Source organism: Corynebacterium sp. MSK158, from assembly GCF_030229085.1.
Lineage (GTDB): Bacteria > Actinomycetota > Actinomycetes > Mycobacteriales > Mycobacteriaceae > Corynebacterium.
Map to the genome: position 1 here is coordinate 57,033 of NZ_JASPHJ010000006.1, position 55,122 is coordinate 112,154.

Annotated in this window: 65 protein-coding genes, 3 tRNA genes and 1 pseudogene (2 of these 69 running past the window's edge); 19 read left to right on the forward strand and 50 right to left on the reverse strand. The window is 58.7% G+C overall.

Going from position 1 to position 55,122, the window contains the following annotated elements; translation table 11 throughout:
* From QP915_RS06290 to QP915_RS06380, 19 genes are all read right to left on the reverse strand, one after another.
* Window positions 1-25 carry the 5' portion of a hypothetical protein gene (locus QP915_RS06290; protein WP_284768700.1) on the reverse strand. It extends 125 nt beyond the left edge of the window, so only the first 25 of its 150 coding nucleotides appear in the window; it begins with the start codon at window positions 23-25; its stop codon lies beyond the left edge, outside the window.
* A gap of 132 nt (window positions 26-157) precedes the next feature.
* On the reverse strand, window positions 158-562 hold the full coding sequence (locus QP915_RS06295) for a RusA family crossover junction endodeoxyribonuclease (RefSeq protein ID WP_284768701.1): 405 nt from the start codon (window positions 560-562) through the stop codon (window positions 158-160).
* Entirely contained in the window at window positions 559-1,404 is an 846-nt protein-coding gene (locus QP915_RS06300) for a hypothetical protein (protein WP_284768702.1), read from the reverse strand. Before QP915_RS06300 ends, QP915_RS06295 begins: the two co-directional genes overlap by 4 nt.
* Window positions 1,405-1,416: 12 nt before the next feature.
* Window positions 1,417-1,599 carry a hypothetical protein gene (locus tag QP915_RS06305; protein WP_284768703.1) on the reverse strand — a complete coding sequence of 61 codons (183 nt, stop codon included), beginning with the start codon at window positions 1,597-1,599 and terminating at the stop codon, window positions 1,417-1,419.
* The gene (locus QP915_RS06310; RefSeq protein WP_284768704.1) at window positions 1,589-1,729 is read right to left on the reverse strand and encodes a hypothetical protein; all 141 of its coding nucleotides are present in this window, start codon (window positions 1,727-1,729) and stop codon (window positions 1,589-1,591) included. The genes QP915_RS06305 and QP915_RS06310 overlap by 11 nt, the downstream gene beginning before the upstream one ends.
* The gene (locus QP915_RS06315) at window positions 1,730-2,368 is read right to left on the reverse strand and encodes a DNA-methyltransferase (RefSeq protein ID WP_284768705.1); all 639 of its coding nucleotides are present in this window, start codon (window positions 2,366-2,368) and stop codon (window positions 1,730-1,732) included.
* Entirely contained in the window at window positions 2,365-2,787 is a 423-nt protein-coding gene (locus tag QP915_RS06320; RefSeq protein WP_284768706.1) for a dUTP diphosphatase, read from the reverse strand. The genes QP915_RS06315 and QP915_RS06320 overlap by 4 nt, the downstream gene beginning before the upstream one ends.
* A 15-nt stretch (window positions 2,788-2,802) precedes the next feature.
* The gene (locus QP915_RS06325) at window positions 2,803-3,801 is read right to left on the reverse strand and encodes a DNA adenine methylase (protein ID WP_284768707.1); all 999 of its coding nucleotides are present in this window, start codon (window positions 3,799-3,801) and stop codon (window positions 2,803-2,805) included.
* 204 nt (window positions 3,802-4,005) lie between these two features.
* Entirely contained in the window at window positions 4,006-4,482 is a 477-nt protein-coding gene (locus QP915_RS06330) for a single-stranded DNA-binding protein (RefSeq protein WP_284768708.1), read from the reverse strand.
* Window positions 4,482-5,174 carry an FAD-dependent thymidylate synthase gene (gene thyX, locus QP915_RS06335; protein WP_284768709.1) on the reverse strand — a complete coding sequence of 231 codons (693 nt, stop codon included), beginning with the start codon at window positions 5,172-5,174 and terminating at the stop codon, window positions 4,482-4,484. Before thyX ends, QP915_RS06330 begins: the two co-directional genes overlap by 1 nt.
* A complete protein-coding gene (locus QP915_RS06340; RefSeq protein ID WP_284768710.1) occupies window positions 5,174-5,959 on the reverse strand; it encodes a recombinase family protein in 786 nt (261 codons plus the stop codon). Before QP915_RS06340 ends, thyX begins: the two co-directional genes overlap by 1 nt.
* Window positions 5,959-6,162 carry a hypothetical protein gene (locus QP915_RS06345; protein WP_284768711.1) on the reverse strand — a complete coding sequence of 68 codons (204 nt, stop codon included), beginning with the start codon at window positions 6,160-6,162 and terminating at the stop codon, window positions 5,959-5,961. The genes QP915_RS06340 and QP915_RS06345 overlap by 1 nt, the downstream gene beginning before the upstream one ends.
* On the reverse strand, window positions 6,159-6,338 hold the full coding sequence (locus tag QP915_RS06350) for a hypothetical protein (RefSeq protein ID WP_284768712.1): 180 nt from the start codon (window positions 6,336-6,338) through the stop codon (window positions 6,159-6,161). The genes QP915_RS06345 and QP915_RS06350 overlap by 4 nt, the downstream gene beginning before the upstream one ends.
* Entirely contained in the window at window positions 6,338-7,249 is a 912-nt protein-coding gene (locus QP915_RS06355) for a YqaJ viral recombinase family protein (protein WP_284768713.1), read from the reverse strand. Before QP915_RS06355 ends, QP915_RS06350 begins: the two co-directional genes overlap by 1 nt.
* 258 nt (window positions 7,250-7,507) lie before the next feature.
* Window positions 7,508-7,804: a hypothetical protein gene (locus QP915_RS06360; protein WP_284768714.1), complete on the reverse strand. Its 297-nt coding sequence runs from the start codon at window positions 7,802-7,804 to the stop codon at window positions 7,508-7,510.
* Entirely contained in the window at window positions 7,795-7,974 is a 180-nt protein-coding gene (locus QP915_RS06365; protein WP_284768715.1) for a hypothetical protein, read from the reverse strand. Before QP915_RS06365 ends, QP915_RS06360 begins: the two co-directional genes overlap by 10 nt.
* Window positions 7,952-8,116: a hypothetical protein gene (locus tag QP915_RS06370; RefSeq protein WP_269966506.1), complete on the reverse strand. Its 165-nt coding sequence runs from the start codon at window positions 8,114-8,116 to the stop codon at window positions 7,952-7,954. Before QP915_RS06370 ends, QP915_RS06365 begins: the two co-directional genes overlap by 23 nt.
* A 107-nt stretch (window positions 8,117-8,223) precedes the next feature.
* Window positions 8,224-8,397: a helix-turn-helix domain-containing protein gene (locus tag QP915_RS06375; protein WP_284768716.1), complete on the reverse strand. Its 174-nt coding sequence runs from the start codon at window positions 8,395-8,397 to the stop codon at window positions 8,224-8,226.
* A 510-nt stretch (window positions 8,398-8,907) separates the two neighbouring features.
* Window positions 8,908-9,213 (reverse strand): hypothetical protein, encoded by a 306-nt coding sequence (locus tag QP915_RS06380; RefSeq protein WP_284768717.1) that lies wholly within the window; start codon window positions 9,211-9,213, stop codon window positions 8,908-8,910.
* Window positions 9,214-9,858: 645 nt separating this feature from the next.
* Between QP915_RS06380 and QP915_RS06390 the strand changes: the two genes are divergently transcribed.
* The 5 genes from QP915_RS06390 (at window position 9,859) to cmrA (ending at window position 13,081) form a co-directional block, all read left to right on the forward strand.
* Window positions 9,859-10,095: a hypothetical protein gene (locus QP915_RS06390; RefSeq protein WP_284768719.1), complete on the forward strand. Its 237-nt coding sequence runs from the start codon at window positions 9,859-9,861 to the stop codon at window positions 10,093-10,095.
* Entirely contained in the window at window positions 10,085-10,477 is a 393-nt protein-coding gene (locus QP915_RS06395; RefSeq protein ID WP_284768720.1) for an ImmA/IrrE family metallo-endopeptidase, read from the forward strand. Before QP915_RS06390 ends, QP915_RS06395 begins: the two co-directional genes overlap by 11 nt.
* Window positions 10,478-10,557: 80 nt before the next feature.
* On the forward strand, window positions 10,558-10,884 hold the full coding sequence (locus QP915_RS06400) for a TM2 domain-containing protein (RefSeq protein ID WP_284768721.1): 327 nt from the start codon (window positions 10,558-10,560) through the stop codon (window positions 10,882-10,884).
* 138 nt (window positions 10,885-11,022) lie between these two features.
* Complete coding sequence (locus QP915_RS06405; protein WP_284768722.1) at window positions 11,023-12,123, forward strand: site-specific integrase; 1,101 nt, start codon at window positions 11,023-11,025, stop codon at window positions 12,121-12,123.
* A 157-nt stretch (window positions 12,124-12,280) separates the two neighbouring features.
* A complete protein-coding gene (gene cmrA, locus QP915_RS06410) occupies window positions 12,281-13,081 on the forward strand; it encodes a mycolate reductase (RefSeq protein ID WP_284768723.1) in 801 nt (266 codons plus the stop codon).
* On the opposite strand, the gene QP915_RS06415 is transcribed toward cmrA, so the two are convergent.
* Window positions 13,078-14,625, reverse strand: a complete 1,548-nt coding sequence (locus tag QP915_RS06415; protein ID WP_284768724.1) for an alanine/glycine:cation symporter family protein — start codon at window positions 14,623-14,625, stop codon at window positions 13,078-13,080. The two genes, cmrA and QP915_RS06415, sit on opposite strands and share 4 nt — an antisense overlap.
* Window positions 14,626-14,836: 211 nt before the next feature.
* On the opposite strand from QP915_RS06415, the gene orn reads away from it, so the two are divergent.
* Window positions 14,837-15,484 (forward strand): oligoribonuclease, encoded by a 648-nt coding sequence (gene orn / locus QP915_RS06420; RefSeq protein ID WP_284768725.1) that lies wholly within the window; start codon window positions 14,837-14,839, stop codon window positions 15,482-15,484.
* 49 nt (window positions 15,485-15,533) lie between these two features.
* Window positions 15,534-15,609 (forward strand) — tRNA-His (locus QP915_RS06425).
* A 96-nt stretch (window positions 15,610-15,705) separates the two neighbouring features.
* Here QP915_RS06425 and QP915_RS06430 read toward each other — a convergent pair.
* The 8 genes from QP915_RS06430 to QP915_RS11735 form a co-directional block, all read right to left on the reverse strand.
* A complete protein-coding gene (locus tag QP915_RS06430; RefSeq protein ID WP_284768726.1) occupies window positions 15,706-15,942 on the reverse strand; it encodes a hypothetical protein in 237 nt (78 codons plus the stop codon).
* A complete protein-coding gene (locus tag QP915_RS06435) occupies window positions 15,939-16,325 on the reverse strand; it encodes a hypothetical protein (RefSeq protein ID WP_284768727.1) in 387 nt (128 codons plus the stop codon). Before QP915_RS06435 ends, QP915_RS06430 begins: the two co-directional genes overlap by 4 nt.
* A 22-nt stretch (window positions 16,326-16,347) precedes the next feature.
* Complete coding sequence (locus tag QP915_RS06440; protein ID WP_284768728.1) at window positions 16,348-17,931, reverse strand: relaxase/mobilization nuclease domain-containing protein; 1,584 nt, start codon at window positions 17,929-17,931, stop codon at window positions 16,348-16,350.
* Window positions 17,918-18,298, reverse strand: a complete 381-nt coding sequence (gene mobC, locus QP915_RS06445; RefSeq protein WP_284768729.1) for a plasmid mobilization relaxosome protein MobC — start codon at window positions 18,296-18,298, stop codon at window positions 17,918-17,920. The genes QP915_RS06440 and mobC overlap by 14 nt, the downstream gene beginning before the upstream one ends.
* A gap of 199 nt (window positions 18,299-18,497) precedes the next feature.
* A complete protein-coding gene (locus tag QP915_RS06450; protein ID WP_284768730.1) occupies window positions 18,498-18,845 on the reverse strand; it encodes a hypothetical protein in 348 nt (115 codons plus the stop codon).
* Window positions 18,846-18,847: 2 nt separating this feature from the next.
* On the reverse strand, window positions 18,848-19,417 hold the full coding sequence (locus QP915_RS06455; RefSeq protein WP_284768731.1) for a hypothetical protein: 570 nt from the start codon (window positions 19,415-19,417) through the stop codon (window positions 18,848-18,850).
* Between the two features lie 434 nt (window positions 19,418-19,851).
* The gene (locus QP915_RS06460; protein ID WP_284768732.1) at window positions 19,852-22,368 is read right to left on the reverse strand and encodes a hypothetical protein; all 2,517 of its coding nucleotides are present in this window, start codon (window positions 22,366-22,368) and stop codon (window positions 19,852-19,854) included.
* A 26-nt stretch (window positions 22,369-22,394) separates the two neighbouring features.
* On the reverse strand, window positions 22,395-22,580 hold the full coding sequence (locus QP915_RS11735) for a helix-turn-helix transcriptional regulator (protein ID WP_027018816.1): 186 nt from the start codon (window positions 22,578-22,580) through the stop codon (window positions 22,395-22,397).
* A 577-nt stretch (window positions 22,581-23,157) separates the two neighbouring features.
* Here QP915_RS11735 and QP915_RS06465 point away from each other — a divergent pair.
* The 4 genes from QP915_RS06465 (at window position 23,158) to QP915_RS06480 (ending at window position 27,665) form a co-directional block, all read left to right on the forward strand.
* Entirely contained in the window at window positions 23,158-24,123 is a 966-nt protein-coding gene (locus tag QP915_RS06465; RefSeq protein WP_284768733.1) for a tyrosine-type recombinase/integrase, read from the forward strand.
* Between the two features lie 788 nt (window positions 24,124-24,911).
* On the forward strand, window positions 24,912-26,087 hold the full coding sequence (locus QP915_RS06470; protein WP_284768734.1) for an adenine-specific methyltransferase EcoRI family protein: 1,176 nt from the start codon (window positions 24,912-24,914) through the stop codon (window positions 26,085-26,087).
* Window positions 26,088-26,090: 3 nt separating this feature from the next.
* Window positions 26,091-27,266: an HNH endonuclease family protein gene (locus tag QP915_RS06475; protein ID WP_284768735.1), complete on the forward strand. Its 1,176-nt coding sequence runs from the start codon at window positions 26,091-26,093 to the stop codon at window positions 27,264-27,266.
* A gap of 264 nt (window positions 27,267-27,530) precedes the next feature.
* Window positions 27,531-27,665 (forward strand): hypothetical protein, encoded by a 135-nt coding sequence (locus tag QP915_RS06480; protein ID WP_284768736.1) that lies wholly within the window; start codon window positions 27,531-27,533, stop codon window positions 27,663-27,665.
* A gap of 216 nt (window positions 27,666-27,881) precedes the next feature.
* Here the strand turns inward: QP915_RS06480 and QP915_RS06485 are convergent, their stop codons facing one another.
* Entirely contained in the window at window positions 27,882-28,838 is a 957-nt protein-coding gene (locus QP915_RS06485) for an MsnO8 family LLM class oxidoreductase (RefSeq protein ID WP_284768773.1), read from the reverse strand.
* A gap of 29 nt (window positions 28,839-28,867) precedes the next feature.
* Complete coding sequence (locus QP915_RS06490; RefSeq protein ID WP_284768737.1) at window positions 28,868-30,106, reverse strand: L,D-transpeptidase; 1,239 nt, start codon at window positions 30,104-30,106, stop codon at window positions 28,868-28,870.
* A 212-nt stretch (window positions 30,107-30,318) separates the two neighbouring features.
* Here QP915_RS06490 and QP915_RS06495 point away from each other — a divergent pair.
* Window positions 30,319-30,394, forward strand: a tRNA-Lys gene (locus QP915_RS06495).
* 51 nt (window positions 30,395-30,445) lie between these two features.
* Here QP915_RS06495 and QP915_RS06500 read toward each other — a convergent pair.
* From QP915_RS06500 to QP915_RS06520, 5 genes are all read right to left on the reverse strand, one after another.
* The gene (locus tag QP915_RS06500) at window positions 30,446-31,207 is read right to left on the reverse strand and encodes an ABC transporter ATP-binding protein (protein ID WP_204611104.1); all 762 of its coding nucleotides are present in this window, start codon (window positions 31,205-31,207) and stop codon (window positions 30,446-30,448) included.
* Window positions 31,198-32,253 (reverse strand): FecCD family ABC transporter permease, encoded by a 1,056-nt coding sequence (locus tag QP915_RS06505; protein WP_284768738.1) that lies wholly within the window; start codon window positions 32,251-32,253, stop codon window positions 31,198-31,200. The genes QP915_RS06500 and QP915_RS06505 overlap by 10 nt, the downstream gene beginning before the upstream one ends.
* Window positions 32,253-33,416, reverse strand: a complete 1,164-nt coding sequence (locus QP915_RS06510) for an ABC transporter substrate-binding protein (protein ID WP_284768739.1) — start codon at window positions 33,414-33,416, stop codon at window positions 32,253-32,255. The genes QP915_RS06505 and QP915_RS06510 overlap by 1 nt, the downstream gene beginning before the upstream one ends.
* Window positions 33,417-33,506: 90 nt before the next feature.
* Entirely contained in the window at window positions 33,507-34,784 is a 1,278-nt protein-coding gene (locus QP915_RS06515; RefSeq protein ID WP_284768740.1) for a glutaminase, read from the reverse strand.
* Window positions 34,785-34,835: 51 nt separating this feature from the next.
* Window positions 34,836-35,114 (reverse strand): DUF3618 domain-containing protein, encoded by a 279-nt coding sequence (locus tag QP915_RS06520; RefSeq protein WP_005323988.1) that lies wholly within the window; start codon window positions 35,112-35,114, stop codon window positions 34,836-34,838.
* Between the two features lie 96 nt (window positions 35,115-35,210).
* Here QP915_RS06520 and bcp point away from each other — a divergent pair, with 96 nt between their 5' ends.
* The 3 genes from bcp to QP915_RS06535 all read left to right on the forward strand — a co-directional run bounded on the left by bcp (window position 35,211) and on the right by QP915_RS06535 (window position 37,371).
* The gene (bcp, locus tag QP915_RS06525; RefSeq protein ID WP_284768741.1) at window positions 35,211-35,678 is read left to right on the forward strand and encodes a thioredoxin-dependent thiol peroxidase; all 468 of its coding nucleotides are present in this window, start codon (window positions 35,211-35,213) and stop codon (window positions 35,676-35,678) included.
* Window positions 35,679-35,681: 3 nt separating this feature from the next.
* Complete coding sequence (locus QP915_RS06530) at window positions 35,682-36,308, forward strand: TetR/AcrR family transcriptional regulator (RefSeq protein WP_284767081.1); 627 nt, start codon at window positions 35,682-35,684, stop codon at window positions 36,306-36,308.
* A 76-nt stretch (window positions 36,309-36,384) separates the two neighbouring features.
* Window positions 36,385-37,371 (forward strand): HNH endonuclease signature motif containing protein, encoded by a 987-nt coding sequence (locus tag QP915_RS06535; RefSeq protein WP_284768742.1) that lies wholly within the window; start codon window positions 36,385-36,387, stop codon window positions 37,369-37,371.
* Window positions 37,372-37,395: 24 nt separating this feature from the next.
* Here the strand turns inward: QP915_RS06535 and bioD are convergent, their stop codons facing one another.
* Entirely contained in the window at window positions 37,396-38,055 is a 660-nt protein-coding gene (gene bioD / locus QP915_RS06540) for a dethiobiotin synthase (RefSeq protein ID WP_284768774.1), read from the reverse strand.
* Window positions 38,052-39,320 (reverse strand): adenosylmethionine--8-amino-7-oxononanoate transaminase, encoded by a 1,269-nt coding sequence (locus QP915_RS06545; RefSeq protein WP_284768743.1) that lies wholly within the window; start codon window positions 39,318-39,320, stop codon window positions 38,052-38,054. Before QP915_RS06545 ends, bioD begins: the two co-directional genes overlap by 4 nt.
* 43 nt (window positions 39,321-39,363) lie before the next feature.
* Between QP915_RS06545 and QP915_RS06550 the strand changes: the two genes are divergently transcribed.
* Window positions 39,364-40,794: a peptide MFS transporter gene (locus tag QP915_RS06550; protein ID WP_284768744.1), complete on the forward strand. Its 1,431-nt coding sequence runs from the start codon at window positions 39,364-39,366 to the stop codon at window positions 40,792-40,794.
* Window positions 40,795-40,925: 131 nt separating this feature from the next.
* Here the strand turns inward: QP915_RS06550 and QP915_RS06555 are convergent, their stop codons facing one another.
* The 4 genes and pseudogenes from QP915_RS06555 to pflB all read right to left on the reverse strand — a co-directional run bounded on the left by QP915_RS06555 (window position 40,926) and on the right by pflB (window position 46,634).
* Complete coding sequence (locus QP915_RS06555; protein WP_284768745.1) at window positions 40,926-42,074, reverse strand: SPFH domain-containing protein; 1,149 nt, start codon at window positions 42,072-42,074, stop codon at window positions 40,926-40,928.
* 59 nt (window positions 42,075-42,133) lie between these two features.
* Window positions 42,134-43,372, reverse strand: a complete 1,239-nt coding sequence (locus QP915_RS06560) for an alpha/beta fold hydrolase (protein ID WP_284768746.1) — start codon at window positions 43,370-43,372, stop codon at window positions 42,134-42,136.
* Window positions 43,373-43,383: 11 nt separating this feature from the next.
* Window positions 43,384-44,253 carry a pyruvate formate-lyase-activating protein gene (pflA, locus tag QP915_RS06565; protein ID WP_269953638.1) on the reverse strand — a complete coding sequence of 290 codons (870 nt, stop codon included), beginning with the start codon at window positions 44,251-44,253 and terminating at the stop codon, window positions 43,384-43,386.
* 2 nt (window positions 44,254-44,255) lie between these two features.
* Window positions 44,256-46,634 (reverse strand): annotated as a pseudogene (gene pflB / locus QP915_RS06570) (formate C-acetyltransferase).
* A 316-nt stretch (window positions 46,635-46,950) separates the two neighbouring features.
* On the opposite strand from pflB, the gene QP915_RS06575 reads away from it, so the two are divergent.
* Window positions 46,951-48,861, forward strand: a complete 1,911-nt coding sequence (locus tag QP915_RS06575; protein ID WP_284768747.1) for a solute carrier family 23 protein — start codon at window positions 46,951-46,953, stop codon at window positions 48,859-48,861.
* Here QP915_RS06575 and QP915_RS06580 read toward each other — a convergent pair whose 3' ends face one another.
* Window positions 48,862-49,452 (reverse strand): hypothetical protein, encoded by a 591-nt coding sequence (locus tag QP915_RS06580; RefSeq protein ID WP_284768748.1) that lies wholly within the window; start codon window positions 49,450-49,452, stop codon window positions 48,862-48,864. It abuts the gene before it with no gap.
* A 78-nt stretch (window positions 49,453-49,530) separates the two neighbouring features.
* Window positions 49,531-49,612, reverse strand: a tRNA-Leu gene (locus QP915_RS06585).
* 90 nt (window positions 49,613-49,702) lie between these two features.
* Between QP915_RS06585 and QP915_RS06590 the strand changes: the two genes are divergently transcribed.
* Both QP915_RS06590 and QP915_RS06595 read left to right on the forward strand, forming a co-directional pair.
* Window positions 49,703-50,125, forward strand: a complete 423-nt coding sequence (locus QP915_RS06590) for a hypothetical protein (protein ID WP_225746501.1) — start codon at window positions 49,703-49,705, stop codon at window positions 50,123-50,125.
* Window positions 50,126-50,127: 2 nt separating this feature from the next.
* Complete coding sequence (locus QP915_RS06595) at window positions 50,128-50,472, forward strand: DUF3817 domain-containing protein (RefSeq protein ID WP_204611086.1); 345 nt, start codon at window positions 50,128-50,130, stop codon at window positions 50,470-50,472.
* Here QP915_RS06595 and rdgB read toward each other — a convergent pair.
* The 7 genes from rdgB to QP915_RS06630 form a co-directional block, all read right to left on the reverse strand.
* Window positions 50,469-51,077 carry an RdgB/HAM1 family non-canonical purine NTP pyrophosphatase gene (gene rdgB / locus QP915_RS06600; protein ID WP_284768749.1) on the reverse strand — a complete coding sequence of 203 codons (609 nt, stop codon included), beginning with the start codon at window positions 51,075-51,077 and terminating at the stop codon, window positions 50,469-50,471. The two genes, QP915_RS06595 and rdgB, sit on opposite strands and share 4 nt — an antisense overlap.
* Window positions 51,071-51,799 carry a ribonuclease PH gene (rph, locus tag QP915_RS06605; RefSeq protein WP_005323955.1) on the reverse strand — a complete coding sequence of 243 codons (729 nt, stop codon included), beginning with the start codon at window positions 51,797-51,799 and terminating at the stop codon, window positions 51,071-51,073. Before rph ends, rdgB begins: the two co-directional genes overlap by 7 nt.
* 15 nt (window positions 51,800-51,814) lie before the next feature.
* Complete coding sequence (locus tag QP915_RS06610; RefSeq protein WP_284768750.1) at window positions 51,815-52,576, reverse strand: MBL fold metallo-hydrolase; 762 nt, start codon at window positions 52,574-52,576, stop codon at window positions 51,815-51,817.
* A gap of 72 nt (window positions 52,577-52,648) precedes the next feature.
* The gene (gene murI / locus QP915_RS06615) at window positions 52,649-53,428 is read right to left on the reverse strand and encodes a glutamate racemase (RefSeq protein ID WP_239278392.1); all 780 of its coding nucleotides are present in this window, start codon (window positions 53,426-53,428) and stop codon (window positions 52,649-52,651) included.
* Window positions 53,428-54,081, reverse strand: coding sequence for a rhomboid family intramembrane serine protease (locus QP915_RS06620; protein WP_284768751.1), 654 nt, complete (start codon window positions 54,079-54,081; stop codon window positions 53,428-53,430). Before QP915_RS06620 ends, murI begins: the two co-directional genes overlap by 1 nt.
* A gap of 13 nt (window positions 54,082-54,094) precedes the next feature.
* Window positions 54,095-55,021: a P1 family peptidase gene (locus QP915_RS06625; RefSeq protein WP_284768775.1), complete on the reverse strand. Its 927-nt coding sequence runs from the start codon at window positions 55,019-55,021 to the stop codon at window positions 54,095-54,097.
* On the reverse strand, window positions 55,021-55,122 hold the 3' portion of the coding sequence (locus QP915_RS06630) for a DUF2017 domain-containing protein (RefSeq protein WP_005327313.1). Its footprint extends 435 nt past the window's final position; the window shows 102 of its 537 coding nt (coding positions 436-537); its start codon lies off the right edge, out of view; its stop codon occupies window positions 55,021-55,023. Before QP915_RS06630 ends, QP915_RS06625 begins: the two co-directional genes overlap by 1 nt.

Below are 55,122 nucleotides of genomic sequence, written 5' to 3' on the forward strand. Positions count from 1 at the left end.
GTGAGAATTTTTCGCGCAAGGTCATTGTTGCTCCTTGTGGTTGGTGTTTATTTGTCTGCCCAGAGGTCGTAGGCGCGGTCTTGCCAGGAGTCGTCTTCGAGTTCTTCTAGCTCGTCTGGGTTGGGTTCGTTCGTGTCGTCATAGGGCCAGGGGTAGATCATTGGGTTTCCTTCCATGTGATGGTGATGTCGGCACCGGGTGGGGTGTCGTTGTTGGCGTAGTGTTTGGTGGCTGTCCAGTGGGTGATGCGGGCGTCGTTTTTGAGGATGCCGGCTTGTTCGATTCCGTCGCCGATTGCTCTTAGGTACTTATCGAGGTCTCCTGGGGTTGCTGGGACGTTGAATCGGGGTTTCTTAGGCCGTGGCACCCAGATGGTGGTTTCGACGCTTACGGGGCAATCTAGGGGCTGTTTTGGGGCTACTGTGCGTCCGGTGTTGATGATTGCTTTTCTCCATGCGGGGAGTTTCTTGTTCATCTCAACCATGACGCCTCGTCCGACGTGTTTCTTTGAGCCTTGGGTGGCGGGGATACCGTCTACGCGGAATGTGATGGTGTTGCTCAAAATGGTGGTTGCTTTCTTGGTGGTTTGTGGTCGCAGCGTTGGGCGGTGCCGTTGGCGTAGTACATGCCGTTGTCGTCACACAGGGGGCAAGCATCGATAGCTTGGCGGCGGGCTTGTGTGGCTTCCTCGGCTTGGCGGTTTGTTCTCTCTGCTTCCGCTGCGTCGTTGATGAGTGTGCGTAGTAGGCCGGGGCCTTTGGGGTGTGGTCGGCGCTCAAATTCTTGGGTTCCGGCTTTGATGGCGGTGTCGCTGATTCCGGCTTGGTGAGCGCGGCGCGTAGCGTCTGCAAGCTCGTTGAGGGAAAGTGCGCCAGCCTTCTCCCCTGCCCTTAGATCACCGTTACTTGGCTGGCTTACAGTAACCCTCTTTTGGGACGGGTCGGGTCGGGTCGGGTCGGGGTCGAGGGACAGGCCTGGGGAGTCCCCTGGGTCGTCCCTTGGGGTGTCCCCCTCCGTGTCCCTTGGGGACATTTCGGTAAACCTGCTGGTTGTAGCATTATCGCTTGTTTGATTAGTTCTCTGTTTGCGCTTCTTTTGTCGTTCGATTTCGCGTTTTTCGTAGACCTGTTCACGCGAGGGTTGCATGTCAAACCAATCATGGAATGCATAGCATTTAGCACCAGAATCGCCCTTGCATTCAGACCACAACCCGTTCTTAATTAGCGCTTTAATCTGCGCCGGGGTGCCGCCGAGGGCGCGGACACGCTTAGCTGAAATCACGCCATCGGTGAGATGTTTTGCGCACCAGACACCACAGGTTAGCCAAAGACCACGAGCCGCCATTGGAAGATTCTCTATTTTTGGGTGGTCGTAGAAACCATCGTCTACTTTGAACCATGGCATGGCTTAACCCTCCTAGTGGTCATTGAGTTTTTGGGAATCTTCAAGCACCCATAGGTATGTTTGGGCGCGGTGAATGTGCTTGTGGATTTCCCGAATCTTGTAGAGGTTGTCCGCGTTTCTGGATAGGGCTGCTGCTTTTTCTAGTCGGTATGCGGCTTGGGCCATGAGGTTCTTGTTGAACTCGTCAGTGCTCATCTTCTTCTCCTCCTTTCTCTATGCTTTGGAACAACTGGATTAGTGCGTCGAGGAAGTCTGGTTGTGCGCAGTACAAGTCTTGGGATTCCAAATAGGCGCGCATGTCCTGGCGCTGCTTATGGGTGGGCATTTAGAAGATTCCTAGTGTTTCTTGGGCGCAGCGCTGGGCGATGATTTCGCAGTACTTTTCCTCAATCTCAAATCCAATACACTTACGCCCTAGATTCTTCGCGGCGCGTAGCGTGGAACCACTGCCAGCAAACGGGTCGATGATTAGCCCTTCTGGCGCACTACTAATTAGCGATTCCATCAGTCGGACTGGCTTGGCATGCACGTGGGCTTTCTTCTCTTGTTGACTGTTTTCGTAGGAGAACTGCATTATCGAGAAGTTTTTATTGCTCGCCTTGTGCCAGCCTTTCCCACGGACAAAAATTGATTCGTGCTGATAGCGCCAAGCCCCGTCACCTAATCCAGGTTGGCGTTTGTCCCAAACGAGTCGGTGGTCCCAGTTGCCGGGTGGTTCTGGGAGTCTTGGGGAGCCAAATACCAGTGCTGGCTTTCCCTCAAATTGCTCTAGGATTTTATCCCGATATTCGGTTGTAGAATCGTTGCGAATCTTCTTAAAAGTTCTCCCATACCCATTGCTCAGTACTTCACTTCCGTATGGCGGGTCGGTAACTAGCACATCTGCCTGGTCGAGAACATCCAAGTGTTGTAGGCAGTCTGCGTGGTAGAGGGTGATGTAGTCGTCTTGGTAGTAGGGGTTCATTTGTTGCTGCTTCCGATTCCTTTTTCTCCGCGTTCGCTGGGTGGGAGTTCGCGGGCTTCGGCGATGTCGTTGGGGGCGATGGGGATGGTGACCAACTGGGCGATGTAGGCTCCGGCCGGGATGTGCTGTTTGGTGTCGCCGGTGTTATGCAGGCTGATTTTGATTGCGCCGCGAAAACCCTGGTCGATAATGCCGGTGCCGTTACTGAGCACCAGGTGATTCTTAATCCCGGTGGAGCTGCGCACAAACACCATGCCCACATGCCCTTCGGGGATAGCTACATGCACGCCGGTATCGCCCATACGGTGCGCTCCTACTGGCACTGTCAGGTCGTGGGATAGGGCGAGGTCCATGCCGGCGTCCCCCTCATAAGCAAACCGAGGCTGATACGCATCCCTATCTAATGAGTAATAAAGCAATTTGGGGTTCCTTTCTTAGAAAAGCGTGCCGGCCTTATCCGGGTCTTCACATGCGGGGGACAGCCACAACTGTTCTGTTTTCCCGGCGCGGGTTTTGTCCTTCACATAGCCGCCTGCGGTGTGGGCACCTACTGTTTTGTGCCATCCGTGCTGGAGCAGCTCGTCGTGTTCGTTTTCGTAGCCGCAGAGGATGATTTTGATGCCTTGGTCTACTGGGGCCTCGTCGCGGCACCAGGCGCGGACCTCTTGTGAAATAGTGGTGGTTTTGCTGTGGTTGGTTACGGCGTAGAGGTTTCCCGATACCTCGTAGGGCGGGTCGAGGAATACGCCGACCTGATGGGTTGGTTTGCCTGCGTGTAGTGGGGTGTTGGTGAGTACTCGTCGCCAGTCTCCGCATGTGATGCGGGTGTTTTCGATGCGGCGGGATAGGGTGTTGAGGTAGTGGTGGATTTTTTGTTGTTTGGTGCTGTCCGGAGTGGGGTTTAGTTGTCGGTTCACACCCGCCCCACTGGTCCCGAGATGTGGAAGACCCCGGTTCACGCCAGACTCTCCGCGCTGGCTTTTTACTAGATGCCCGTCTACTACATGCCACGGGCCAGGACCAAAAGGGTCCCCAACGCCGGCTGCGATCACTCTCAGCCACCAGCCCGCCAGCTTGGGGTCGTAGTGCTCAGGGTCGCCCTCCAGCCACGAGATGTACTCATCGCGGTGGGATTGGAGCCAGGCGAGTTGTGCGTGGTAGTCAACCTCGGAAACGGGGCCGGCTGCGTGTAGTGAGGTGGTTTCTGGGTCGAGCTGGATGGCCCGCCAGGCGTTGATGAGCCAACCGTCGGCGTCGTTTACTGTTTCAGTGATGCCTTTGTGGTGTGGTGGGCGGGCTAGTAGTACCGCCATGGAGCCACAAAATGGTTCGACGTAGTTTCCTACGTCTCCTAGTATCTGCCAAACCTTGGGCGCTACACGGCGTTTCCCGCCAAAGTATGGGAATGGTGCTTTAAGCGGTTCTGTTGTCAATTTTCGGGTTCCTTATATAAAAGAAAAGAACCCCGCCAGGTGGACTGTGGAGGTCCTAGCTGGCGGGGTTAGGCGGTTGGGTCTAGGCGATGAGTTTCAGTGCCCAGATGAGTGCGTATATGGGGTGGTTGGGGTCTGCTACGCCTCCGTCTGGGGTGTAGGCGTAGGCGGATAGTAGGTCGATGAGTAGCTGCATAGTGGCTCCTAGAATGGAGGTTGGTCTTGGCCGGTTGGTGCTGGTTGGGACCATGCGCCGCTGGTGGCTGTCTGGCCGTTCTGTGCGGCGTTATCCCACGACTGCTGCGCATTGTTGGGCTGCTGTTGTGGCGCGGCGGGGAGTGTGTAGTAGCGGTAGGCGTTGAACTCCGTCTTGCTGCGCTTCTCGCCTTCCTTGGTTTCCCACGAGCGGGTTACGAGCTTGCCGGTGACGGCTACCTGGTCGCCCTTTTTCAGGTTTGCGGCCATTTCTGCCCATGGGGTGGGATTCTGTTTATTGCCCTGTTCGTTCCAGATGGTGACGTCCAGGTATAGGTTGCGGGTCGATACCCATTTGTTTTGGTCTTGGTCGTATCGGCCATCTGACGCGGCGAGGGTGAAGTTAGCCACCGCTGCTCCCCGTGGGGTGAATCGTATTTCTGCGTCTCGCGGGAGTCCGCCGGTGAGGGTGATTACGTCAATCATTAGTTGTTGTCCTTTTCGGTTGGGAAGATGATGGGTGAGACGGTGTGTAGCTTTGCTTTGGCTAGTCGCATGACTTCCTGCATTTCTGCATCCGCGTCGGGCTGCGTGCGGCGTTGGATTACCTCATTCCAGCAACGCAGGTTCCCGGTGACTACCATGCGGGTTTCCACGGCGTTAGGAAGTAGTGCGCGGGCTGCCTCGTTGCGCTGTTTCTTGGGCAGGCGGTTGAGGATGGTCTGCGCGTTCTTGTAGTCGGTGATGCTTTCGTCTACGCGCCAAAGGAAGTTCTCTTTCGATTCCTCGTCGAGGTAACGCATGGCTGGTGGCATGACTACATTCGCGTCGTTGGCGTTGATGAAGCGCTGCGATTCCACGCTGAAGCTGAGATGCCGGTGGCGGGTTAGCTCGGCAAGGAAAGCACGGGACACACCGGTGAAGTACAACGTTGCGGTGGCGTGCTCGGCAATACTGAAATGGCCCCGGTCAAACAGTGTGCGGCGCAGGTAGTCCGCGTCGTTGTAGGTTGCTTCATTCGGGCGATGAAAGCTCCTATAGCAGTTCCGCCCGGCCATAGTCAGCAGCGTTTCCGCATCCGTGGATGCGTCCTGAATGCTCATCCACTCGCTGATTGCTTTCTCATCAATCTTGGTGTGGGCAAGCAGGTGAACCTGCGGGGTGACGATGTTGGTCATTAGTTCTCCTGTAGTTCGTTCCAGCGGGTGCGTCCGAGGTCGAGGACGGCTTGGGGAACCTCTGCTTCTTCGCGGATTTCCTGCATGAAGTCGGTGACTGCCTCGGGGCTGGTGAGTTCAGCGAGGGCGGCTTTTACGTCCTCAACGAACTGGTCATCCTCCCCCGCCTGCTCCGGTTCTGGTTCCTGCTTCTTCTTCGGTGCCGGGGCGGCAAGAGCCTGCGCAGCTACATCCTGACGAGTAGCGGTAGCGGTGACCGGCCCGGTGTTGAAGTTGCCGTTCTCTACCTCTTCGCGGGTGTAGTCCACACCGCCCATGACCTCGTTGCAGGCTTCTCGTACACACTCGGACACAGCACGGTTCTTCAGCATCAACTCTGGGTTCTTCTTCCAGTGGCCCTTACCCCACAGGCCGTGTGCCTCGGCCTTGGCCTTGTCCCAGCGGATGGTGTGCTCAAAGTCTGGGTCATCGTGGCGGATGATGGTGCAGGTTGCGGTCATGGTTTCCGGGTCGAAGGATTCGCGCAGAATGTGCTTCGCGGCGCGGACACGGGTACGCATGTACTTAGCGGAGAAGGTGGGCACGTTGCCTACGAAGTACAACTCCGACATGGTTACCCATGTGGATTCACCCATGGACTGTGCCAGCTCCTGGGCTACGAGCACGTTAGCGGGGTTGCCTTTGAACTTGTCTGGAATCATGTTCGCCTGAGACAGAATCTCCGCGTGCTTCATCTGCACCGATAGATTGTTCTCAAAACTGTTGGTTGCAATTTCTTGGTTCACTAGATGTTCCTTTCGTCGTCGAATCGGTCGAGGGTGATTTCTGTGAGTGTGAGGGCTGTTTCTAGGTCGTGGCCGTGCTCGGTGAAGTGCTTTATGAGGTAGATTGCTTGGTCTGCGAACGCGGTCAACGCGGCGTAGTTGGCGTCGGTTGCGGTGCGGGCCACCTCTAGGCGCCGATACGGCATGTCGCTGGGCTTGCTCATAGGTTCTGGCGCTCCTGGTCTACTTGGTCGTGGATTTGCTGGTAGAGGTCACGCAATTCTGGGAACGCGTCTCCGTGGTCGGTCATCCAGTCGAAGGCTTCGCATTGTGCCCTGTTTAGGGCGCGCTGCTTTTGCTCTTTGGTGGGGTATGTGGATTCTGGGGCAAATAGGGGCATTAGTTGACCACCTTTGTTAATCGCAGGCGGGTAGAGCCTCGGCGGGGTTTCGTATTGAACTCGCGGTACAAATCCGGGTGGGCGGTCTTAAACGCCTTAGAATCAAACGCCTTAGAGTCCTTGGTGGTGGAGACACTCACCTTGTAGCCGGCGTGCGTACCCGCGTAGGAGTCCCCTAGCTTTTCTAGGAGCTGTTTGCGCTGCTGGTCGATACGGTCCTTCAACTCACGCAGCTCATCCTCGCCGGCACCAATCGCAGCAACTAGGTCCTCTACCTCGTCGGCGTCCTCTAGGCTGGTGACCTCACCCATCCACCATGGGGAAAGACCGTCGAGCCAATAGAACCACTCGCCGGTGGTGTTGCTCAGTTCCGTAACGACCTTGGGGTCGTATTCAATGACCTGATACTCGTAGCCGTCTGGGGTGAACTCCCCGTCCTGCTCCTGGTAGTACTCCACCAACAACACACAGGCTTCCGCGCCCGCATTCCACATATTCGCCTGCACCTGCAGGTAATACCGGTCGGGGCACCAATCATGGAACTTGCCGCCGGCGAATTGGTGCTTGGCGGTTTTAATCTCGCCGATGACCGCCCCGTCCTCGCTGTATAGGTCCGGGGTGCCGCATACTTCATCGTTATTGCGATTCACGATGATGGTTTGCGGGTCGGCGTTATATACAAGGCGTGAGTCAACCTCCACCGCCAGGGGAGCCAGAATGGGTTCGCGGGCGGTGCCCCACTCCGTGTACTGGTTGCCTCCCCAACGCTCCCCTGATTCCTTCTGCCGGCGTAGCTCCTGCCATGCTCGGGCCGTCTTGCTGAGATGAATCCCGGCTAGTTCCGTCGAGGTGAGATGCTGCCGTCGGAACTCAAACCACTCTTCCTCATTATCTGGCTTAAATGTTTTCAAAAGATGCTCCCCTAAAAATCGCAGTCCCCCGGTTTGACCGGTTCAGAATCTTCTTCGCTCTCCGCGCATGGAAGTCGCAGAAGCGGAACCCAAACCCCAGCCCAATATCGTCGGTTCCGAGTTCGTTACATTCCGTGTGCAGGCACCCGTACTCTTCTTTGAACTGGTCTAGGGCCTGATTCGCGGCTTTGCGTGACGTGAATGAGGTAGGGGTTGGAAGGTTCACCCACCACAACCCGTCTCGGTATCTAGCTGGTGTTAGCAGCATTGCGACCCCTTCCTGACGTAATCTTCAATCGTTTTGCGTTTCACGCCGTAGACCGTGGCTAGGCGCTGCTTAGCAAGCGCAGGGCCAAGCAGTCGCACAAAATGCGGATACTCTTCCACCACGATTTGCTGCGTGGTGAATACCTGCTCGTGGGCACGATGGCGGCGCAGATCCTTCACGAAGTGCATCGCCTCGCCCCAGCTAGTGGCTGGAAAGGTGAGGTCCTGGTCGTGAATATTCCAAAGGCCTGCTTCTCGGTCTTTCCTAATTCGGGTCTTTACATCCATACCGGCGGCACCGAAATCACGAGGTGGAATAGGAAACCAATCATCGCGCCGAAGATGCCCGTGGCCCAAGCGAAACGGATACGCTTCGCGGCAACGTCCTGCCAGTAAGCAAGTTCCTTATGCGTTGGTTCGCGGCGCTCCGGGCGGTTATTTGTGGTTTGGGTGTGCATTGCGGACTTTCCTTTCATGGGCTGCGATTTGGCCGGCAATGTTGTTAGCACCACCAGCAAGGGTGAGAATCTGGCGGCGCGTTTTCTCCGGTAGGTGCGCCAGTTGGTAGATGGTTTTCAGGCGGGTTTCAATATCAGTCATGTGGGCTTTCGCCTCGGCGTGCGTAATCTGACGCATCTTTTATCTCCAGTAGATTGTGAATTTCAGGGTGCGGGGCTTGCGGCGGCGCAGCAGTCTCTTTAGCCAGCTCATACCGACTCCCCCATCAAAAAGGCGTCGCACCAATCACGGCGCACACGCCACCTACGGCCAACCTTCACCCCGCGTAACTCCTTGCGCTGCAGGTACTCGTAGACCGACTCACGGTCTATCCGCATATACTCAGCTGCCTCATCGGCCAGCAGCCATGTGGTAGTGTCCATGGCGTACCTTCCTTTTCTTTCTTGTCGCTGATAAAGCCCCGCCGTAGCTGCAACTACGCGGGGCTATTTTCATGTATTAAGAGGTGGGTGCAGGTGTGACTAGTGGCGGGCGCCAACACCTTCACTTACGACGGCAGTTAAACGTCACACCCACCTGGCGGCCTGCCGGGGAATCGAACCCCGGAGTCTTTTGTAAGCACATTCCTTAGCCCCTGTAGTAGGTGTAAAAGAATTGTGATTTGTCCATTCAGGCCTGTTATTTCTGTCAGCGCCGTTCGTTCCCTCCCGCCGCTCAGGGCGAGGTTCCTGCATTGCTGCTTGCTAGGGTCGTGGCAATCTAAGAAACATGCTCACCTAGCCCGTATCATCCGGCGCTCTTCACTAATTCAGTTCTCTATACAGCGTTTTTCGCCCTACCTAAACCCCTTGGGGGTTGAGTCACTTTGACGAAATTTCAGGGCATGTTTGCCCTAGTGCCTATCAGGGGACTTGCACCCCTGTGTCTGCTAGTTAGGCTGCGTCGAGGTTTGCCCCTCGCCAGACGCCCACGACGGAGGCGTTACGCGCTTTGCCACGTGACCGGGTGAAACCCACATGGTGGATAAGGCCCCGGCTTTTCCAGTAGCGGAACAGTCCGCCCCAAGAGTTCGGGTTGTCTGGTTCCATGCCGCAGGTGGTGCGAACATCATCAGCGGTAAAAGGTTTGCGGGTCTTGGCCAGTTCGGCTACGGCCTTATCAGCAGCCGAGTACCAGTCAGTCCCGGCCCTAATCGCGGCCATGTATGCGGCCTCCGCTGGATGCAGCGAATCAGTCATGTGATATGCTCCTTAGTAGGTTTCTTTGCTTTAGGCTCGGTGTTCCAGCACCGGGCCTTTTCTTATGCGGCCAGTTCTTCGGCAACGAGAACTTTGGAGGGGTTGGCTCCGAGTGCCGCTAATGCCTCGAGTACTGAAACTGTTGGCCTGCGGGTGTTTAGTGCCGTGGTCCAGGTCTTTCGGTTCAGGTCTGTCTTTTCGGCTAATCCGGTCGTGGATGTGATGTGATGAAGTCGCTTCACTCGGTCGATTTCATCTAGGGAGAGTAGAAACATTCCCATTCCCTCCTTTCTTTCGGTCGGTATGTAACTTAATTTACACACCACACCAGTAACCAGCAAGTGTAATTACACGAATGGGGGAATGCCTATTCTCATTTGAGCATGTAATTACCCATTCGCTGGGTAATTTTTTACCCACTGTGCTAGTGTTTAAAACATGGAAATCAAGCAATGGCTAAGCGAAACATCGCACATCCGAATCACAGACCAAGGAATCGCAGACGTACTCCAGGTCACCCGAAAAACCGCAAACAAACGTCTCAACGAGGGGCTTCCAGTAGACGACCTACTCACACTCTGCGAAGTACTAGGAATCAACCGCCCCCTCGCCTTAGTCGAACTGGGGTATATCCCCTACCAAGAAGTGCTTGATTTCCTCGACTCCGACGGTGCCCTCGTGTCCACAGCCGATGAGGGAGAACTAGCTATAGAGCTGGCACGCCGGCTCAACCCTGCTACCCGCGCCGATGAGATAGACGAGCTGGCTGCTCGTCGTGCAGGTGCCCCCGTGTCCGAGCCTGATGATTCAATGCCAGAAGGCGCGGTTGCATACAGCGGCCCGGACGAGGACGCAGAAAGGAATGATGTGGATGACAATTAGCGCGGTAGAGCTGCACCTCCTAGCGGAAAGCATGGGCGTGCAGCTACAGCGCCACACCGGCGGGCGCCCCGGCTGGTACGACCACCACAGGCGAATAATCAGCACAAGGCGCGGCCAATCCATCAGCCAATATCGCAGCGTCTTAGCCCACGAGCTAGGCCACGCCGCCCACGGCGACGCCCCAACTGGGAACGGTCACTTCGACCAGCGCCAGGAGCGCCGCGCCGACGAATACGCCGCCCGACTACTCATAAACCCCACCGATTTTGAGTCCGCCGCCGTATGGCACCACGGCCACCTCCCCGCCATCGCAGACGAACTCGAAGTCACCCAACACATCCTCAAAACCTGGCAATCGATGGCTGCTAATCGAGTAGCCTAAAAACGTTTGACCACACCCGCTAAACCGGCGTGCAAAGTCGTAAAACTTGAACCGCAACTCCTCTTGAAAGGAAACCTCTCATGACCAACCCCTACAACAACGAGCCGCAACAGCCACAGCAGCCGGCACAGCCAGACCCCGCCGTACTGCAGCGAGCACAAATGCAGTACGAAGACCGCAAAAAGAACCAAACCGTCATGTGGCTCCTATGGCTATTCCTCGGCGGCATCGGGGGTCACCGCTACTACCTCGGTAACACCGGATACGCCATCGGCATGACCCTCACCCTCGGCGGTCTTGGTATCTGGACGCTCATCGATGCGTTCTTTATCAACAAGGCTTACGCCCGTAAGAATGACAAAATTCGTCGTGAAATCTTCGAGGCTAACGGTATCGCAGACATGTAAAACGTAATAAACCCGCCCCTGGTGCTTGTCATGTGGAAGTGCAGCACCAAGGGCGGTGTTAGGAATCGCAAACCCAAGTTGGTTTGGAGTTGTCGCCTGGGGCGTTCTTTCAGCCCTGGCTAACAAGGAGTAATCATAATGGCAAGCATTAAACCGTACAAGACCGCAAAGGGGCGGGCGTGGCGCGTCCAGTACCGCTCCCCCGACGGTAAGAACCGCACAAAACAAGGATTCCGCACTAAGAACGAGGCCCAAGCGTGGGCGGATAAGAATGCCACCACTATCCGGGAAGGTGACTGGATAAACCCCAACGCCGGCAAAGTAACCGTCGGGGAATTAGGGGCACGCTGGCTAGAAATGCAAACCCACCTGAAACCGTCCACCCTGCGGACAACTGAGCAGACCTGGCGTATTCACGTAAAACCACGTTGGGGGGACACGCCTATCAGGGCTGTGCGGGCATCCGAGGTGCAGCACTGGCTATCGAGCACGGACCGGTCCGCATCAATCGTGAGGAAGAATCACGCGATGCTATCCCAAATCCTAGACATGGCAGTACGTGACGGACTCGTGAAAACCAACGTGGCGAAGGGTGTCACCCTCCCTAGGAAGGCGAGGGCCAGGAAGGTGTATCTCAGTTGGGAGCAGCTTGCCGCGTTTGCCGACGAGTGTGGGGATAATGCGCCTATTGTGTGGCTGTTGGGCACTGTGGGTCTTAGGTGGGGTGAGTTGGCCGGACTGCAGGTTCAGGATGTGGATGTGTTGCGTCGGCGTATTGCTGTGCGCAGGAATGCTGTAACCGTGGGGTACGAGGTGAAGATAGGTACCCCGAAGACGCATGAGTCTCGGGTGGTGGCTGTGCCCAGGTTTGTGATGGACATGCTGGTGCCGCTAATGGATGGCAAAGCTCAGGATGCTTGGGTGTGGTGCAGGGCGGATGGGTCCCCGCTGCGGGTGCCGTCGAATCATACGTGGTTTTATGGTGCGCTGAAGCGGTGCATGGAGAAGGATGAGAATTTCCCTAGGGTCACCCCGCACGGTTTAAGGCACGTGGCGGCAGGGCTGATGATTTCGTCGGGTGCGCATCCCAAAATCGTGCAGCGTCAGCTCGGCCATGCTTCAGCGGCTATGACGTTAGATTCGTATGCAGATTTATGGGAGGAGGACTTGGATGTGGTGGCTGGCCGGATGGATGAAAGTTTTTCGAATGCAGTGGGATTGTCGTGGGCAGGGGCTTAAGTATGGTGTTTATGCTGGGTAAACAGGGTTTGTGTCGCGGGTTCGAATCCTGCTGGGGGCACCGCGCGAAAGCCTTGAGGCGCCGAGTTTCTCGCCGCTTCAAGGCTTTTTGTTTACGCTAGGACTCACCATGCCCCCACTCCGGAAAGGCTTAACCATGTCACTTCCCGCCCCTTCCCGAACATCCTACGCCCTCGTTACGGGCGCCAGCCAAGGCATTGGAAAGGCCATGGCGCAGGATTTCGCAGCACTGGGATATAACGTCATCCTTGTGGCCCGCCGCCGCGAGATCCTGGAGTCCATCGCCGCCGAGCTCGAACAGCGCCATAGTATCGAGGCCATTGCCCTGCCGGCAGACCTCGCGGTGGCTGACGACGTCGCCCGCGTGGCCGAGACCATCGCCACCCGCGAGGTGTCGATCCTGGTCAACTCCGCCGGCATCGCCAGCTTCGGCCCCTTCATGGACCAAGACTGGTCGTACGAGACGACACAGTTCGAGCTCAACGGTACTGCCGTCCACCACCTCACGCGAGCCGCCTTGGAGCAGATGCTGCCTCGCCGCAGCGGCGCCATTTGCAATGTCGGCTCTGCAGCGGGCAACATCCCGATTCCTAATAACGCCACCTACGTTTTCACCAAGGCGGGCGTCAATGCGTTTACGGAGGCCCTGCACTATGAGCTGAAGGGCTCCGGCGTCTCGTGCACCCTGCTCGCCCCCGGCCCCGTACGCGAGGCCACCATCGCAGAAGAAGACCAGTCGATCGTGGACAAGGTGGTACCGGACTTTTTGTGGACCACCTACGAGTCGTGCTCCCAAGAAACCATTGAGGCCATGCGCCGCAATCAGCGCCGCGTGGTGCCCGGCCCGCTGTCTAAGGCGATGAATACCCTCAGCCAGGTGCTGCCCACCCCGGTGATTGCACCGCTGGTAGGCAGCTTCTACGCCAAGATGGGCTAGGCCCCAGCGCCTTCTAAGTCCTTGTCTTTGTCTTTGAACACGCTGCCCTCGCCGCGTGCTCGTTTGCGCTCTACCCAGAAGTCCGCGTTCTTAATGCCCAAAGCTTCTGGGTCGAACTGCGGATCCTTGCCGGCCTTCTTCTGCTTTTCGTAGTCCTTGAGTGCCTTGATGGCAGGGACCTGCAGGAAGAGGATGGCGATGATATTGAGCCATGCCGTCGTGCCGACGCCGATATCGCCCAGCGCCCACGCCGCACCCGGAGTGGTGGTAGCGCCAACCACGACGGAAACAATAATCAGCGCGCGCAGCACCCAAATCAGACCACGGCGGGCCGTCCGAGAGCGGACCCAACGGTTGAAGTAGGTCAGGTTAACTTCGGACATGTAGTAATACGCTAGGACCGTCGTAAAGGCGAAGAAGGCAATGGAGACGGCAATGAAGGTTGGGCCCCAGCCGGCGAAGACGCTATCGAGGCCGGACTGCACGTAGCCAGGCCCAACCTCGACGCCATCAGGAAGCGAGCCGTTGTAGACCACTTCGCCGTCCTCGGAGCTGCCGCGGAAGACGGTGTACATATCCGTAGAAATAATCATGAACGCGGTGGCCGAGCAGACAAAGAGCGTATCAACGTACACCGCAAAGGACTGCACAAAGCCCTGCTTAGCGGGGTGGGAAACCTCGGCGGCTGCAGCGGACTGCGGGCCGGTACCCTGGCCAGCCTCATTGGAGTAGATGCCGCGCTTAACACCCCACATGATGGCCGCGCCCAGCATGCCGGAGAATCCGGCTTCCATATTGAATGCGGACTTGAAGATGAGCCCGAAGACCTCCGGAATCTGCGAGAAGTTCATGCACATGACCACCACGGAAATCACGATATAAATGACCGCCATAAAGGGCACGACAATGGTGGCGAAGTTCGCAATACGCTTGACACCACCAATAATGATGATGGCCAGAATGCCCGCGAGGACGACGGCCGCCCAGGTGGAGTTGATCCCCCAGGCGGTATCGGCCGCGGCGGCCACCGCATTGGCCTGGATGGCAGGCAAGAAGTAGCTAGTAGCCAAGATCATGGCGACGGCAAACACGATGCCGTAGACCACCATGAAAGGCGCGGCCTTAGTGTGCTTGTAGGCCTTTTCGATGTAATAGGCGGGCCCGCCGCGGTACTCACCGGTGTCCTGATCCTTTTCCTTGTAAATCTGCGCCAACGTACATTCGATGAACGAGGTGGACGAGCCCAAAAGCGCCACTGCCCACATCCAGAACACGGCGCCAGGCCCACCGAAGGCGATGGCTGTGGACACGCCGGCGATATTGCCCACGCCCACGCGGCCGGAGAGCGAGACCATCAAGGATTGGAAGGAAGAAACGCCATCTGCGGACTTTTCTCCGTTAACGATCTGCTTGAGCATGTCCGGGATGCAGCGCACCTGCAGGCCGCGTGTCACCACGGTGAAATAAATACCCGCGCCGAGGCATAAAAACACCAAGACGGGGGACCAAATTACGGTATTGAGGGCATCGAGGAAGTTTGCCATCTGGTCTCTCCTAAGTCTGTCGCACCTCCCGAATGAAGAGCGATTAACCAGAGTATGCCCTAACTCACATATCTGAGTGAGGCAAATCACCGATTAATTTTATGCAGCACAGTGCCACACTTTCTAAAAGGTTGCGTTGTCCAGTAGCAATCGCCCCTCCAGGGCAGCCCGGTTCGTACCCCATACAGGGGTAAAAGCACGCGGGAGTAGAATGGGCCGCATGCCACATTCCGAGATAGCCACAAAACACGACCGCCTCGTCTGGATCGATTTGGAGATGACGGGCCTCGACCCCGAGCGCCACGTCATCGTTGAGGTCGCTGCCGTCATCACCGATGGCAACCTCAACATTCTGGGCGAAGGCATCGACCTCGTTGTCCACGCCACCGAGGATGAGTTGGCACAGATGGATTCCTTTGTCACGCAGATGCACGCTAAGTCCGGGCTGGATAAGGAAATCCGCGAGTCCACCACCTCCATCGGAGAAGCCGAGGATGCCGTACTCGCGCTCATCAATGAGCATTGCGATCCGGAGCACCCCGCTCCCCTAGCCGGCAATTCCATCGCCACAGATCGCACCTTCATTCGTGCTTATATGCCGCGGCTCGATAGCGCCCTGCACTACCGCATGATCGACGTCTCTACCATCAAGGAGCTTGCTCGCCGGTGGCACCCGCGCGCTTACTTCAACCAGCCCGATAAGGGCATGGCCCACCGCGCACTACAGGACATCATCGAATCCATCCGCGAGTTGGACTTCTACCGCCGCAGCGTCTTCCGCACCGACGAGGGCCCCACCTCCCCCGAAGCGGAGGAGATCAAGACCGAAACCACCGCAGATTACCAGGCGTTTTTGTAATTTAGGCGGCGTGAGTTAACCTATATCTCGTTGCTTTCACGCAGCGATGGTGGCTGTAGTTCAGCTGGTAGAGCACCAGGTTGTGATCCTGGGTGTCGCGGGTTCGAGTCCCGTCAGCCACCCCAAAGATACCCCGTAACCTGCACTATCAGGTTGCGGGGTACATCGCTTTTCACGCCGGGTACGTTAAAGAGTACGTTATAGGTTCTAGAAATCCGGCGCTAGTCATCGTCACCGATCTCGATCACCTTCTCGGCAAGGTAGACCATCGGGCCGACGATGAGTCCGATGACCGTCATGGTCACGATCAACCAACCAACGGTCCCGTACCACGTCTCAGCGCCAGCGACGTGACTCCAGAGCGCACCTAAACCGTCGGGGATGCCGAGGAACGTCATCACGCCGACGCCGAGACCGCCGATGGCAACGAAGCCCACGCAGGCCACAAGGATCGTCAATTGTCAGAACGAACACCCCAGTCAGTGTGCTCCCAAATCCACTGTGCAACGAACCAGATAGCACCGCACAGACCCGCAAGCACAGCCACACCCAGCGCGCCCCAGCCAAGATGACCCTTCCAGGAATCAGCATCGTGTGTACGCTGCCACAGCTCGGGCAAAGCCAAATCCAGACCAAAGACCGAGACAGTCATACCAAAGACACCGGACACGACAACTACAGCGAGACAGAGAGTAGCGGCAAACATCAGGAGACCAGCCACATTGACAGCACCGGCCTTTAACCGCTTGTCGATGCGGTCAGCAGTCTTAGCAGCTTCCCTAGTAGAGGCATCCAAGCGCTCGCGCTCCTGGGCGAGACGCTCAATGCCATCATCAATCATGCCCTGGAAAGATTCCTCATAGTTACTGAAACTCTGGTCCATCGTCGTTTTCAGCCTCTTGTCCACCATCGGCCTCAAACGCCCCTCGATGCAGTCGCTCAGCCTCTCGACTGCGCTGTCGCTTAGACTCATTGGCCCCTCGCTTGCTTCGAGGACGGCCTGGACTAGAGTTCCCAGAGACGTCAGGGACTCGGCGATATCCGCCGCCCCGTTCGTCAGAGACTGTTTCTGATTTTGAATCGCCACCGGCAGTTGGGCCGCTGCTTCCGCGACCTTCGTCATCACGGCCACGGTCTGTTTCACTGCCTCGTTGTATTCCTCCGTTCCTACGGTTGTATTCTTTAAGACCTTCAGTTGCCCGTCCAAGTTGGTCAACCAGGTCTGCATATTCCCCAAGGTCTGCCCGTGGTTCTCGACTAGGGATGCCGTCGGGGAGTTCTCCAACTCCCCAACGGAACTGGAGAGCCTCTTCACGCTCTGGTCGCTTTTCACCTGCTGCTTGGATACGTGAACCACGTCCTTGTGAAGCCCCGCCACAATCTGCTGAAGGTTCTTCACCTCCTGAGCCAGTTGATTCATCAACTCCAAATTCTCGCCAGTATCCCGATTCTTCTTCCGACGCATATTCATCGGCATAATCAAATTCACCTATTTCTCGAATGTTCTGTTTGGTCTTCTCTTTGGACTGCATTTGCAGCAGCTGGGCGCGAAGCCCGTTTAATGTGAAATCAGCACCGAGACGCGAGCCAGCGCTCGCAGCTCGGGCATTACCTTTACCGTTTGCACCGGTCACCCGGAGCACATCGCCGTTATCATCAACAACCGCGAACGACGAGCGCTCACGTTTGCGCCTGCCACGCCCTTTACGCGAGAAGGAAAGGTGGTACTTGGGCGCAATTTCTTCCATCACGTCAAAGGCAGAGTTGATACCCTCTTCGCCATCGGCGTCCAGGGCCTCGACAACGCGGTCGTCTTCAAGAAGATCCTCGATGCGAACGCGAGCAAACTCGCGCCAGTTCTCACGAGTTAATTCATCCAACGACAGCTCGGAGCCGTCAATATCAAACCCCTTAGCTTCAGCCATCCGTTCATCGCGCGAGTAAGACACCTCGTGCTGTTCCAGCACCTCCAACCCATACGACTCCATCACAGCGTCGTTGACCTCCCGGACGTGCCAAGCATTGCCAGCACCCTTCGGGGCAGCGTAGCCAGTCTGGCGGTCGTGATTGGCTATGAGAATGTGGTTGTGAACGTGAGCAGTATCGGTGTGAGTAGCAACAAGCACGTCACACCCAGGGGCCACTTTCTCCGCGAGAGCAAGCCCCGCAGAGTGCGCGCGTTCCACATCACGAGGTTTACCTGGATCAAGTTCTTCAGGGCTGAAAGATTGAATGATGTTGATGGTCTCATTACGACGTTGCGCAGAGGCTGCTACGCGCTCTTGAACCTCCAACGCCCATGCCAACGGATGATAGCCACGAGGACCAACAACAGAGAGCGCGGAAGCACGAACTTCGCCAGCCTTCATTGCCTTACGAGTCCCCCACACGGCGTAGATGGTGGAAGCGACAGCACTCTTGGAGCGCTGCACTTTACTTACCGACATCGTCGACCGCCTTCCGGACGTATTTGTCCAACCCATCGACGGCATCGGGAATCTTGCACAACCCGGGCACCACATCATCAGACCAGCCCATGACATGAGCCATGCGGACAACCTGATTTATGTTGACACCGATGCGACGAATAGCCGCCAAGGCGCGGTCGAGAGCGTCAAGCATCTCGACCACTTCCCGCGACACCGGAGCCGCTGTCGCACGCTCAGTTACATCGTCAGGCAGCCTACCCGCCAAGGCGGTTAGGGCCAGACGCAGAACTTCGCTTTCGGTGACTCCGAGAGTCGACGCGGTGCCACGCACCACCTCGGCTTCTTCGTCACCCAGACGCACTGTCACGCGTCGCCCGTTACTCATAACTCACAGCTCCTTATTCCCGTGCTAGTGGGCTAGCGCCCACGTGCCGCCTGTCTCCAGCCGCGTGAACAGTTTCGGCCTACTTCGTGGCCCCACTGCACGCGGCTTCCAACAGGCGGGGCCAGCATCACCCTTGTCGGACAAACGACCCTTCGGGTCGTGTCCTCCTGCGGGCTGCTGGCTAGGGGCGCTCCGCCCCCTAGAACCCCTGGTTTCCGCTGACAAAGTCAGCGGTTGCTTCGCCGAAATCACTACCGTGATTTTCCGGCTCAGCGGGCGCGGTACTGCCACCTCCCGATGCAGTTTCACTGTCATCGAGGGAAGGTTCCACACCCTCAACAACCAAGAAGTAAAACTCCTTCATGTTGAGGTCTGCGTACTCCGCCCAACGCGACCGAGAATCGGTCGCGCCTTCGCGCAAAGCCTCACCGACAATCCGGTCAGCTTCACGCTCAGCCTCGCGCAACTTATCGGCAAGGGCAGTCTGCTGTTCCCGCAACTTCTGCGCGCGATTAACAGAACGTTCAATCTGATTACTAGTAGCCATGATTAAAGCTCCATTTCTGGACCCTCTGGGCCCGGTTCAGTAGATGGGTTACGAGGCACAAACCGATGCTTCGGTTTACGCCGTTGAGGACGCGCAGCAGCTTCAGCAGCACGCTGCTTAGATTGCTTTTCGGCTTCGCGTTGCGCACGCTTAGCGCGAGCTTCTTCGACACCTTTGACCACCTCGTCCAGGCGCTCAAAGTCAGGAGACGAAGCAGCCTCTTGAGGGGCCTTCATCTCGTTGATTGCCTGGAGAGCAGGTCCCATATCGGGCAAATCGGCATTGGCAATACCACCCGCCAAGCCATTGACAAAAGGCGCGTTACTGTCACTCATTTCTTCTTCCTCACGATTCAATTTATCGACCAGGGCGCGAACTTCATCCATATTCGCGTCACGTAAAACATTCTCGCGGCGGTTCCGTTTAGACATATGGTCCCACTGAGAACGGGTGAACTCGCCGGCCCCGAGAGAGGACAACCACTCAAGTTTGTCGCCGATCGTGAGACGCGAGGACGACAACTCAGGCACATCAATCAGCCCGGCTTTATGCGCAGCTACGATTTCAGACAACAGAGCACTGCCTGCAGTGCGGACTCGACGTCCACCCTTCGATCGGTACCTACGGTCCCAGTTATCCCAATCTCCACGAGTGCGAAGACAACCCGTCAGATGAACCGCACCCGGACGATGGTTTTGAAGATGCCGGGCAATGCTGCGAGCTTTGTCGTAGTGCAACACGCTCAACCAGGGGCGGGTTGCAAACCCGCAGAGCTCGTTCCCATCAACGAACGAGGACTCGAACGTCTCAGGGACAGGCTCACGCTTGAGGTCGTAGTCAAGCGTGGATAGCTCAGGCTCGTGCGCGACCAGTACACAGTCGAGGCGGTTCTCAGAACGTGACAGATACTTGAACGATGGGAACGTCGAGTAGGGGTTGGGGATTTTCCCGGTGCGCGACAGAGCGAGGTTACGGAAATACTCCCGCTCCTCAACAGTGCCGCGCTTTACACTTTTGGGGTTCGCACACCACCCTTCGCCAGCACACCGCCGTCCTCACGCGAGACGTTCGCACGGGTAGAAAGGTTCACCAAGTCAGACTGCTGATGCTTCACTTCCCAGATCGAATCGTCGTCCGCGAGCGCAAGACGCGACTCACGGAGAATCTCAGCAAGACCGAAAAGGTCGTGCCTTTCAAGATCATCATCGGCAGTGATCACACCGTCGGTGGTTGCACTCAGAATAGAGGTCTGGTTAGAGACAGCCGTAAGCGCGGCACGCACCAACGACGTCGTCATAGCCGCGTGGTAGGGAGAAGTTACGGCAGAACCACCGATGTTCTCCATCTCTTCGGCGTAGGCATTCCAACCGTTCTGGTCAACGACGTCTTGAGCTAGCTTGCCGTAGCACGAATTGGTCGCAACCTTGATTGTCAGCTCCTGAAGAGACTTTTTCCCGTAGGTCTCCTTCGCTACAGCACGGTCGAGAACCATCTGACGAAGCGCAGGACGCAGAGACCGGGAGCGCACAACCTCACCATCTACCTCGCGGGTGAGAAGCTTGAGCGTGATGCCAGTCTGGCAAAAGACGCGAGCGCCAAGCTTCAACGCGAGGTAGACCTCGGGGCCGGCGCAGGTAGACCCGTGAAAGACACCACCGATCTCACCGTTGACACGCGCAGCGATCTCATCGAGCTGTTCGCGGGTGTAATCCCGTCCGCCAAGGTCCCGACCCTCACGGTCCAGACCATCTTCGTCGAGACGCTCGTCCTCGCCAAAGCCGCAGCCGTATGAGGTCTGAGGAAAGATCAGAGAGTTACCACGCCGCACCGGCAAGCAGGGAGTTTCGACATCGTCGGGGAAGACCCACGAAACATGTCCAACGAAAGGCGTGAGATACCCGAGCGGAAAATCATCGAGAGTCAGTTCACGCTTGTCGATGTGTTCCTTGATCACACCACCATCGGTGTAATCAGGGTCATAGATACTGGCCATCGCAGTGGGATAAGCAGACTGCAGATCCCAGTCGTACGTAGGGTAGGCATGCACACCCGGGGACGGACAAGTGTTGTAGCCACCAGCGAATGCGTCGGCCCACAAGGCGTGAGATACACACGCGTCGCCGTCAACCGGCCCCAGGCCACGAACTGCGTAGTACTCAAGCGAGTCACGGTCAGATTCCAACTCAACACCGCGAGTCTTGAGTCCTTGGAACATCCGACGGAAAATCGCGTTGCTCGGTTTACCAGAATCGACAAGAGCATTACCAATATCTCCAGAATCGATAAACCCCTCTTCCCGCCAAAACTTCAAAATCCCAGACTTGAGCGCCCGCGCACCACCAGACGAGATGGTGACCGGCGGGGTTGTGTTGTAGCCCCAGACGGTGCCTAGGTAGTGGACCACAATTCGCGCATCGTTCGCTGCGTAGTCGAGCAACCGCGGCAGATCCTCGCGTGACAGCGCTTCCATGTCCTCAATGGCAGCGCCAACGTCGAGCTTTTCAACACCACACGCATCACCGAGCGCTTCCAAACTCTTATGTTCTGGAGACGCCTGATTGCGAGTGTCACGGAAGACAACACTGAAGGGAAGAAGACGCCGGAACGATCCAAACCCTGAGGTACGAACGACACGGACCGGCCGCAGGCTCACAAGCCCGCCACCAGCGGATGTAAGTTCATGCAAGATGTCATCGCACCGACGTTTTGGACGACGGAAAGCGGTCGCATCGACGTTCAGAAAATGACCGGCAAGCACGATACGAATCGAAGCACGCTTGAACAACGAATCCCGTAGACGATCCTTACCAAGCTCAGACCGCAGAATCCCGCGCGGGTCCATGTCCGAGGTACCAATTTCACCAACATCTTTAAAACCGTTGGCGTAGCGCTCGAGTTTCCCAAGCAGAGAGATCGCGTAAAAGCAGCTATCAGCAAGAAGCCGCTGTCCCTCAAGGGGCATAATCACGACTTCATGTTCCGTACCGTCGAGCGGATCAATCCAACTGAATTGGTAGCTCACGATATCACGACGACCCTCGTCGTCGTAGCTGACGAATTCGGTATCGAAACCGATGACGAGACGCTTTTCACCACTACCCATCGCGCGGACGCTAGCTAGAGAGCCAAAGTCAACACTCGCGAAATCGTCAGCGACGTCAGTTGAACCGGTACCATTTTGGACCTGGCCATCCGGCCAGGCCAAACTGCAGCCTCGTAGGATATTTTGGCCTGATCGCGTTCGAATGGTTTGACCTGCAGTTTTATCCTCGATGTTCGAATGATCTTCATCATCATTCATTTGTTTGATGATGAGATCCGGGTCATTTTCATCCACGCGCCAGGCATTTACGCGGTGTAAAACGACGGCTAAATCGGTCAATTTTCCACGCTGGTCCGACTGGAAATCGACCAACCGGATGTCCCAACCGACAGCATCATTTTCGATTTGTTCGTAACGTTCACGAATCTCCGGTGATACATTGACAACTGAAGCATCTACGCTCCAGCTCTCACGGTTCACAGCGGTGGGGGCCGTTCCCTTTTGCATTATGCACCACCGCCGACAGCGCGAGCGCGGGTGAAATCGTCGAGGTCGGTGACCGCGTACACGACAGATCGACCGAGACGAGAGTAGCGAGGGCCTTCACCCTGGTAGCGCCAATGTTCGAGCGTTCGGCGCGACAGACCGAGATAGACAGCAGCTTCTGTAGTTTTCAGAAAAGCCGGGGACATAAAAAATCTCCTGGGGATAGCAAAGCTATCCGGCAGGAGGTAACGCCTTCCCGGTTTCTATGTGTGGCGGTCTACGGTTCCCGTGCTCAAAAATTGCTTTACGTGGGTGCGACCCACTACCACTAAGTTCCTGTCAGCCTCGTACACGAGATTACCTTGCTTAGGGGCGCGATGAGCGACATCTCCGGATGTTACCGGCATGTGTACGATTTAGTTTCTTAGCGTCTTAGAAAGTTCTCTAGCAAAAACAAGAACTTATGCGCAGTGCCTACTGTAACGCACTTACCTTTACGATGCAAGTACCTTCCAACCCGGATCATAAAGTACGTTAAAGGGTATGAGCACTACAGCGAAAACCCGGATCGAACCGGGGCATACATCGATCGACCGAGCCACACCGAGAAAGACGAAAACCGGATACCAGCTGGACTGGTCAGTCCGATTACACGACGGCAGGATCATACAACGACGGTCGAAGGCAAAGACGAAAGGCGAAGTACGCGCACGCGCACGGCGCAAAGCCGACGAGCTGTTGTCTACAACCTCAACAGAGTGGACACCGCGTACACCGATGAACGTGTACATCGAGAAAGTCACACGGCCGAAAATCGAAGAGTCGTCGCAGCTCAAAGACCTATCAAAACGGCGTTATCTCGCATCGCTCAACCTGGTCGCGGCTGAACTCAAGGGCTACAGCGTTTTTGACGCGATGCAGTTCAGGGTGTTAGAGCGCACACTACAAGCGATCGCGCGCACACATCCGGGCAGCGTATCGAGTGCGAGAACCATACTTTCTACCTACATTGCCGACGCGCTGGTCCGCGACGGAGTCATTTCAGGCAACCCCATACGCGGGGCAAGGCTCGACATCCGAGCACAGGGGAAGGCCGGAGAAGGTGGTCGTAGAACACTCACTAACGGTGAATACGACGCGGTTGTACAGCACTTACTAGCGCGTGACGTTTCGGGACCGCTGATCGAGCCAAAGAAGGGCGGTGCGCGACAATCAACGATGAACGCGCATGCGCGTATCACACGGCTAACACTGCTACAAGCAGTTACCGGCCTGCGCATCTCCGAAGCTAACCGGCTGCGGTGGAAGCACGTCGAAGACGACAGCGAGAACGTCATCATCAACGCGACGCGCGACATTGTTAAGGGGCGTCAGGGCAAAGAAAAAGGGCGCTATATCCCTATCCTGAGAGCCGACGTGACGGACTACTTGAGACAGCATCGCGAAGACGACGAGCGGTACGTAGTGGGGTCACCAACAACGACGGCGAAGCCGTGGGACGCGACCAACGCCGACGACAAGGTACCGGAGCTGTATCGTCAGATAGCCGACGAGACGGGCGTGACGATCCTTGTAGACCTGCGCAGTCATTCATGGAGAGCGACGCTACACGGTGTGTACGCGGACGTAATGGACGCTAGGACACGGGCGGACATTTTCGGTCACACGGAGCAAGTCGCGGACGAGTATTACAACGACCGGGCCAACGTGGAAGCACTGATCCGCGCGACCGCACAAGCGAGGTCGTAGCGCTCAGTAGACGTACGTAGAAGTACGCTAAAAAAGTACGTTTAAACCCTCAGTAATAGTACGTAGCAACACGTACATAGCCGTACGAAAAACGATTGAGACCTGCTACTACTTTCCAATACGTACAGGTACTGAAGTTATGCGTCAAGACCCTAGGTGTCGCGGGTTCGAGCCCCGTCAGCCACCCCGAAGATACCCCGTGACCTGCATGAACAGGTTACGGGGTACATTGCTTTAATCGCCGGGTACGTTAAAGATTCTAGAAATCTGGCGTGTCAGCCTGATGCTGTTACCGCTGTTGTCTCCGCCGCGCCGTGGCGCGACGCTGCGCATTGAGGCGGCGCCGGTTCTCACCAACAGTACGCAACTTCTGATCGCGACCGTGCGGATTACGCACCGGATTGACACGAGGCCGCACATACCTGCCGATAACCCCTGATAGGCACGAATGTGATCCGATAACCCAGAGGTCGTTGGTTCGAATCCAGCCCCCGCTACCACTTTGAGTCCCCTACCAGCGGAAACGCTGGTAGGGGACTTGTCTATGTCACGGCGAAAAGTGTAGAAGTCGCTTTAGGCGTTAAATCTTGCAGTGTGTAGGAGTATGACGCATCAGCAAAACGGCGCACGTTTTTTCGGAGATTCCACCGCGAACGAACTTAGAAAACCGTCACCACTTCGCTAGGATTGTATTCAAGCGCGAGTTACCCGGATGCCTGTTTTTCAGGCAAGAATCTCGCGCATTTTTTAGGATGAAGACCGAATCAACGAGCAAGGTGATTTAGGCGATGGCGGGTAATGCCAACTTAGGCGCAGCCAAGGCAGCGAAAAATGATGAGTTCTACACACAGTGGAATGACATTGAAAACGAGATGCAGGCGTATCTCGAATACGACCCTGATGTGTTCAGAGGTAAGACAGTGCTACTACCGTGTGACGATCCTGGAGCAAGTAACTTCACCAAGTACTTTGCACTGAACTTTGAAAAATTCGGCTTGAAGAAGCTAATCTCAACCTCCTACGCACCAGCGTCAAACCCAGCAGTGACTGAGAAAGGCCAGATGCTGTTGGACTTTGCATTAGGCGAAGACCGGGACGAGAAGTTCAACGAAGATGACACCTGGCACAGAGGCCGCATTTACGTCCTTGAGCAGGGGACAGATCTCAACGAGGACGGCAAACTGAACAAGGAAGATCTCAAGTGGGATTACCTTGAGGGCGACGGCGACTTCCGTTCTGAGGAGGTCACGAAACTCCGCGATGAGGCAGACATTGTCGTTACTAACCCACCGTTCTCGCTCTTCCGCGAATTCCTCGCTTGGTTGATTGAAGGTGACGTCCAGTTCTCCGTTATCGGGAATAGTAATGCGATCACGTACAAAGAAGTGTTCCCACTTATCAAGGAAAACCGATTGTGGCTCGGCGCAACCGGCAACACCACCGACATGGTTTTCCGTGTGCCACAGGGTGAAGTAGTTAAAGAATCCGACAAGGCAAAGGCGGCGCGACTCGGCTACCCAAGTACAGAAACGACGACATACACCCGTTTGGGTAACTCATGTTGGTTCACCAACATCGAGCATGGTCGCCGTCATGAGCCACTGGTTCTGATGAAGATGGAAGACAACCTTATTTACGGGTCAAAGCGTGTTCGCGAGATCGCCTATGCCAAATACGAGAACTACGACGCGATTGAAGTACCAGAAACTAAGGGAATACCTAGCGATTACGAAGGAGCCATGGGGGTCCCAATTTCCTTCCTTGATAAATACAACCCCGAACAATTTGAGATTCTAGGGGCCAGCTTGTTCGATGCAACACCTATGAAGGAGGTCGCTAAACCGGGGGACCTATTTCAACAAGGAGGTCTAGCGTTTTATATACGAGAAGGCGAATCGACTCTCCGCCGCCTGTATTTCAGGCTCATCGTCCGCCACCGCCACCCCGAGACCAAGGAGTCTTAAGTCATGGAAGCACGTCTCAACCCCCGCAAGATCCGTGACATTGTTGACGGATTCCACTACAACGAACTCGAAGGCAAGGGCCTGTACGGTTTGGCTGGCAGCCTTACCATCCAGCCTGAGTACCAGCGCAACTACATCTACAACGACGGCAAGAAAGATGTTGCCGTCATTGACTCACTGCTCAAGGGCTATCCGCTGGGGCTAATTTACTTCAACCAGCCCAAGCAGGGTGAAGACAAATTCGAGATCCTTGACGGGCAACAGCGCATTACGTCCATCGGTCGCTTCTGCAAGGACTTATTCGTAGTCAAAGACACTGACGGCAACGAGCAGTATTTCTCGTCCTTAAGCAAGCACCAGCAAGAGCAGATTCTTGAGATTGAGCTGCTGATTTACGACTGCTACGGCACCGAGGCCGAGATCAAGGAGTGGTTCAAGACGATCAACATCGTCGGTGTGCCGCTTACAGCCCAGGAGCTACGTAACGCCGTGTACTCAGGCCCGTTCGTCGATGCTGCTAAGAAGGTCTTCTCCAACTCCGGCTCTGCCGTCATGTCCAAGTGGTCGAACTTCGTTAAGGGTGACCCAGCCCGCCAGGAGGTGCTTGAAGTAGCGCTGGACTGGGTCGCTCAGCGTAAAGGCACCACCATCGACAGTTACATGGCAAAGCACCGTGAAGACGATAACTGCAACGAACTACAGACTTACTTCACGGCTGTTATCGACTGGGCAGCAAGTGTGTTCAAGATGACAGACACGTCCATGCGAGGTATCGCGTGGAACACGCTGTATGAGCGCTACAGCAGCAAGGGCTACAACACTACTGATATGACGGCTACCGCAAAGGAATTGCTGTCTGACCCGCAGATTCAGTCCAAGAAGGGTATCTACGAGTACCTGCTTGGTGGTAAGACAGACACGAAGCTGCTGAACGTGCGAGTCTTTACCGAGGCGGTGAAGAAGCGTGTCTACAAGCGCCAGACAGACGCTGCAAAACAGCAGGGCATCTCCAACTGCTCCTATTGCGCTATCGGTCACGACGAGAAGAAAGCAAAGATCTGGGCGCTCAAGGAGATGGACGCCGATCACGTCACCGCGTGGTCCAAGGGTGGCTCAACTGAGGAGAGCAACTGCGAGCTGCTCTGCAAATCTCACAACCGTGCTAAGGGCAACGCTTAAGAAGCGGGATCTCACTCCACCCACGAGACCGCGTCGCTAGTGCCAGCTTGCTACAAGCAGAGACCCGGTAAGCACTAGCGACGCTTGTGTGTTCGTGTACGCGCCACAGCACGCCGCACGCCACCCGGCAGAGCCGGGGCCGAACCCAGGACTACCAACGCCGACGACAAGGTACCGGAGCTGTACAAACAAATCGCGGACGAGACGGGTGTCGAGATTCTTCGCGACCTTCGCAGCCACTCATGGCGCGCCACACTGCACGGCGTGTACGCCGACGTGATGGACGCGAGGACACGGGCAGACATTTTCGGCCACACCGAGCAGATCGCAGACGAGTACTACAACGACCGCGCCAACGTCGAAGCACTCATTCGAGCGACCGCGCAAGCACGTTCGTAGCGCTCAGTAGACGTACGTAGCAGTACGTTAAAAAGTACGTTAAGCGAATCAGTAACAGCACGTAACCGACAGTAGACCACAGTAAATAAAACATCGCTGACCACTACCTACGTACATATACGTACTGGTACTGAAGTTGTCCATCAAGACCCTGGGTGTCGCGGGTTCGAGTCCCGTCAGCCACCCCAAGTGCCCGAGCCTTGCGCTCGGGCTTTTTCAGTTTTCCGCCTGCAGGCTCGCCAGCAGCTCCTCCGAGCGCGCCCGACCAGCCACATCTGGCATGTCTCCGGTCACTACAAACTCGCTCACGCCCAGCCGCTTGCCGACGCCCCTTAGTTCCTCCCCCACTTCCTCCACCGTTCCCCACACGTCATGGGCCAGCGCTTCCTCAATGCGCCGGCGCTGCTGCCCCGTCAGCGCATCCATGTCCAGCTCTCCCACAGGCCGCAGGGCCCCGAACTCGCCGGTGGATTGCGCGAGTACCTTGGCATAGGCCTCCGGTAACAACAGATCACGGGCGGCCGCGGACGTATCGGCAACGGCGATATTGAGCGAGGAAATGATAGGTGGGGCGTCGGCAAGCGCATGCTGCCGATACACCCGCGCGGCCGCCTCCTGCGTGGCCACCGGACCACCCAAGATGACGCCGAGCCCCATCTTGGCCGCAACCATGGCTGAGCGAAAGCCCGCCAACACGTAGATCGGAGTGCCCGCATACTCCGGCCGCACCGTCACCGCCTCCTCGCCGCGCAGGTAGCGCAGCAGCGTCGCCAGCTCCGCCTCAAAGCGCTGCTTCACTTCAGCCGGTTCGCCCTGGCGCAGTGCCCGCCGCACCGGGCCGGTAAAGCCGACAGAGGAACCAATTCCAATATCGATTCGCCCGGGATACAGCGCCTCGAGAAGATTAATCTGCTCGGCCACCAGAAACGGCGGATGATTCAACAGCATGACGCCGGCCGTGCCTACCCGAATGCGCTGCGTGCACGCCGCCACGTGGGCCGCCAATATGCCCGGCTGGCCCGCCGGAATGCCTGGCACGCCGTGGTGCTCGGCCACGAGAAATCGCCGGAAACCAAGCGCCTCCACGTGCCGGGCGTGCTCAGCCACCTGGTCCAACGGCCCGGCCGCCCCGCGGTCTAAAACAGAAAAGCGCATGGCCACCACTGTAGCCATGCGCTCATCGCCCGCGCCGCTCGTGGGCGCTACTGATTGGCGTCCGCGTTGCCCTTGGACCACTCGTCCCAGGACATATTCCAGTCACCTAGGCCATCCATCGCATTAAGCGTTTCACCGTAGGTATTGAACACGCGCACCACGTCGCCGCGCTTCATCGTCTCCTGGAACCACTGGGCAGCCTCCGGCGTCACGTTAATGCAGCCGTGCGAGGTATTGGTATTGCCCTGCGCCCATACGGACCACGGAGCGGAGTGAACATAGATGCCGGAATAGGACATCTGGGTAGCCCAGTCCACCATCGTGCGGTAGCCACCCGCGGAGTGGGAAAGGCCGAAGGTCTCGGAGTCCATCAGCAGCTGCGGGTGCTCATCGCCAATGATGTAGCGCCCGTTTGGCGTATCGTACTGATAATCGCGGCCGAGCGAGACCGGGATGGCGCGCAAGAACTTCTTATTTTTGAAGACCTTCATGGTCTTGGTGGCGTTATCGATAATCGCCACTGTGCGGTCACCGATGGTGAAATTGGTCTTGGCGTTCTCGCCGCCATAGATTCCGCCGCCTAGGTCCTTGCCGTACTGGTCTACCTTCACCTCAACCTTGGTGCCAGGCTCCCAGTATTCCTTTGGACGCCAGCGCACCTCCTGGTTGTTGACCCAGTAGAAAGCGCCCTTAACCTCAGGGTTGGTGGTCACAGTAATGGTCTTCTCGGCCGCCTTGCGGTCCGTAATCGGCACACCAAAATTCACACCAATGACCTGGCCTACGCCGACCTCAGAATCCGGGATTGGGCTAAGCGAGACCTCGGCAACGCCCGCTGCTTGCGGGGTGGAAAAGCTGAGGTTCTTCTTGTTGCCATCCACATCGGAGGCCACGATGGAATAGGTGTGGTTATAGCCCAAGTCCTCCGCGGTAGACCACGTCTTGGCATCCTTGGAGAGCTTTTCTTTGACTTCCACGCCCATTTCATTGGTCATGGTGACGCTCTTGAGCTTGCCGGTGGTCTCCACGGTCACAGGCTTAGACGGATCCACATTCTGTGCCCCGTCCTTCACGGAAGCCGAGAGGCCGCCCTTTTTCTTGTCAGACTCTTTGCCCCTTTTGCCGCTGTCTTTCTCCCCGCCCGCGTTTGCGGCGGCGGTAGATTCTTGGTCGGCGGCCTGATTCTCGGCAGAGGAATCAGAGGAGCAGGAGGCGGCGGCTAGGGAAATGCACGCAACGCCCGCGGCCGCGATGAGGCGGCGCGCAATAGGGAGGGAATGTTTCACTGAGTTGCCCTTAGACACGTAATTGCTGCTTTCAAAGACCAACTTAGATTAGCGTCTCGCTCCAGCAATTACCAGAAGCCACTTCAGGCATTAACCAATTCGTTATAGACCCCTAAAAACCCGCCATAACCAGGCGATTTTACACTTTTCAAGAATGGCTGCTAGAGTATCTACTCGTTGCACAGAGAGCCGCACGGCAGGAAGTCAACAATGCGCCATTAGCTCAATTGGCAGAGCAACTGACTCTTAATCAGTGGGTTCGGGGTTCGATTCCCTGATGGCGCACCACTTAAAAATTTAAACTAAAAAATTAGGCCGGGCAATCGCCCGGCCTTTTTGTTATCTCACCCGCAGCGGGGCAATGAGTGGAGCGCCGCCATGCTGGACGACGTCCGCCTCTACCCCATACACGCCTTCCACGAGCTCCCCCGTGAGAACGTCTGAAGGCGCGCCCTGAGCGCGAATATGGCCCTTCTTAAGCACCACCAGCTGATCGCACATGCGCGCAGCCAGGTTGATGTCGTGGATGGCCACAAGGCCTAGGCTGCCGTCGCGCTTCGCCTTGGCACGCACCTCATCCAATACAAAGATCTGGTGGTGCAGGTCGAGGGCGGACGTGGGTTCGTCGAGAAGCATCAGGCCTGGGTTGCCCACCAACATCTGCGCCACCGCCACCAGCTGGCGCTGGCCGCCGGAAAGCTCGTTGAGGTAGCGAGAGGCAATTGCGTCCAGCCCCAGCGAGTGCAGCACCTCACCGGTGCGCGTAATCGGGTCCTCGCAGGCTTCACGGCGCGCAGAGATCAGCACGGCCTCAAAGGCGCGCAAAGCGGCCGTGCTCGTGAGATCCTGCGGCACGTAGCCGATAAGCTGCCGGCGGCGCTTGCCGCGCGGAGCCGTGCCATCGACGCGGAAATCCACCTCGCCATCGCAACCGCGGTGCACACCGGCCAGGGACTTGATAAGCGTGGTCTTGCCGGAAGCATTCGGCCCCAACAGGCCCACCAACTGCCCGCCGTGGAGTTTTTCCACATCCACGGACTCCAATACGCGGTGCTTGCCATAGGCCGCACTCAGCCCGGAAATAGTCAGTTCTACGTCCACAGTGCCCTCCTTCGGGTCATGACAATGGCAATGAAGAATGGCACGCCCAAAAGCGAGGTAACAATGCCAATGGGAATAGCCAAGCCCGGCTTGATCATCAGGCTCACCGCATGCGCGGCACACATCACGGCCGCGCCCGCCGCCATGGAGGCCGGCAAGAAGTAGCGCTGGTCCTCGCCCACCAACATGCGGGCGATGTGCGGGCCCACCAAGCCGATGAAGCCGATGATGCCCGCGAAGGCCACGGTGGTCGCCGCCACGAGCGAGACCACGATGAGCACTACAACGCGCAGGCGGGAGGTATTGATGCCCATGGCGGTAGCGCGGGCGTCGCCAAGCCGCAAGGCAGTAAGGCGCCAACCCAACGCCCACAAAATGGGCAGGGCGATAATCAGCACGGCCGCCAGCACGCCGTTTGCCGCCCAGTTGGCGCGGGTAAGCGAGCCCATGGACCAAAAGACGATCTGCTGCAGCGCCTCGGCCGAGGACTGGTACTGGATAAGCGCCAGCATGGCTTGGAAGAAGAACACCAAGCCGATGCCCAGCAGCACCATAGTCTCCGCCTTCGCGCCGCGGATGACGGCCGCGATAACAATGATGGCCGTAGCCACCGCGGCAGCAAGCCATGCCACCAGCGCCAGGTTGAACTGCGGCTGCGCAATCAGCTGCCACTTGAGCACGATGGAGGTCGCGCCGCCAAACGCGGCGGCCGCGGAAATGCCGAGCGTAAAAGGCTCGGCCAGCGGATTATTGAGGATGGTCTGCATTTCCGCGCCGGACAAGGACAAGGCCATACCGATGAGCACGGCCATCACCGCCATGGGCAGGCGCAGTTGCCACAGCACCGTGCGCGTCTGGTCCTCCAGACCCGCAGGATTCACGATGCCCTTTATTACCTCGCCCGGGCTGATATCAATCGCACCGACGAAATTGCTAATGACAAATGCGACGGCCGCAATCAGGGTCAGGCCCGCAACGATGCCTATGCGTTGCCAGGTTAGCTTCTTATGCTGCCGCGCTAGCGCGGCTACCTCTGCGCCCTCCATTAGTTGGTGCTAAAGAAGGTTCCCTCGCCAGAGACCGGCGAGTACTTCTCTTGCGCGTCCATCCACTGCTTGGCGACGTCCACATCGGCATACGCCTCTGGATCAATCCACTCAGCCACCTGCAGCAGCGCCAGGTAATTAAACGGCGAATCATAGAACTGGTGCCACATGCTGTGCAGGTGATGCTCCTTAACCGCCCGCAGCTTATCGAAGCCGGCTTGCTTCTCCGGAAGCTTCGCAATGCTGCCCTTGGCTTCCTTTTCATCAATGCCGTAACCCACTGCAGCGTATCCGACAGGGTGGCCTTCATCGTCCTTCATCTCGGACCAATCGCCACCGGTGGCGATGATCATATCCGGGTCAGATTCCAGGACCTTTTCCGGGGTGATTGTGCCAGACTCGCCCGGAATGACTTTATCGCCGATATTCTCGCCACCGGCCGCGTTGACCAGCTGGGAAATATTGGAATCGTTCCAGGAACCGCAGCAATCGGACACACCTGCTGCTCTCCAAACGAAAGTCTTTGGTTTATCTTTTACCTTCTCTGCGCGGTCCTCCACCAAGTCCACGGTCTTTTGCCAATCCGAGTTAAATTCCTCAGCGCGATCCTCTTGGCCAAAGATCTCGCCGAAGATGTCCATAGTCTTGGGCGTATTCTCCAGCGGGTCGCGGCGGAAATCGGTGACCGCATACTTCAAGCCAGCTTGGTCCATCTTGTCGGTCAGACCAGCTTCGCGAGAGGCATCATATTGATCCAGCGAGAGGACAATGAGGTCCGGGTCTAGGCTCACGAGTTTTTCCACGGTGACATCACCCTTGGTAAAGCCGCCGATCTCTGGAACCTCGTTTACGGACGGCAGTTCCTTTTCCAGCGCCTTGTAGTAATCCGGCACGTTCTGCTTGAGATCCGTTCCGATGCCAACGACCTTGTCCAGTGGATTATCGGGGTCGAGTACACCGGTAGCAAAAAGCGATCGGCCCTCCCCCAAAATCACACGATCGGGAGCCTTATCCAGTTCCACGTCACGGCCGGTGATATCGGTGAAGGAGAACTCAGCATCGCCGCTGGAGCCGCCAGTTACTTCCTCAGCTGCGCCGCAGCCGACGAGTGCGGTTGCCGACGCCGCCACAACCGCCATCACCTTGAAGGGGGTATGAGCCATTTTTAGTCCTTGGTCGTTGGATGCCCTCGCGGCAGCCGCGATGAGCCTTACATAGGACATCCTAACCTGATTAACTAAGGCAACCCAAACCTAAACAGGTTCGCCGTTGATGGTGTAGTCCTCCGGCTCGCCTTTCGGCACCTCCGTGCCGTCCGACATGGTGCGATCTTCCAGCTCCCCATCCGGATCCACGATGGCGATATCAAAGCCAGACTCGCGAATTCGGCGCAGCCCCTCCTTCAGCATGCGTCGACCCATGCGGTTCGTGCCCGTAATATGTGATAGCTCGAGCACCACCGTGCCCTCGCCAAAATCTGACTCCATCAGCTCGTACAAGATAGTCTCGGCCGCGTTGAAGTTAATCAAGCCCTGCAGATAGATCACGGTCAGCTCCGCATCCTGCTCCACCTTGCGCACCGGGTTCACGCCATAGCGCTCGTCTGTAGACATCAAGTGCAGGCCCATGTCCTTCGACAACAGCTTGAACGCATCCACACCGCGTACCGAGTTACCTTCTTTATTAAGCCGCGGCGAGAATGTCGCCACGCCCAACTGGCCCGGCAGCGTGCCCAGCAGGCCACCCGAAACACCCGACTTCGCCGGGATACCCACCTCAGCCATCCATCGGCCGGCGCCGTCGTACATGCCGGCCGAGCTCATCACCGATAGCGTCAACCGGCACACATCCGCATCCAAAATCTTGTCGCCCGTCACCGGCTGCACGCCACCATTCGCCAACGTTGCCGACATCACGGCCAAGTCCCGCACCGTCACCACAATCGAGCACTGCTCAATATATGTTGACACCGCATCATGTGCCTCGTCCTGGATGATGTCGTAATTGCGCAACATGTGCGCCAGCGAGAGGTTACGTTCGCTGACTTCCAGCTCGGAGGACCGCATGGCGTCGTCGATAAGCAAATCGCGTCCCGCCAGCCGCGAAAAATAGATGCGTAGGCGCTCCACGCGTGCGGCAGGCTCCGAATCCACGCCATTAATCAGCTGCGTGACCGCAATCGCGCCCGCATTAATCATCGGGTTGACCGGCCGGTGGTCATCTCGGTTGAGCGAAAGCTCGTTGAAGGCCTCGCCCGAAGGCTCCATACCCACAATCTCGCGCACCGCAGATAGTCCCAGCTCCTGTAGCGCTAGTGCGTAGACAAAAGGCTTGGACAGGGACTGAAGGGTAAATTCCACCTCATCATCGCCCGCGGAATAGACGTGGCCGGTGGTGGTGCACATCGCGGCGCCAAGGTATTCGGGCTCCGCCTTGGCCAGTTCCGGAATATAATCCGCCACGGCGCCGTCGCGATTATCGCGCACCTTAGTGAGGATTTCCTGCAAATAAAAAGGGATTGGTGTCTTCATCCCAACCCAGCCTACGAAAAAAGTCCCCGCGGTGTGCGGGGACTTCCATAATTAGTGGCGCTCGGACAGCAGGCGCTGCAGCTCCTTCAAGTCGCTCTTGCGGCGGCGAGAGCGGAAGACCGAGAAAGCAATGAGGCCAACCACAGCAGCGCCGACGCCGCCCAGGGCCATCTGCACGTTGCGGTCCTGCAACTTATCGGTGGCCGCGGTCTTAGCCTCGTTGGCAAAGTTCTGCGGCTTGCTGCGCTGTGCCAGCTCGTCCAGAGTGCCGGCCAGCTGGCGGCGGGTGCGCTCGATATCGCGCTGAATGTCTTCAATGTTGCGTGCCACGAAGTTCTCCTCTTAACTTAGGTTCGCTCTTAACGGGGTCATTCTACCCCGCCGGCCCAAAAGCGTGCAGCCCGGGCGGTAAGTAAGGTGGGAACCATGACTGAAAACCGTTTGAACGTTGGAGATACCGCCCCTGCTTTTGCGCTTGCCGACGACGCCGGAAACACCGTTTCCCTCGCCGATTACGCAGGCCAGCGCGTACTGGTCTACTTCTACCCCCGCGCCAATACCCCAGGCTGCACCAAGGAAGCCTGCGATTTCCGCGATTCCCTGGAACAGCTCAACGATCTCAATATTGCCGTCGTAGGCATCTCGCCAGATAAGCCGGAGGCGCTGGCGAAGTTCCGCGCGGACCACGAGCTGAACTTCCCGCTGCTTTCGGATCCGGATAAGTCTGTCATGACCGCCTACGACGCGTTTGGCGAGAAGAAGAACTACGGCAAGGTCGTCCAGGGCGTAATCCGCTCCACCTTCTTGGTCGAGCCGGATGGCACCATCGGCCAAACGCACTACAACGTCAAGGCCACCGGCCACGTCGCCCGCGTGATGAAGGGGCTAAGCTAGCACGTGGGAGAGATTCTGCTACCGCGGCGTCGGCCAGCGCAGGCGCGCAGTCGCGAGCGCTTCGAGCGCATTCTGCAGGCCGCACGCGCCGTGCTTGTCGACGTCGGCTTTGAATCCTTCACCGTCGACGAGGTCGCCCACCGCGCCGGGGTGCCCATCGGCACGCTGTATCAGTACTTTGCCAATAAATACGTGCTCGTCTGCGAGCTCGACCGCCAAGACACGGCCGCCAGCCGGGCCGAAATCGAGCGTTTCTCCCGCCGCGCCCCGGACGTGCAATGGCCCGATGTGTTGGATGAAACCATCGATCACCTGGCGCGCATGTGGCGCGACGATCCCTCCCGGCGCGCCGTGTGGCATGCCGTGCAATCCACCCCCGCCACCCGCGCGACGGCCGCAGATACCGAGCGGCAGCTGCTTTTCCCCTTGTCAGAAATCCTCTCCCCACTCGCGCCGTCCATGAGCGATGACGAACGCATTGACCTGGCCGGCTTCCTTATCCACAGCGTGGTCTCGCAACTCAATTACGCAACTGCGGGCGACCCAGGCGACTTTGACGCCGTGGTCGTAGAGATTAAGCGCATGCTCGTTTCGTATCTATTTGCCATTGCGGCTCACTGGGGAAGTTGACGCTTAAACAAGTTATCCACAGGCTGCGGACGTCTTCGCCTCGGCTCGCCCACCGGCTCTGCTTAAATTTGCAACCATGAACGCACCGCAGGCCTATGCCACCCATATTGCCTCGGCGATGGACATCCTCGCCGAGGCCCACGGCGCGTCTGAGCGCGCCCTTGTCGAGCTGGGCTTGCCGGATGTCGAGGCCCGCGACCTCCGCGCGCTGGCCGCAGTCTACTTCGGCCCGACCGGCTTCAGCCGCAAGCAACGCCACGCAGCCGCGGCTGCCCGACACCACGACCTCGTAACGCTCAAGCTGATTGAAAAGTACGTCTCCCGGGTGCGCACTAAGCGTGAGGCGTGGAACCTACGCGTGGAGCTGTGCCGCCTGCGTGGGCCGGCTTCTGACATCGCCCGCCGCGCCAAGCAGCGCCTGCGCGAACTTCGCCCGCGCCGCATGCCACCCCGCGAAGGCGTCCAGCTCCTTCGCCGGCCGAACGGCCCGTGGACAATGCGGATTACCGCTCCCTCGGCCTTCCTTGCTGAATTCGACGCAGCGCTCGACCCCGACCGCCCACTCGATTCCCTCCGCGACCTTCTTCGCGGCACCGGCGCGCCTTCCGCGCGCACCACCATTAACGTCATCATCCCGCTCAACACCCTAGACCAAATCCTGGACGGCGACGGCGACGAAGTCACGCTACGCCTTAGCAATGGCGCCACCATTACCGGCGCCGAGCTCGTCGAGCGCACCTTCACCGAGCACGGCCTAGCCACCCTTATCCACCCCGTCAAGGGCCCAGTCAACCTATATCGCACATCGCGCTACGCCACCGAGAAACAGCGACAGATGGCCGCCGCCGAAAATCCCACCTGCCCGTGGCCGCCGTGCAACCATCCGGCGGACAAGGCCCAGATCCATCACCTCAAGGCGTGGAAACACGGTGGGTTGACCAACATGGAAAACCTGACCGTGTGCTGCCCCTACCACAACGGGGTCAACCAAGATGATCCAAATGCCCCACCGCTGCGCGGGCGCCTTGCCCGAGTCAATGGCAAGGTCCGCTGGGTTCGTTAGCGCTGCCTCTGCGAGGTAGCGCTACTAGGCGTGCTCTAAAAAGTCCGCGTAGACTTCGGCGGCTACCCGCGCGAATTCGGCGGGCGTCATGCGGGCCATGCCCTCCGGCAGGCTGCCCCACAGCGGACAGCCGGTCACCTGCGGCATCTCCTCGAGGTTCAGTCGGGTAGCTAAATCCGGATCGGCCGGCAGCGAGCCACCAATCAGCCCGAGCACCTCGATTCCGTGGCGTTGCGCCTCGCGCACAGTCAGCTCGGCCGCGTTGAGGCTTCCTAGGCTGAGGGAGGTGACGATGAGGAGCCTATCGGCGACGTCGGCAAGCGTATAGGCGTCCGTCAGACGCACAAGCAGCCCGCCAGCGCCTTCAACAAGCACCACGCGGCCGGGCGCGTCAAGGGCGACAATCCACTCCTTGAGTTCCTGCAGGCCGGGTTGGTCCATGCCGGCCCGGCGCGCAGAAAGGTTTGGCGCCAGCGGCTCCGGGAAGCGCACCATCTCGGTGACCTCCACGCCTGCCAGCTTGCCGACGGTCACCGCATCCCCCTTCCCCTCCGGCTCCCCCGTCTGCAGTGGCTTAGCGTAGACGACCTCACGGCCGCGCTGCTTGAAGGCACTGGCGAGCGCGGCCGTGGCCACCGTCTTGCCGACGTCCGTGTTCGTCCCCGTCACGTAAATAATCACTATCGTCCTCCTGCTACCGCGGCGCGCACGCCGCGGCACATCTGGGTTACTTCGTCGGCGGTGCTGATAAACGGCGGCATGATATAAATCAGTCGGCCGAACGGGCGCAACCACACGCCCTGTTCCACGGCCGCGGCCGTCGCAGCGGCCATATTTACTTCGCGTTCCATTTCCACCACGCCGATGGCACCAAGCACGCGCACATCCGCTACCCCCGGCTCCTCGGCTAGGTCTGCAAGCCCGCGCTGCAGCTGCTTTTCGATGCCCGCTACCTGCTCGCGCCAGTGCCCTTCCACAATGAGCGCAGTCGCCTCGGCCGACACGGCGCAAGCGAGCGGATTAGCCATAAACGTCGGCCCATGCATCAACGCGCGCGGGCGCATTCTCTCGGACACCTTCGCGGTAGCGAGCGTGGCGGCCATGGTCATAAACCCACCGGTCATCGCCTTGCCAACGCACATAATATCCGGCACGACGCCGGCTGCTTGGGTAGCAAAAAGGTCGCCAGTTCGGCCGAATCCGGTGGCGATTTCGTCGGCGATGAGCACGATACCGTGGCGGTCACAGATATCCCGGGCCCCGCGCACCAGCTCGTGGTCATGAAAGCGCATGCCTCCCGCACCTTGGACTACAGGTTCAATGACTAGGGCCGCGACCTCCTCAGTGATGCACGCTTCCAGCTCGTGCAGATAGGTTGCGCGCTCGGCCGGGCTAGCTCCGCGGGTAGGCGGCGCTGGGGCGAAAATCTGGCGCGCTAAGGTGCCAGTCCACATCGAGTGCATGCCGCCTTCAGGATCGCACACGCTCATCGCCGCGAAGGTATCGCCGTGATACCCCGATCGCCACGTCAGCATCTTGGTGCGCTCGGGGTGCCCTAGGCCACGGGCGTACTGTAGCGCCATTTTGATGGCGACTTCTACCGATACAGATCCGGAGTCCGAATAAAAGACCTGTTCGAAATCACCCCGGGTCAGTTCCATGAGGTTGCGGGTAAGCCGCGCGGCAGGTTCGTGGGTGAGCCCGCCGAACATGACGTGGCTCATTCGCTCGATTTGTGCGGCCGCTGCTGCCTTGAGTCGCGGGTGTCCGTGGCCATGGGCGGCGGCCCACCAGGAAGACATGGCGTCGATAAGCGTGGTGCCATCCGCAAGCGTTAGATGGACGCCGGCGGCCGAGTCCACCACAAGCGTTGGCTCGCCTGGCTCGGCGTAGGGGTGCCAAATGTGTCGCGCATCGAGACCGGCAATATCCTCCGCTGAAATATCCATGATTTTAGGTCTATCACAGACTTTCGGCCGTTATAGTGCTTTTATGACAATTATTAAACAGCGTTCAATCCGGCGTCTACCGGCGGCTTTACCAGCAGTCGCCGGAATTGAAATGTGGGAACGCTTTAGCTTCTACGGCATGCAAGCCATCCTCGCCTACTACCTCTATTCCACCTCCGGCGGGCTCGGCATGGACCAAGCACAGGCCACCGCGCTTGTCGGCGCATACGGTAGCCTGCTCTATCTGTGCACGTTCGTAGGCGGGTGGGTCAGCGACCGGCTCTTGGGCGCCGAACGCACGCTCCTTGCCGGCGCGGTTCTGCTCATTTGCGGGCACTTTTCGTTGTCCTTGGTGCCTGGCGCGGCAGGTCTCGTAGCCGGGCTTTTGCCGCTTGCACTGGGCTCAGGCCTGCTCAAGACAGCAGCAATCACCATTCTGGGTGCGGCTTTTCCTCCCGCGGCCGGCGCACGAGATGGCGCCTTCCAGATCTTTTATCTAGGGATTAATATCGGCGCCCTACTCGGGCCGATGCTTACTGGCTGGCTGGCACAAGAATACGGTTACCACGCTGGCTTCCTCGCGGCCGCGATCCTCATGTGTTGCGGGTGCGCCCTCTACGGCACGCTGCGCCGGCGGGTAGTTGCGGAATTCGATTCGCGGCCGCCCAACCCCACCACCACACCGGGCAGGGCCGCGGCGATAGCGTTGGCGGCCGTCGTGGGCGGCGTCGTCGTTGCGGTGACTGTCTCGCCAGATAAGCTGGCCGTGCTTTTGCTCCTTACCACGATCACCGCCGCCCTCGCCCTCTTCGCCAGCATGCTGCGGTCGCCGCGGGTCAGCGCGCCGGAGCGGCGGAAGGTCGTGGCATATATTCCGCTGTTTTTCTGCTCTACGGCCTATTGGACCCTCCAACCGCAGATTTACGGCGTGCTAGCCGTGTACTCGGATCAGCGTGTAAACCGCATGGTAGGCGGATTTGAGATTCCAGCGGCGTGGACGCAATCGCTCAACCCCCTATTCATCTTGGTGTTGTCCCTTCCATTGGCTGCTGGCATGGCCCGATGGGCTCGCTCGCGACGTCTATTAATGGCCGTAGGCATCATGGTGGCTGGTTCCGGAATGTTTGTGCTGTTGCCGTTCGTCGGGGGCGGAGAAAACTCAACGCCGTTCGCGGTTTTGGCCTTGACCATCTTCTTGATGTCGCTCGGCGAGCTATTCATCGGACCAGTGGGCATGGCGGCATCGGCCGCGCACGCACCACGGGCCTACGCGACGCGCTTTTCAGCACTGTACTTTCTCACCATGGCCATCGGCACCTCGCTGGCGGGAACACTATCGACGCTCTATGACCCTTCCTCGGCAGATGCGGAGCGGAACTACCTACTTATTGTCGGAATCGTCCCCGTCGCACTGGGACTCATGCTCTTGGTCGGCCGAAAGGACGTCGTGGACGAGGTTTCGGGCGGCGTCTAAGGTATCGGCTCCTGAGGTAGCTTGGGTGTCAGTGGAGAAAATCTGACACTCGTGATCCGGCACAACTTCCGCGCGGCGGGTTATGCCACGCTGAGCGGTATAGGCATCAAAGAGGTTATCGATGCTCAGGGCTACTCCTCGTTTTTCAGTTGCTCGCGCAGCTGCTGGAAGTACTCGCGGGCAGCCTGGGGCTGCGCGGTGGAGTGCTGGCCCTGCTGCGGGTGCGGCTCTGCCTGCTGGTGCTCGGAGCGTTGCTGCTCAGCGTGCTGGGAGGCAGCGATGGCTTCGCGCTTGGCGCGTTCGGCCTGACGCTTAGATTCGCGCTCGATTTCCTCGGCACGGGAAGGCTTCTTAGGCTGCGGGCGACGGCGTTGGGACGGCTCCTCGGCGGAGTCGAGGGCGCGGTTGGCCATGAGCACGTCGCGCATGCCGCTGAAAAGATCGCCCATCCCCTGCGGATTGGAGGGCATGTAAAGAACGGACGCCTGCCCATTGTGGGAGACGTCGACCATTGCGTCGAGGTACTGGGAGACCAGCATGAGGGCTTCGGGGGATTCTTCCACGCCGGCGTCGCGAAGCATCTCGTACTGCTGGGCAATGCCCTCGACGATTTCCTTACGCTGGTCGGCAACGCCGCGACCCTGCAGCTTCTTCGCCTCGGCTGCGCCTTCGGCCTCCTTCACCACGCGGATCTTCTCAGCCTCTGCCTGGGCGACGGCCGCCTCGCGCTCGCGCTGCGCTGCGTTAATGGAGTTCATGGACTCGCGCACGCGGGAGTCAGGGCGGATATCGGTGACCAAGGTATTGACAAAGTTCCAGCCGTACTCGGCCATATTGTCGCGCAGGGAGGCCGCAACATTGCGGGCGATGGTGTCCTTGGAGGAGAAGGAATCATCTAGGTTCATATTCGCTACGGAGGAACGAACATTGTCCTGGACGTAGGCCACAATCTGCTGCTCGTGATTGGAGAGCATGTAGTACGCTTCGCGCTCGCGGCCCTGGACTACCTCGTACTGCACGGCAACAGGGATTTGCACGAAGACATTATCCTTCGTCTTGGTCTCCACCATCACGTCCAGCTGCCGCACCTGCAGCGAAATCTTATCGCGCACGCGGTCTATCCACGGCATTTTAAAGTGCAGGCCAGCATGCGCCACCTTTTGGAATTTGCCCAAGCGCTCCAGAATGGCAGCTTCGCGAGTACGAACGATGAAATAACCATCGAAGAGCGTTCCCAAGATAATCAGCAGGATAAGGACTATTACTATGGTGGCAATCATTGAGTCTCCCTAAAAGTAGTGATGATCACTAATATTTTCGCATAGGAAATAGCGAAATGCTAGTGATCGTCGATAAGCGAAAAGAGCTTCCCCAAGATGGTCGCACCATCCTCGCGGATGCCGTTGTGCTGGAATTCATTGTTAATCCACGGCCGCAGATCTCCCAGGTGCGCGGCCGTAGCCAAGGACTCCTCGAGCGGGACGAAAATATCATCGACGTAGATGGCCGCGGCCGTAGACGGCACCTCGCCCAACGCGTAGGGCGGGGAGAATTCGTGGCGGGCGAGGTCATGGGCGGCGTCGGCAAACGCGTGCAAGGCCGGGTCCTCGTTGAACTGCCAGGGGAAAATGTGCTCGCCGGTCAGCCAGGTGCCCGCCTCTGCAAACTCCGGAGATTCCTCGCGCACGCGGTGCGCCGCCCAGTTCGTAGCGGCCTGGCCACCGGCTCCGCCATAAATCGACTCATGTATTGCGGCGTACAACGGAGCGTCCGCAAAGCTCACGCGCTGGCCGACGTCCGCCAGGAAATCACCCCGCAACCGCTTCTCCCCCGCCACGGTGCGGAAAGGCTCTTCCAGCAGATAGGCCAGCGAATCAAAGCCGGTGCCGCGGCCGAGCTCGATGCCGATGGTACGAAAGCGCAGCGCGGACAGGCGCTCGCCAGTTGGAAGCCGCTCATCTGAATTGTCCAGGTGGGAAATGATCTCCTCGATACGGCCCTGAGCCCACGGGAATTCGCGGTAGAAACGCTGCTGGCGGGCCTTAAGCTTGCTAAAGGTAGCGCGATAGAGCTCGTCCGCCCCCTTCAACGTGGGGATGCCGCCGGTGAAGAAAGCATGCTCGACGCGCTCGGGTGCCTGGGATAGGTAGGCGGTGATGCAAAAGCCGCCGAAGGATTGGCCAAATAGCGACCACTTCTCGAGTCCGAGGTGCTCGCGCAGGCGCTCGGCATCGCGGACGATATTGTCCTGGCGCAGCAACGCCAGGTGCTTGGCGGTGCGCTCTGCGGCCGGGCTAAGCGCATCAATGCGGTGCGAGCGGCCGGTGCCACGCTGATCCATGAGGATCACGCGGTAGCGCTCTAGCGCCTTGCCAATCAGCCCCGTAGGCGCCAGCGGCCGGGGCGCCGGGAAACCGGGACCGCCCTGCAGGTAGAGCAATGCGGGCAGGTCCTCTCCGCCGGGCGGGATTATTTCGCGGGCGTAGAGCCCAAAAGTCCCGTGGGGATTGGAATAATCCCACGGGACTTCTAGGTGGTGCTCTTTAATTGTGTGGCCGAAGCGGCGATAGGAGGTCATGTCCTCCCAGGCTAGTAGACTTCCAAGCCCTTCGAGCGGAAGACGTCGCGGATTTTCTCCACATCCTCCGGCTTTGGTGGCTTCGTGTCAGCTAGCTGGTAGTTCATGCCCAAGCTATCCCACTTGTCCTTGCCCATATTGTGGAAAGGCAGGACCTCAACGCGCTCAACGTTGGATTTCCAACGCGCCACGATATTGGCCACATTTTCCACGTTCTCTGGCGAGTCCGTGAGGTCTGGCACCACCACGAAGCGGATCCACACCGGTTTGCCTATCTTGTTCAGCCTGTCGCCGAAGTCCAGCGTGGGCTGGAGTTCGCGCTGAGTGACCTTCCGATAGGTTTCCTCGTCGCCCGACTTGACGTCGAGAAGCACGAGGTCGATATTATCCAGGTCCTCGTCACGCAAACGCGCACCGAGATAACCGGCAGTATCGATGGTGGTGTGGATGCCCGCATCGTGGACTTCCTTGAGCACGCGGCGCGTGAAAGAAAGTTGGAAGAGGGGTTCACCACCGGAGATGGTGAGACCGCCACCGGAAGCGTTGAAGATTGGCTTATAACGCTTAATGCGCTTGACCACATCCTCGACCCGCTCCAGCGTGCCGGTCTTCATCTCCCAGGTGTCTGGGTTATGGCAGTACTGGCAGCGCAGTGGGCAGCCGGACATGAACATCGTCATGCGGGTACCCGGGCCATCGACGGCGGTCACGAGCTCCCAAGAGTGCACGAGGGCAATATCGCCGGTACGGCGCGCCTCCATGAGTTCGGGGCGGGTAATGTCATCGAATTGAGCGTCATTTCCCAGGCCCGCGGCCGCGCCGCGGACTCGCTCTCCTTCTTCAGGAGAGAGGGTAACGACACCAGTAACGCCATCTGCCATGATTAGGAACCCTGGTGGAAGGTGCGGGAGATAACGTCGAGCTGCTGTTCCTTGGTCAGCTTGACAAAGTTGACAGCGTAGCCAGAGACGCGAACGGTGAGGTTCGGGTACTTCTCTGGGTGCTCAACGGCGTCCTCGAGGGTGGACTTGTCCAGCACGTTGATGTTTGCGTGGTACAGACCAGAGTTCATCTGGTGTGCATCGCGGTTTGCCTTCATTGCTGACATGCGGTCTTCGAAAGTTGGGGTTGCCATGATTTTCTCCTTTTCGGGATGGTTGAGGGTTGGTGGTTTTTACTTCTCCATGATGAAGCCGGCATCCAGAACGCCCACCAGGTTAGTGATGCGCTCTTCTGGGGTGCGGCCCAATCCGGAAGGAGTAATGGTGTTGGTCAGCGAGATGCCGTCCAAGGCGTCCTTGTAATCCAGCTTGCCGACGGACAGCATGGAGGCAACCATGCCGTGGCTGTCAGCACCGTTTTCAGGGTTAGCGCCTGGGGAGAACGGCGTGCCGGCCTTGTGGCCCGACGGGAAGGCGCCTGTTGCCTTGCCGTAGACCACGTTCGAGGTAATGGTCAGCACGGACTGGGTTGGGATGGCATTGCGGTACATCGGGATGGCCTTAATCTTTTCCATCACGGTGTGGACAATGGTGGCGGCGATATCATCGGCGCGGTCGTCATCATTGCCGTAGAACGGGAAGTCGCCTTCGGTGACGTAGTCCGTAATCAGGCCGGTCTCGTCGCGTACCGGGGTGACCTTGGCGTACTTGATGGCGGACAGAGAGTCGGCAACGATGGACAGGCCGGCGATGCCGCAGCCCATGGAGCGGACGATATTGGAATCGTGCAGCGCCATCTCGACTGCCTCGTAGGCGTACTTGTCGTGGGAGTAGTGGATGATGTTGAGGGCCTCAACGTAGGTGCCAACAACCCAGTCCAGCATCTCCTCGTACTTCTGCCAGACCTCATCGAAGTCCAGCGGGCCATCGCCCTTGATGGGCTCGTAGCCTTCGACAACCTGCTTGCCGGATACCTCATCGCGGCCGCCGTTGATGGCGTAGAGCAGTGCCTTTGCGGCGTTCACACGAGCGCCGAAGAACTGCATCTGCTTGCCAACTTCCATCGGGGAGACACAGCAAGCAATTGCGGCGTCGTCGCCCCACTGCTCACGAATCTGGCGGTCAGACTCGTACTGGATGGAGGAGGTCTCAATGGAGATGTGGGCGCAGAATTCCTTGTAGCCCTCTGGCAGCTTCGGATCCCAGAAAATGGTGATGTTTGGCTCAGGTGATGGGCCAAGGTTCACCAGGGTCTGCAGCAGACGGAAGGAGGTCTTGGTGACCATGTGGCGGCCGTCGTTGCCAAAGCCAGCGTCGGACCAGGTTGCCCAGTACGGGTCGCCGGAGAAAATCTGGTCGTAGTCGATGGTGCGCAGGAAGCGAACGATACGCAGCTTGAGAACCAGGGAGTCGATGATTTCCTGGGCGTCTTCCTCAGTGATGATGCCTGCGGCAAGGTCGCGCTCGAAGTAGCAATCGAAGAAGGCGGACAGGCGGCCGATGGACATTGCGGCGCCATCCTGGGACTTAATGGAAGCCAAGTAGCCGAAGTAGGTCCACTGCACTGCCTCGTGAGCGGTCTTAGCCGGCTGGGAGATGTCGAAGCCGTAGGACTCGGCCATCTTCTTGAGCTTCTTCAGGGCCTTAATCTGCTCGGAGTGCTCCTCGCGGAAGCGTGCCCAGTGCTCAGAGAAGCCAGCATCTGCGACGGAATCGCGGGAAGCCTGCTTCTCCTCGATCAGGTAATCCACACCATAAAGTGCAACGCGGCGGTAGTCGCCGATGATGCGGCCACGGCCGTAGGCATCCGGCAGGCCGGTGATGATGTGTGATGAACGAGCAGCGCGGATGCGCGGGGTGTAGATATCGAAGACCGCATCGTTGTGGGTCTTGCGGTAACGGGTGAAGATCTTCTCCACCTCAGGATCTACTTCCTTGCCCGCTTCGCCGATAGCCTGCTTGACCATGCGCCAGCCACCGAATGGCATCATGGCGCGCTTCAGCGGGGTATCAGTCTGCAGACCGACGATGACGTCGTCGTCCTCTGAGATGTAGCCGGCCGGGAAAGCGTCAATGTCTGACGGAGTGTGGGTGTCGACGTCGTAAACGCGCTTTTCGCGCTCGACGGACAGGTAGTTCTTTTCCAGGGTCTCCCAGACGCGCTTGGTCTTTTCGGTCGGGCCCGCCAGGAAGCTGGAGTCGCCGTCGTACGGCGTGTAGTTGCGCTGGATGAAGTCGCGGACGTTGATGCCCTCGGTCCACGGACCGGACTCAAATCCCTTCCAAGCTTCAAACTGTTGAGGCTGCGTTGCGGTAGTCATAATTCCCTTCTTTCGGGCGAATTTCTAGCAGGGGATAAATGCCGCTTTCTTCGAGCCACAGCACCAAGCCCCTCTGGCCTCAATTGTTGACCAATTCCCTGGTAATAACAAGTCTCGCAAACGTTTGAAAGCCAAGTAATAAACCGGTCGTGTTGTTTAGCTGGTTAGTGATTTCATGCAGAACGCACGTACGTCTTTTATCGGGGGTGAACTAGCCCCGAACGTGTCCCTCATCACCTTAAGATTTTGGCCCCTACCTGCACGAACCTCTACTGTTAATCCCGTTCAGCTTCGCTTCCGCACAAAGGAGGACTTCGTGGCTTCGCAGCCCAAGCATCCAGTAGATATCGTCCCACCCGCTCCCAAACTAGCTGCCTTGGGTTTACAGCATGTGCTGGCTTTTTATGCCGGCGCAGTCATCGTCCCGCTGCTTATTGCCGGCTCGCTCAATCTGGATGCGGAAACCACCATCCACCTCATTAATGCGGACCTGTTGACCTGTGGCATAGCAACGATCATTCAATCCCTGGGCGTCGGCAAGCGCATTGGCGTGCGCCTGCCCATCGTGCAGGGCGTGACTACAACGGCCGTCTCCCCGATTATTGCCATTGGCTTGGGCGCGACCGACGGCGCGGGCGGGGTGGCCTCGCTGCCAACCATTTATGGCGCCATTATTGTCGCCGGCCTTTTTACCTTCTTTGCGGCGCCGGTCTTTGGCAAGGTGCTGCGCTTCTTCCCACCGGTGGTCACCGGTTCGGTCCTACTGGTCATGGGTACGTCGCTACTTGGGGTGTCGGCCAATGACTTTGTCAATTACGCCGAGGGCGTGCCGGCCACCCGCGACTTGCTCTATGGCTTTGGCACGCTCGCGGTCATCATCTTGGTGCAGCGCTTTTCCTCCGGCTTCCTGGGTACCCTGGCCGTGCTCATCGGCCTAGTCTTAGGCACTGGCGTGGCGCTCGTGCTTGGCGACGCCTCCTTTGACGAGGTCTCCTCCGCCCCCGCCCTCGGCATTACTACCCCGTTCTACTTCGGTATGCCGAAGTTTGACCTGGTAGCGATTTTCTCGCTCATCATCGTCATGATCATCACCATGGTGGAGACCACCGGTGACGTCTTTGCCACCGGCGAGATTGTAAAAAAGCGCATCCGCCGCGATGACGTCGTGCGTGCCATTCGCGCCGATGGCCTGTCCACCCTGGTGGGCGGCGTGATGAACTCCTTCCCGTATACCTGCTTTGCCCAAAACGTTGGCCTGGTGCGCCTGACCAGCGTGAAGTCGCGCTGGGTGGCCGTTGCCGCCGCCGGGTTCATGATGGTGCTGGGCATTTTGCCTAAGGCCGGCGCGGTCGTGGCCTCCATCCCCTCCCCCGTTCTCGGCGGCGCCTCCCTGGCACTTTTTGCCAACGTGGCGTGGGTGGGCCTGCAGACCATCGCCAAGGCCGATCTTTCCGATGGCCGCAACTCCGTCATCGTCACCTCCGCGCTGGGGCTGGCTATGTTGGTGACCTTCAAACCGGATATCGCCACCGCCTTCCCGGAGTGGGCGCAAACCTTCGTCTCTTCTGGCATGTCCATCGGCGCCATTACCGCCATCGTGCTCAACCTTTTGTTCTTCCACACAGGGGGCAAGCAGGGAACGCAGGTGTCTCGGGCCGTCGGCAAGAGCGTGAGCTTGCAGCAGCTCAATGCCGCCTCCCGCGAGGAATTCGTCTCCGCGCTACGCCCTCTGTTTAATAACGAGACCTGGCCGCTGGAGCTGGCGTGGGAGTCGCGGCCCTTCGGCGATGTTAATGAACTGCGCGCGGCCATTCAGGTGGCCGTGCTGACCGCGGATGATTCCCGCCGCGCCGCCCTCATCCACGATTACCCGGCCATGGATAAGCTGCTGCTTGCCGACGCCGACGAGGCTGCCACCATCTCCGCCGACCGCGGCTCCCTCGGTCTGACCGACTTGGATGATGTACAGACCGAGCGCATCACCGAGCTTTCCGCCGCCTACCGCGAGCGCTTTGATATGCCGTTTGTGGCCTATTTGGATACCAATGACACCGTCGACCGCGTCATTGATGCCGGCGTGCGCCGCCTGGCCAACTCCCCGGAGCAGGAGTACCGCACCGCGCTGGGCGAAATCGTAGAAATTGCCAACGACCGCTTCGATATCCTGCTGGCCGATGCCAACCCAGTCCGCTCCTCGTGGGACCGCAAGTTCACCGAGGTGGACTAGTTAGCGAAAGGAAAAGTCCACTTCGGCCTCTGGGTCCACGCCGGAAATAATGCCGGTGTAGAACTGCTTGGCCTGGGATTGGAGGACATCGCGATTATCGGCGATGTCCTCTTTCTTTTTATCCTCATTGAGGATTTTGGTGATGGTGTTCGCCTTATCGATATCCGGGGTAATCCAGCTCAACGCGCCGTTGTCCTCCACCGCGGTTTCGAAATTCTCATCCGAGTGCCCGATGAAAATGAACTCTGGGATCTCCACGCGGAAGTGGTGCGGGGATTCTTCTTCCACTCGCACCTGCGAACCTTCGATGCCGAGCTTCGCGCGGTAGGAGTACTTGATGTACTGGGTGTGCTCGCTGCCCGGGACCTGCCAATTCCACAGCGTGCTGGTGGCGGATTCCTCCGATAAGCCCTCGATACCCAGCGAGACGAGCACCACCTGCTCTTCGCGCTCCACGGCCTTGATGACCTTGGTATTACTGGATTCGGTCTCCACCTCCACCGGTTCCCGTACCTGCCAAATGAACACCGCGGCGGCAGCCACGGTGGCAATGAGAATGACGGCGATAAGGGTGGAAAGCAGCTTTTTCATGATGACTATCTTAGGGCGACTATGCGGGCGGTGATATGCGAAAGCGCCGCCGGCTTCGAGAGCCAGCGGCGCCGATTGTGCGCCCGGTGAGACTTGAACTCACACGTCATAAGACACTAGAACCTAAATCTAGCGCGTCTGCCAATTCCGCCACGGGCGCGGGGGACTTGCCATAGTGTACACGGCACACCGGAAATCCAGAAACCAGGGGTGTTCTGTTTTCCGGCCACTGGTGGGTAGGGTGGAACGCGTGAGCACTCAAGAGGAAAAGAAGAACAAGCGCGTGCAGGTGCGGTGGTGGCACATCCTCCTCATCGCGTTTTTCGTCGTGCTCTTCCTATTCCTGGCCTATTGGCAATGGACGCGTTTCCGGTCCGGCTCGGGTACCTTCCAAAACTTGGGCTATGCCTTCCAGTGGCCGCTGTTTGCCGTATTCGTGGTCTACGCCTATCGCACCACGCTGCGCTATGAAAATGAGCGCCTCGCGGCCGAGGAAGAAGCCCGCGACATGGATAGCACCGTCACTGAGGCCCCGGCTGAATCTCCCGCACAGCCGCAGGCGGAAACCAAAATCGATGAGGATTTCCTGCCCCAGCGGCCGCAGATAGATGTGGAAACGTTCAACGCCATGAATACTCCGCGCCGCCGGCGCGGCGAGAATGAAGAAAGCTGATTATGACCAATAAAGTTCACCCCGCCCGCCAGGCCCGTATCCGCGGCCCCTTGAAGTTTTTCTCCATCGCGGCCACCGTGACCGGTGTCTTCCTGATTATCCTGGTCATCCGCATGGTCTGCCAGTACCTCATCGGTATGGAGATCCCAGAGTGGGCCACCTATATCGCGATCGTGCACGGCATCGCGTACATGACCTACCTGCTGTCCATCCTCATCCTCGGCCCGCGCGCGCTGTGGCCGGTGGGCAAGCTCTTTACCACCGCCCTCGCCGGCGTGGTGCCCTTCCTGTCCTTCTGGATGGAGCACAAGCGCCGCAAGGAGATTAAGGAGGAGTTCCAGCTTTAGGAACTGCGAACCAGCTCCGCGATGGCGGGGACAAGTTGAGTAAGAGCGCGGCCGCGATGCGAGACCGCGTTCTTTTCTTCTGGGGACATCTCCGCAGCCGACCGGGACTCGCCTTCTGGCTGAAAGAGCGGATCATAGCCAAAACCGTTGTCCCCGCGCGGCTCGCGCAGAAAGCGGCCTTCCCAGCGGCCCTCGGCCACGTGCTCGGTGCCATCGGGAGTCACGAGCGCGCAGACGGAGACAAAGGCGGCGGCGCGGCGCTCATCGGGGACATCGGCCATCTGCGCCAAGACCAGGTCATTATTGGCCTGGTCATTGCCGTGCTGGCCGGACCAGCGGGCGGAAAGCACGCCGGGCATGCCGTTGAGCTCTTCGATAGCCAGGCCAGAATCATCCGCGACGGTAGCAAAGCCGGTCGCAGCCGCGCCGGCGCGGGCCTTGATGAGCGCGTTATCGGCAAAGGTGCGGCCGTCTTCTACCGGCTCCGGGTAAGGCTCCACGGCGGATAGCGGGCGTAGCTCGACGCCCTCGATGCCGGCGTCTGCCAAGATGCGCTCCAGCTCCGCGAGCTTCTTCGGGTTATTGGACGCGACGAGAATTACCACCCCAGCGCCGCCTTCTGTGCGGCGATGAGCTCGCGGCAGCCCTTCTGGGCTACGTCCAACATCTCGTTAAGCTCTTCGCGGCCAAAGAGTCCATGCTCGCCGGTGCCCTGGATTTCTACGAAATCGCCGGATTCTTGCATCACCACGTTGAGGTCAACCTCGGCGCGGGAGTCCTCCTCATAAGGCAGGTCGAGGCAGATTTCGCCATCAATGATGCCTACCGAGACCGCAGCGATGGGATCGAGCAGTGGCTCGCCGGGGACGACGCCCTCGGCCTTGAGGTGTGCGATGGCGTCGGCAAGCGCAACATAGGCACCGGTGATAGACGCAGTGCGGGTGCCGCCATCGGCTTGGAGGACGTCGCAGTCGAGCTGGATGGTGTTCTCACCCAGCTCCTCCAAGTCCACCGCAGCGCGCAGGGAGCGGCCGACGAGGCGGGAAATCTCATGGGTGCGACCCTTGACCTTGCCCTTCATGGATTCGCGGGGCATGCGGTCATGGGTGGCGGAAGGCAGCATGGCGTACTCGGCGGTAAGCCAGCCTTCGCCCGAATCGCGTTTGAAGCGCGGCACGCCATATTCCACGGATGCGGTGCACATGACGCGGGTATTGCCAAACTCCACCAGCACCGAGCCGGCCGGGTTGGTGGTGAAATTGCGGGTAATGCGGACGCTGCGCATCTGGTCCAGCGCGCGCCCATCGGCACGAGTAAATTCAGTCATGCCGTCCAGCGTATCTTAGAACTCCATCCCCGCGGCGCCGAGGACAATCTCGCCGTCGAATTCGGAGCGGGCTGCCTCCAAGGTAGCTTGCGCATCGCCCCACGGCTGAATGTGGATGAGCACCAGCTTGCTCACACCCGCCTCGCGCGCCGCCCTACCGGCTTCCGCGCCCGACATGTGCATGTCCGGCGCCTTGCCCTCAGAGGTCTCGCCCCAGGCCGCCTCGCAGAGGAAGATATCGGCACCACGGGCGGCTTCGACAAGCGCGGGCGTATACGAAGAGTCACCGGAATAGGTAATGGTCTGGCCCGTCTTCGTATGCTCCACGCGCAAGGCATAGGCCTCTACCGGGTGATTTACCGGGAAGGGGGTGATATAGACATCGTCCAAGAGCTGGCGCTCGCCCGGCTCCCATGCGCTAAAGGCGAAGGTATCGGACATGTCATCGATGCCATCGACCTCATCCGAGGACAGGCGGCCCAGGTGCGTGGGCGTAGCCTTCGGCCCGAAGCACATATTGCGCGACGCCGCCGGCGCCGTGGGATGGAAGCGGCGCCACACCATCAGGGAGGGAAAATCCAGGCAGTGATCAGCATGCAGGTGGCTAAAGGCCACGTGCGCATCACAAGGATCCTGCTGCTGTTCCAGCTGCGCCAAGGTGCCAGGGCCCATATCGAGGACGATGGACGGCGCATTATCAAAGGACAGCAAGTAGCCGGAGGCGGGATTTTGGGCGGTGGGGACGCTACCGGAGCAGCCTAGGATGGTCAGCTTCATGGGCTCAATAGTTCCATGAAATCGCCCCGCATGCGTACTCAACGTGCAAAACGGGGGAGAAATTATGCCTACTTAAACAATCTGCGGGCCGAGGAAGCGCGTGGCAAGGCGGGCAAAGGCTTCCGGATCGCCGGTAGATTCAAAAGTGTGGACCGGCTGATTATCCGCAGGCGCCAACATATCTGTCTCGGTGAGAATTCGCATGACGTCCTTGGTGGTCTCCTCCGAGGAGGTCACCAACGAAACATTATCGCCCATCGCCAGCTGGATAATGCCGGTCAGCAGCGGATAGTGCGTGCAGCCCAGGACCAGCGTGTCTACCCCTTGTGCCTGCAGCGGGGCCAGGTAGCCCTCGGCCACGCCGAGGATCTGGCGGCCGGCGGTAATGCCGCGCTCGACAAAGGGAACAAAATCCGGGCAGGCGGTGGCAAAGGCCTGCACCTTGGGGTTGAGCGCGAATAAGTCTTGATAGGCGCCGGATTTGATGGTGCCCTCAGTGCCGATGACGCCGATTTTTCCGTTGCGCGTGGTGGACATGGCGCGGCGCACCGCGGGCCGGATGACCTCCACGATGGGGATATCGTAGCGTTCGCGCGCATCGTGTAAGAAGGCGGCGGTTGCGGTATTGCAGGCAATCACCAGCATCTTGCAGCCACGCTCCACGAGCTTATCGGCTACGTCCTGGGAAAAGGCGCGCACCTCGGAGATAGGCCGCGGGCCGTAGGGACTATGGGCGGTATCGCCGGTATAAATGACGGATTCGTGCGGCAGCTGTTCCATCACCGCACGGGCCACGGTAAGGCCACCCACGCCGGAATCAAAGATGCCGATGGGAGAGGTCGCAGTTGGCATTAGCGCTTCACTGCCTTAACCGGATCATCCGAAGTAATGGTCATGCCGGCCAAAATGCCGCCGATGGCGCCGAAGAGGTGGCCCTGCCAGCTCACGCCCTCGTAGACGGGCAACACGCCCCACACCAAGCCGGAGTAGGCAAAGCCGAGCACGATGCCCAAGATGGTCTGGATGAGCGAACGGTTAAAAATTCCGCGCACAATCAGATACGCCAACCAGCCATAGACCAAGCTGGAAGCACCGATATGCGAGGTACCGGGTCCGCCGATGAACCAGGTTCCAAGGCCCGCCACCAGCGTGGTAATCAGCGTGACCTCCCACCAGGCTTTGCGGCCGGACAGACCGATGAGGAAGCAGAAGATAGCGCCGGGCACCGAATTGGATATGAGGTGCTCAAAGTTCGCGTGCAGCAGCGGGGCGGCAACTATGCCCCAGATTCCATTGAAGTCCAGCGGGCGGATGCCGTAATTGGATAGCTGGCCGCCAAAGAGGAAGGCGTTGATGATGTGGACCGCCCATTCCACCACGAGGAAACCAAAGGCTATAGAAAAGCCGGTGGTGATGCGGCCGCTGCGGGTGTAGTTCTTGGAATCGCCGCGATTGACCTGGCCCGTGGGCGCCGGCCGGTAGTTAGATGTTCCACCTGAAGTCATAATGCGCCTTATCTTAGTCCAGCAGATCGCGGTACGCGCTCAAGCCTAGGCCGGGGTTGGCGGCGGTGACCGCGTTGACGATGGCTTCTTCCACGGCGTCGGCGGCCGCGGCGCACAGCTGGGTCACCACCTGCGTGCTGAGTTCGGCTGGGCGCTTGGCGGTGGACAGGGCAAAGATCGTGTCCCCATCCAGCGGCGAATGCGCAGGACGCACCGCACGGGCGATGCCGTCGTGGGCAGTCATGGCCAGACGTTGGGCTTGGGCGGTGGAAACGGGGGCGTCGGTAAGCACGGCGCCGATGGTGGTATTGAGCGTGGACTCCGCTGGGTGCGGCAAGGCGCGGTAGGCGGCAGCATTGACCGCGGTGCGCCCCGGCACGCCGTACAGCCGGCCGGATTGCGGCTCGATTACCTCGCCCACAGGGTTGGCAACCATCGCGGCGCTGACCTCGTAGTCCCCCACCCGGCGCGTGGCCAGCCCGAAGCCGCCTCGTAGTTTGCCAGCAGTGGCTCCTACTCCGGCTCCCACCGAACCCATGGATTCATCGTTGCCCGCAAGGGCAGCTCGCAACGCGGCCGCGCCTTCTTCCGGCCCGGGGCGGGAGGGCCCGACCAAAAGGTCAAAAATGACTGCGCCGGGAACGATGGGCACGCGCGGCCCAGGCTTATCCTCGCCGAAGACGGGAAAGCCGATCCCCCTCTCTGCCAGCTCATTCATCACGCCGTCGGCAGCGGCCAGGCCAAAGGCAGAACCGCCTGCTAACACCACGGCGTGGACGCGCTCGACCGTATTATGCGGCTGTAAAAGATCCGTTTCGCGGGTGCCTGGGCCGCCGCCGCGCACATCGACGCTGCCGAGCGCTCCGCCAGGCCCGCAGTAGAGCACTGTGACACCGGTATCGGTGCCGCTATAGTGCCCGATGCTCATGCCGTCCAGCATCAGTCCATCAGCACCTGCAGCAGCGAATCCTGGCAAAAGGCCAGCCATTCCACGAGGCTATCGCGGTCAGACATCAGGTTGTTATCGGCCACATCGCCCGC

Bases quoted from the DNA above. Each gene is read 5' to 3' on its own strand.
- QP915_RS06400 (WP_284768721.1), top strand. From the start codon at position 10,558: ATGACCAACCCCTACAACAACGAGCCGCAACAGCCACAGCAGCCGGCA.
- QP915_RS06305 (WP_284768703.1), bottom strand. From the start codon at position 1,599: ATGAGCACTGACGAGTTCAACAAGAACCTCATGGCCCAAGCCGCATAC.
- QP915_RS06505 (WP_284768738.1), bottom strand. From the start codon at position 32,253: ATGGAGGGCGCAGAGGTAGCCGCGCTAGCGCGGCAGCATAAGAAGCTA.
- QP915_RS06515 (WP_284768740.1), bottom strand. From the start codon at position 34,784: ATGAAGACACCAATCCCTTTTTATTTGCAGGAAATCCTCACTAAGGTG.
- QP915_RS06395 (WP_284768720.1), top strand. From the start codon at position 10,085: ATGACAATTAGCGCGGTAGAGCTGCACCTCCTAGCGGAAAGCATGGGC.
- QP915_RS06580 (WP_284768748.1), bottom strand. From the start codon at position 49,452: ATGAAAAAGCTGCTTTCCACCCTTATCGCCGTCATTCTCATTGCCACC.
- QP915_RS06545 (WP_284768743.1), bottom strand. From the start codon at position 39,320: ATGGATATTTCAGCGGAGGATATTGCCGGTCTCGATGCGCGACACATT.
- QP915_RS06550 (WP_284768744.1), top strand. From the start codon at position 39,364: ATGACAATTATTAAACAGCGTTCAATCCGGCGTCTACCGGCGGCTTTA.
- QP915_RS06405 (WP_284768722.1), top strand. From the start codon at position 11,023: ATGGCAAGCATTAAACCGTACAAGACCGCAAAGGGGCGGGCGTGGCGC.
- cmrA (WP_284768723.1), top strand. From the start codon at position 12,281: ATGTCACTTCCCGCCCCTTCCCGAACATCCTACGCCCTCGTTACGGGC.
- QP915_RS06315 (WP_284768705.1), bottom strand. From the start codon at position 2,368: ATGAACCCCTACTACCAAGACGACTACATCACCCTCTACCACGCAGAC.
- QP915_RS06510 (WP_284768739.1), bottom strand. From the start codon at position 33,416: ATGGCTCATACCCCCTTCAAGGTGATGGCGGTTGTGGCGGCGTCGGCA.
- QP915_RS06330 (WP_284768708.1), bottom strand. From the start codon at position 4,482: ATGATTGACGTAATCACCCTCACCGGCGGACTCCCGCGAGACGCAGAA.
- QP915_RS06485 (WP_284768773.1), bottom strand. From the start codon at position 28,838: ATGGCTACAGTGGTGGCCATGCGCTTTTCTGTTTTAGACCGCGGGGCG.
- QP915_RS06470 (WP_284768734.1), top strand. From the start codon at position 24,912: ATGGCGGGTAATGCCAACTTAGGCGCAGCCAAGGCAGCGAAAAATGAT.
- QP915_RS06365 (WP_284768715.1), bottom strand. From the start codon at position 7,974: ATGCACACCCAAACCACAAATAACCGCCCGGAGCGCCGCGAACCAACG.
- rph (WP_005323955.1), bottom strand. From the start codon at position 51,799: ATGACTGAATTTACTCGTGCCGATGGGCGCGCGCTGGACCAGATGCGC.
- orn (WP_284768725.1), top strand. From the start codon at position 14,837: ATGGGCCGCATGCCACATTCCGAGATAGCCACAAAACACGACCGCCTC.
- QP915_RS06360 (WP_284768714.1), bottom strand. From the start codon at position 7,804: ATGGATGTAAAGACCCGAATTAGGAAAGACCGAGAAGCAGGCCTTTGG.
- QP915_RS06415 (WP_284768724.1), bottom strand. From the start codon at position 14,625: ATGGCAAACTTCCTCGATGCCCTCAATACCGTAATTTGGTCCCCCGTC.
- QP915_RS06595 (WP_204611086.1), top strand. From the start codon at position 50,128: ATGACCAATAAAGTTCACCCCGCCCGCCAGGCCCGTATCCGCGGCCCC.
- QP915_RS06350 (WP_284768712.1), bottom strand. From the start codon at position 6,338: ATGCCCCTATTTGCCCCAGAATCCACATACCCCACCAAAGAGCAAAAG.
- mobC (WP_284768729.1), bottom strand. From the start codon at position 18,298: ATGAGTAACGGGCGACGCGTGACAGTGCGTCTGGGTGACGAAGAAGCC.
- QP915_RS06535 (WP_284768742.1), top strand. From the start codon at position 36,385: ATGAACGCACCGCAGGCCTATGCCACCCATATTGCCTCGGCGATGGAC.
- QP915_RS06475 (WP_284768735.1), top strand. From the start codon at position 26,091: ATGGAAGCACGTCTCAACCCCCGCAAGATCCGTGACATTGTTGACGGA.
- thyX (WP_284768709.1), bottom strand. From the start codon at position 5,174: ATGACCAACATCGTCACCCCGCAGGTTCACCTGCTTGCCCACACCAAG.
- bcp (WP_284768741.1), top strand. From the start codon at position 35,211: ATGACTGAAAACCGTTTGAACGTTGGAGATACCGCCCCTGCTTTTGCG.
- QP915_RS06620 (WP_284768751.1), bottom strand. From the start codon at position 54,081: ATGACTTCAGGTGGAACATCTAACTACCGGCCGGCGCCCACGGGCCAG.
- QP915_RS06555 (WP_284768745.1), bottom strand. From the start codon at position 42,074: ATGATTGCCACCATAGTAATAGTCCTTATCCTGCTGATTATCTTGGGA.
- QP915_RS06375 (WP_284768716.1), bottom strand. From the start codon at position 8,397: ATGGACACTACCACATGGCTGCTGGCCGATGAGGCAGCTGAGTATATG.
- QP915_RS06370 (WP_269966506.1), bottom strand. From the start codon at position 8,116: ATGACTGATATTGAAACCCGCCTGAAAACCATCTACCAACTGGCGCAC.
- QP915_RS06380 (WP_284768717.1), bottom strand. From the start codon at position 9,213: ATGACTGATTCGCTGCATCCAGCGGAGGCCGCATACATGGCCGCGATT.
- murI (WP_239278392.1), bottom strand. From the start codon at position 53,428: ATGCCAACTGCGACCTCTCCCATCGGCATCTTTGATTCCGGCGTGGGT.
- QP915_RS06610 (WP_284768750.1), bottom strand. From the start codon at position 52,576: ATGAAGCTGACCATCCTAGGCTGCTCCGGTAGCGTCCCCACCGCCCAA.
- QP915_RS06450 (WP_284768730.1), bottom strand. From the start codon at position 18,845: ATGGCTACTAGTAATCAGATTGAACGTTCTGTTAATCGCGCGCAGAAG.
- QP915_RS06625 (WP_284768775.1), bottom strand. From the start codon at position 55,021: ATGCTGGACGGCATGAGCATCGGGCACTATAGCGGCACCGATACCGGT.
- QP915_RS06345 (WP_284768711.1), bottom strand. From the start codon at position 6,162: ATGAGCAAGCCCAGCGACATGCCGTATCGGCGCCTAGAGGTGGCCCGC.
- pflA (WP_269953638.1), bottom strand. From the start codon at position 44,253: ATGGCAGATGGCGTTACTGGTGTCGTTACCCTCTCTCCTGAAGAAGGA.
- QP915_RS06310 (WP_284768704.1), bottom strand. From the start codon at position 1,729: ATGCCCACCCATAAGCAGCGCCAGGACATGCGCGCCTATTTGGAATCC.
- QP915_RS06300 (WP_284768702.1), bottom strand. From the start codon at position 1,404: ATGCCATGGTTCAAAGTAGACGATGGTTTCTACGACCACCCAAAAATA.
- QP915_RS06435 (WP_284768727.1), bottom strand. From the start codon at position 16,325: ATGATTGATGATGGCATTGAGCGTCTCGCCCAGGAGCGCGAGCGCTTG.
- QP915_RS06560 (WP_284768746.1), bottom strand. From the start codon at position 43,372: ATGACCTCCTATCGCCGCTTCGGCCACACAATTAAAGAGCACCACCTA.
- QP915_RS06440 (WP_284768728.1), bottom strand. From the start codon at position 17,931: ATGTCGGTAAGTAAAGTGCAGCGCTCCAAGAGTGCTGTCGCTTCCACC.
- QP915_RS11735 (WP_027018816.1), bottom strand. From the start codon at position 22,580: ATGTCCCCGGCTTTTCTGAAAACTACAGAAGCTGCTGTCTATCTCGGT.